At 70.6% G+C, this 54,942-nt stretch carries 59 protein-coding genes and 1 tRNA gene (2 of these 60 only partly in view); 28 read left to right on the top strand and 32 right to left on the bottom strand.

Features of this window, described 5'->3' with window-relative positions; genetic code table 11:
* On the bottom strand, nt 1-1,502 hold the 5' portion of the coding sequence (locus AB0310_RS01900; protein WP_366236914.1) for an ABC transporter ATP-binding protein. Its footprint begins 574 nt before the window's first position; the window shows 1,502 of its 2,076 coding nt (coding positions 1-1,502); it begins with the start codon at nt 1,500-1,502; its stop codon lies off the left edge, out of view.
* 167 nt (nt 1,503-1,669) lie between these two features.
* Between AB0310_RS01900 and AB0310_RS01895 the strand changes: the two genes are divergently transcribed.
* Nucleotides 1,670-3,145 carry an MDR family MFS transporter gene (locus tag AB0310_RS01895; protein ID WP_187663624.1) on the top strand — a complete coding sequence of 492 codons (1,476 nt, stop codon included), beginning with the start codon at nt 1,670-1,672 and terminating at the stop codon, nt 3,143-3,145.
* Between the two features lie 30 nt (nt 3,146-3,175).
* Here the strand turns inward: AB0310_RS01895 and AB0310_RS01890 are convergent, their stop codons facing one another.
* Entirely contained in the window at nt 3,176-3,322 is a 147-nt protein-coding gene (locus AB0310_RS01890; protein ID WP_187663623.1) for a hypothetical protein, read from the bottom strand.
* Between the two features lie 126 nt (nt 3,323-3,448).
* On the opposite strand from AB0310_RS01890, the gene AB0310_RS01885 reads away from it, so the two are divergent.
* Nucleotides 3,449-4,042 (top strand): carboxymuconolactone decarboxylase family protein, encoded by a 594-nt coding sequence (locus AB0310_RS01885; RefSeq protein WP_268777768.1) that lies wholly within the window; start codon nt 3,449-3,451, stop codon nt 4,040-4,042.
* A gap of 23 nt (nt 4,043-4,065) precedes the next feature.
* The gene (locus AB0310_RS01880) at nt 4,066-4,650 is read left to right on the top strand and encodes a 1-acyl-sn-glycerol-3-phosphate acyltransferase (RefSeq protein ID WP_187663621.1); all 585 of its coding nucleotides are present in this window, start codon (nt 4,066-4,068) and stop codon (nt 4,648-4,650) included.
* A gap of 4 nt (nt 4,651-4,654) precedes the next feature.
* On the opposite strand, the gene AB0310_RS01875 is transcribed toward AB0310_RS01880, so the two are convergent.
* On the bottom strand, nt 4,655-4,858 hold the full coding sequence (locus AB0310_RS01875; protein ID WP_366236469.1) for a hypothetical protein: 204 nt from the start codon (nt 4,856-4,858) through the stop codon (nt 4,655-4,657).
* Nucleotides 4,859-4,939: 81 nt separating this feature from the next.
* Here AB0310_RS01875 and AB0310_RS01870 point away from each other — a divergent pair, with 81 nt between their 5' ends.
* Nucleotides 4,940-5,485 (top strand): DUF6328 family protein, encoded by a 546-nt coding sequence (locus AB0310_RS01870; protein ID WP_292795365.1) that lies wholly within the window; start codon nt 4,940-4,942, stop codon nt 5,483-5,485.
* Between the two features lie 34 nt (nt 5,486-5,519).
* Here AB0310_RS01870 and AB0310_RS01865 read toward each other — a convergent pair whose 3' ends face one another.
* Complete coding sequence (locus AB0310_RS01865; protein ID WP_187663618.1) at nt 5,520-6,080, bottom strand: Dps family protein; 561 nt, start codon at nt 6,078-6,080, stop codon at nt 5,520-5,522.
* 152 nt (nt 6,081-6,232) lie between these two features.
* On the opposite strand from AB0310_RS01865, the gene AB0310_RS01860 reads away from it, so the two are divergent.
* Both AB0310_RS01860 and AB0310_RS01855 read left to right on the top strand, forming a co-directional pair.
* Entirely contained in the window at nt 6,233-6,688 is a 456-nt protein-coding gene (locus AB0310_RS01860; RefSeq protein WP_232089203.1) for a GNAT family N-acetyltransferase, read from the top strand.
* Nucleotides 6,689-6,795: 107 nt separating this feature from the next.
* A complete protein-coding gene (locus tag AB0310_RS01855; RefSeq protein WP_060921362.1) occupies nt 6,796-7,095 on the top strand; it encodes a hypothetical protein in 300 nt (99 codons plus the stop codon).
* Nucleotides 7,096-7,159: 64 nt separating this feature from the next.
* Here AB0310_RS01855 and AB0310_RS01850 read toward each other — a convergent pair whose 3' ends face one another.
* Entirely contained in the window at nt 7,160-7,729 is a 570-nt protein-coding gene (locus AB0310_RS01850) for an alpha/beta fold hydrolase (protein WP_366236468.1), read from the bottom strand.
* A gap of 144 nt (nt 7,730-7,873) precedes the next feature.
* Entirely contained in the window at nt 7,874-9,271 is a 1,398-nt protein-coding gene (locus AB0310_RS01845; protein ID WP_366236467.1) for a M20/M25/M40 family metallo-hydrolase, read from the bottom strand.
* 201 nt (nt 9,272-9,472) lie between these two features.
* Here AB0310_RS01845 and AB0310_RS01840 point away from each other — a divergent pair, with 201 nt between their 5' ends.
* The 6 genes from AB0310_RS01840 (at nt 9,473) to AB0310_RS01815 (ending at nt 15,028) form a co-directional block, all read left to right on the top strand.
* A complete protein-coding gene (locus AB0310_RS01840; protein WP_085606628.1) occupies nt 9,473-10,354 on the top strand; it encodes a manganese catalase in 882 nt (293 codons plus the stop codon).
* A 1-nt stretch (nt 10,355) separates the two neighbouring features.
* Nucleotides 10,356-11,396 carry an SDR family oxidoreductase gene (locus AB0310_RS01835; RefSeq protein WP_366236466.1) on the top strand — a complete coding sequence of 347 codons (1,041 nt, stop codon included), beginning with the start codon at nt 10,356-10,358 and terminating at the stop codon, nt 11,394-11,396.
* 157 nt (nt 11,397-11,553) lie between these two features.
* Nucleotides 11,554-13,914 carry a glycoside hydrolase family 65 protein gene (locus AB0310_RS01830; RefSeq protein WP_366236465.1) on the top strand — a complete coding sequence of 787 codons (2,361 nt, stop codon included), beginning with the start codon at nt 11,554-11,556 and terminating at the stop codon, nt 13,912-13,914.
* 84 nt (nt 13,915-13,998) lie between these two features.
* Nucleotides 13,999-14,256 carry a hypothetical protein gene (locus tag AB0310_RS01825; RefSeq protein WP_060923504.1) on the top strand — a complete coding sequence of 86 codons (258 nt, stop codon included), beginning with the start codon at nt 13,999-14,001 and terminating at the stop codon, nt 14,254-14,256.
* An 8-nt stretch (nt 14,257-14,264) separates the two neighbouring features.
* The gene (locus AB0310_RS01820) at nt 14,265-14,747 is read left to right on the top strand and encodes a BLUF domain-containing protein (RefSeq protein ID WP_259952183.1); all 483 of its coding nucleotides are present in this window, start codon (nt 14,265-14,267) and stop codon (nt 14,745-14,747) included.
* Nucleotides 14,744-15,028: a hypothetical protein gene (locus AB0310_RS01815; RefSeq protein ID WP_366236464.1), complete on the top strand. Its 285-nt coding sequence runs from the start codon at nt 14,744-14,746 to the stop codon at nt 15,026-15,028. The genes AB0310_RS01820 and AB0310_RS01815 overlap by 4 nt, the downstream gene beginning before the upstream one ends.
* Nucleotides 15,029-15,138: 110 nt before the next feature.
* Here the strand turns inward: AB0310_RS01815 and AB0310_RS01810 are convergent, their stop codons facing one another.
* Together AB0310_RS01810 and ychF are read right to left on the bottom strand one after the other, a co-directional pair.
* Nucleotides 15,139-15,654: a hypothetical protein gene (locus AB0310_RS01810; protein WP_292795337.1), complete on the bottom strand. Its 516-nt coding sequence runs from the start codon at nt 15,652-15,654 to the stop codon at nt 15,139-15,141.
* Nucleotides 15,655-16,365: 711 nt separating this feature from the next.
* A complete protein-coding gene (gene ychF / locus AB0310_RS01805) occupies nt 16,366-17,442 on the bottom strand; it encodes a redox-regulated ATPase YchF (RefSeq protein ID WP_292795333.1) in 1,077 nt (358 codons plus the stop codon).
* Between the two features lie 140 nt (nt 17,443-17,582).
* Between ychF and AB0310_RS01800 the strand changes: the two genes are divergently transcribed.
* The gene (locus tag AB0310_RS01800; RefSeq protein ID WP_366236463.1) at nt 17,583-17,987 is read left to right on the top strand and encodes a hypothetical protein; all 405 of its coding nucleotides are present in this window, start codon (nt 17,583-17,585) and stop codon (nt 17,985-17,987) included.
* Nucleotides 17,988-18,197: 210 nt separating this feature from the next.
* Here AB0310_RS01800 and AB0310_RS01795 read toward each other — a convergent pair whose 3' ends face one another.
* Entirely contained in the window at nt 18,198-18,938 is a 741-nt protein-coding gene (locus AB0310_RS01795; RefSeq protein WP_366236462.1) for a class I SAM-dependent methyltransferase, read from the bottom strand.
* Between the two features lie 59 nt (nt 18,939-18,997).
* Here AB0310_RS01795 and AB0310_RS01790 point away from each other — a divergent pair, with 59 nt between their 5' ends.
* Both AB0310_RS01790 and AB0310_RS01785 read left to right on the top strand, forming a co-directional pair.
* Nucleotides 18,998-19,591, top strand: coding sequence for an exonuclease domain-containing protein (locus AB0310_RS01790; RefSeq protein ID WP_259952171.1), 594 nt, complete (start codon nt 18,998-19,000; stop codon nt 19,589-19,591).
* 51 nt (nt 19,592-19,642) lie between these two features.
* On the top strand, nt 19,643-20,911 hold the full coding sequence (locus tag AB0310_RS01785) for a DNA recombination protein RmuC (RefSeq protein ID WP_292795326.1): 1,269 nt from the start codon (nt 19,643-19,645) through the stop codon (nt 20,909-20,911).
* Nucleotides 20,912-20,943: 32 nt separating this feature from the next.
* On the opposite strand, the gene AB0310_RS01780 is transcribed toward AB0310_RS01785, so the two are convergent.
* Nucleotides 20,944-21,231, bottom strand: a complete 288-nt coding sequence (locus AB0310_RS01780) for a hypothetical protein (RefSeq protein WP_259952169.1) — start codon at nt 21,229-21,231, stop codon at nt 20,944-20,946.
* Between the two features lie 171 nt (nt 21,232-21,402).
* Nucleotides 21,403-22,389 carry a class II fructose-bisphosphatase gene (glpX, locus tag AB0310_RS01775; protein WP_060922697.1) on the bottom strand — a complete coding sequence of 329 codons (987 nt, stop codon included), beginning with the start codon at nt 22,387-22,389 and terminating at the stop codon, nt 21,403-21,405.
* A gap of 187 nt (nt 22,390-22,576) precedes the next feature.
* On the opposite strand from glpX, the gene fbaA reads away from it, so the two are divergent.
* Complete coding sequence (fbaA, locus tag AB0310_RS01770; protein WP_187663604.1) at nt 22,577-23,605, top strand: class II fructose-bisphosphate aldolase; 1,029 nt, start codon at nt 22,577-22,579, stop codon at nt 23,603-23,605.
* A gap of 64 nt (nt 23,606-23,669) precedes the next feature.
* On the opposite strand, the gene AB0310_RS01765 is transcribed toward fbaA, so the two are convergent.
* The 3 genes from AB0310_RS01765 to AB0310_RS01755 all read right to left on the bottom strand — a co-directional run bounded on the left by AB0310_RS01765 (nt 23,670) and on the right by AB0310_RS01755 (nt 26,275).
* A complete protein-coding gene (locus AB0310_RS01765; protein WP_366236461.1) occupies nt 23,670-24,203 on the bottom strand; it encodes a DUF6264 family protein in 534 nt (177 codons plus the stop codon).
* Between the two features lie 231 nt (nt 24,204-24,434).
* Entirely contained in the window at nt 24,435-25,226 is a 792-nt protein-coding gene (locus tag AB0310_RS01760) for an IclR family transcriptional regulator (RefSeq protein WP_366236460.1), read from the bottom strand.
* Nucleotides 25,227-25,228: 2 nt separating this feature from the next.
* Nucleotides 25,229-26,275 carry a 4-hydroxy-3-methylbut-2-enyl diphosphate reductase gene (locus AB0310_RS01755; protein WP_327036737.1) on the bottom strand — a complete coding sequence of 349 codons (1,047 nt, stop codon included), beginning with the start codon at nt 26,273-26,275 and terminating at the stop codon, nt 25,229-25,231.
* Nucleotides 26,276-26,375: 100 nt separating this feature from the next.
* On the opposite strand from AB0310_RS01755, the gene xseA reads away from it, so the two are divergent.
* The 6 genes from xseA to AB0310_RS01725 all read left to right on the top strand — a co-directional run bounded on the left by xseA (nt 26,376) and on the right by AB0310_RS01725 (nt 31,739).
* On the top strand, nt 26,376-27,653 hold the full coding sequence (xseA, locus tag AB0310_RS01750) for an exodeoxyribonuclease VII large subunit (RefSeq protein WP_268777781.1): 1,278 nt from the start codon (nt 26,376-26,378) through the stop codon (nt 27,651-27,653).
* A 36-nt stretch (nt 27,654-27,689) separates the two neighbouring features.
* On the top strand, nt 27,690-27,923 hold the full coding sequence (locus AB0310_RS01745) for an exodeoxyribonuclease VII small subunit (protein WP_187663600.1): 234 nt from the start codon (nt 27,690-27,692) through the stop codon (nt 27,921-27,923).
* Nucleotides 27,920-28,564 (top strand): DUF4245 family protein, encoded by a 645-nt coding sequence (locus tag AB0310_RS01740; RefSeq protein ID WP_366236459.1) that lies wholly within the window; start codon nt 27,920-27,922, stop codon nt 28,562-28,564. The genes AB0310_RS01745 and AB0310_RS01740 overlap by 4 nt, the downstream gene beginning before the upstream one ends.
* Complete coding sequence (locus tag AB0310_RS01735) at nt 28,561-29,235, top strand: carbonic anhydrase (protein WP_187663598.1); 675 nt, start codon at nt 28,561-28,563, stop codon at nt 29,233-29,235. Before AB0310_RS01740 ends, AB0310_RS01735 begins: the two co-directional genes overlap by 4 nt.
* Complete coding sequence (locus AB0310_RS01730) at nt 29,232-30,626, top strand: class II fumarate hydratase (RefSeq protein ID WP_187663597.1); 1,395 nt, start codon at nt 29,232-29,234, stop codon at nt 30,624-30,626. The genes AB0310_RS01735 and AB0310_RS01730 overlap by 4 nt, the downstream gene beginning before the upstream one ends.
* A gap of 276 nt (nt 30,627-30,902) precedes the next feature.
* Nucleotides 30,903-31,739, top strand: a complete 837-nt coding sequence (locus tag AB0310_RS01725; RefSeq protein ID WP_366236458.1) for a type IV toxin-antitoxin system AbiEi family antitoxin domain-containing protein — start codon at nt 30,903-30,905, stop codon at nt 31,737-31,739.
* A gap of 445 nt (nt 31,740-32,184) precedes the next feature.
* Here AB0310_RS01725 and phoH2 read toward each other — a convergent pair whose 3' ends face one another.
* From phoH2 to AB0310_RS01710, 3 genes are all read right to left on the bottom strand, one after another.
* On the bottom strand, nt 32,185-33,567 hold the full coding sequence (gene phoH2 / locus AB0310_RS01720; RefSeq protein ID WP_370428680.1) for an RNA 5'-3' helicase PhoH2: 1,383 nt from the start codon (nt 33,565-33,567) through the stop codon (nt 32,185-32,187).
* A gap of 158 nt (nt 33,568-33,725) precedes the next feature.
* A complete protein-coding gene (locus tag AB0310_RS01715) occupies nt 33,726-34,856 on the bottom strand; it encodes an aminotransferase class V-fold PLP-dependent enzyme (RefSeq protein WP_366236457.1) in 1,131 nt (376 codons plus the stop codon).
* 34 nt (nt 34,857-34,890) lie between these two features.
* Entirely contained in the window at nt 34,891-35,670 is a 780-nt protein-coding gene (locus AB0310_RS01710; RefSeq protein ID WP_366236913.1) for an isoprenyl transferase, read from the bottom strand.
* A gap of 96 nt (nt 35,671-35,766) precedes the next feature.
* Here AB0310_RS01710 and trhA point away from each other — a divergent pair, with 96 nt between their 5' ends.
* Nucleotides 35,767-36,498 (top strand): PAQR family membrane homeostasis protein TrhA, encoded by a 732-nt coding sequence (trhA, locus tag AB0310_RS01705; RefSeq protein ID WP_366236456.1) that lies wholly within the window; start codon nt 35,767-35,769, stop codon nt 36,496-36,498.
* 7 nt (nt 36,499-36,505) lie between these two features.
* Here the strand turns inward: trhA and AB0310_RS01700 are convergent, their stop codons facing one another.
* Nucleotides 36,506-36,793, bottom strand: coding sequence for a hypothetical protein (locus tag AB0310_RS01700; protein ID WP_259952160.1), 288 nt, complete (start codon nt 36,791-36,793; stop codon nt 36,506-36,508).
* Between the two features lie 68 nt (nt 36,794-36,861).
* Between AB0310_RS01700 and AB0310_RS01695 the strand changes: the two genes are divergently transcribed.
* On the top strand, nt 36,862-37,248 hold the full coding sequence (locus AB0310_RS01695; protein ID WP_366236455.1) for a DUF4307 domain-containing protein: 387 nt from the start codon (nt 36,862-36,864) through the stop codon (nt 37,246-37,248).
* Between the two features lie 97 nt (nt 37,249-37,345).
* The gene (gene greA / locus AB0310_RS01690) at nt 37,346-37,837 is read left to right on the top strand and encodes a transcription elongation factor GreA (protein ID WP_136051615.1); all 492 of its coding nucleotides are present in this window, start codon (nt 37,346-37,348) and stop codon (nt 37,835-37,837) included.
* 66 nt (nt 37,838-37,903) lie between these two features.
* On the opposite strand, the gene ilvA is transcribed toward greA, so the two are convergent.
* Both ilvA and AB0310_RS01680 read right to left on the bottom strand, forming a co-directional pair.
* Nucleotides 37,904-39,133: a threonine ammonia-lyase gene (gene ilvA, locus AB0310_RS01685; RefSeq protein WP_187663590.1), complete on the bottom strand. Its 1,230-nt coding sequence runs from the start codon at nt 39,131-39,133 to the stop codon at nt 37,904-37,906.
* Nucleotides 39,130-40,326, bottom strand: coding sequence for an AI-2E family transporter (locus AB0310_RS01680; RefSeq protein ID WP_187663589.1), 1,197 nt, complete (start codon nt 40,324-40,326; stop codon nt 39,130-39,132). The genes ilvA and AB0310_RS01680 overlap by 4 nt, the downstream gene beginning before the upstream one ends.
* 85 nt (nt 40,327-40,411) lie before the next feature.
* Here AB0310_RS01680 and AB0310_RS01675 point away from each other — a divergent pair, with 85 nt between their 5' ends.
* Nucleotides 40,412-41,671: a winged helix-turn-helix domain-containing protein gene (locus AB0310_RS01675; RefSeq protein ID WP_366236454.1), complete on the top strand. Its 1,260-nt coding sequence runs from the start codon at nt 40,412-40,414 to the stop codon at nt 41,669-41,671.
* The gene (locus AB0310_RS01670; RefSeq protein ID WP_366236453.1) at nt 41,668-42,567 is read left to right on the top strand and encodes a hypothetical protein; all 900 of its coding nucleotides are present in this window, start codon (nt 41,668-41,670) and stop codon (nt 42,565-42,567) included. Before AB0310_RS01675 ends, AB0310_RS01670 begins: the two co-directional genes overlap by 4 nt.
* 9 nt (nt 42,568-42,576) lie before the next feature.
* Here AB0310_RS01670 and AB0310_RS01665 read toward each other — a convergent pair whose 3' ends face one another.
* The 3 genes from AB0310_RS01665 to AB0310_RS01655 all read right to left on the bottom strand — a co-directional run bounded on the left by AB0310_RS01665 (nt 42,577) and on the right by AB0310_RS01655 (nt 45,786).
* The gene (locus tag AB0310_RS01665) at nt 42,577-43,143 is read right to left on the bottom strand and encodes a LemA family protein (protein ID WP_366236452.1); all 567 of its coding nucleotides are present in this window, start codon (nt 43,141-43,143) and stop codon (nt 42,577-42,579) included.
* Nucleotides 43,144-43,231: 88 nt separating this feature from the next.
* Nucleotides 43,232-44,545 (bottom strand): FAD-linked oxidoreductase, L-gulonolactone oxidase family, encoded by a 1,314-nt coding sequence (locus AB0310_RS01660; protein ID WP_366236451.1) that lies wholly within the window; start codon nt 44,543-44,545, stop codon nt 43,232-43,234.
* Complete coding sequence (locus tag AB0310_RS01655; protein WP_187663585.1) at nt 44,542-45,786, bottom strand: alanine racemase; 1,245 nt, start codon at nt 45,784-45,786, stop codon at nt 44,542-44,544. The genes AB0310_RS01660 and AB0310_RS01655 overlap by 4 nt, the downstream gene beginning before the upstream one ends.
* A gap of 64 nt (nt 45,787-45,850) precedes the next feature.
* On the opposite strand from AB0310_RS01655, the gene AB0310_RS01650 reads away from it, so the two are divergent.
* Nucleotides 45,851-45,923: transfer RNA gene (locus AB0310_RS01650), tRNA-Leu, on the top strand.
* Between the two features lie 4 nt (nt 45,924-45,927).
* Here AB0310_RS01650 and AB0310_RS01645 read toward each other — a convergent pair.
* From AB0310_RS01645 to AB0310_RS01605, 9 genes are all read right to left on the bottom strand, one after another.
* A complete protein-coding gene (locus AB0310_RS01645) occupies nt 45,928-46,782 on the bottom strand; it encodes a cation-transporting ATPase (RefSeq protein ID WP_366236450.1) in 855 nt (284 codons plus the stop codon).
* A gap of 199 nt (nt 46,783-46,981) precedes the next feature.
* A complete protein-coding gene (locus tag AB0310_RS01640) occupies nt 46,982-48,064 on the bottom strand; it encodes a hypothetical protein (protein WP_366236449.1) in 1,083 nt (360 codons plus the stop codon).
* Between the two features lie 163 nt (nt 48,065-48,227).
* Nucleotides 48,228-49,739, bottom strand: a complete 1,512-nt coding sequence (locus AB0310_RS01635) for an NAD(P)/FAD-dependent oxidoreductase (protein WP_313366438.1) — start codon at nt 49,737-49,739, stop codon at nt 48,228-48,230.
* Nucleotides 49,740-49,764: 25 nt separating this feature from the next.
* Complete coding sequence (locus AB0310_RS01630) at nt 49,765-51,084, bottom strand: S8 family serine peptidase (RefSeq protein ID WP_187663581.1); 1,320 nt, start codon at nt 51,082-51,084, stop codon at nt 49,765-49,767.
* The gene (locus tag AB0310_RS01625) at nt 51,081-51,623 is read right to left on the bottom strand and encodes a DUF501 domain-containing protein (protein WP_259952143.1); all 543 of its coding nucleotides are present in this window, start codon (nt 51,621-51,623) and stop codon (nt 51,081-51,083) included. The genes AB0310_RS01630 and AB0310_RS01625 overlap by 4 nt, the downstream gene beginning before the upstream one ends.
* A 48-nt stretch (nt 51,624-51,671) precedes the next feature.
* The gene (locus AB0310_RS01620; protein WP_313366437.1) at nt 51,672-52,100 is read right to left on the bottom strand and encodes an FtsB family cell division protein; all 429 of its coding nucleotides are present in this window, start codon (nt 52,098-52,100) and stop codon (nt 51,672-51,674) included.
* Nucleotides 52,101-52,282: 182 nt separating this feature from the next.
* A complete protein-coding gene (gene eno, locus AB0310_RS01615; RefSeq protein ID WP_187663578.1) occupies nt 52,283-53,563 on the bottom strand; it encodes a phosphopyruvate hydratase in 1,281 nt (426 codons plus the stop codon).
* Between the two features lie 112 nt (nt 53,564-53,675).
* Nucleotides 53,676-54,335, bottom strand: coding sequence for an O-methyltransferase (locus tag AB0310_RS01610; RefSeq protein WP_187663577.1), 660 nt, complete (start codon nt 54,333-54,335; stop codon nt 53,676-53,678).
* A gap of 4 nt (nt 54,336-54,339) precedes the next feature.
* Nucleotides 54,340-54,942, bottom strand: the 3' portion of a protein-coding gene (locus AB0310_RS01605; protein WP_366236448.1) for a CPBP family intramembrane glutamic endopeptidase. Its footprint extends 366 nt past the window's final position; the window shows 603 of its 969 coding nt (coding positions 367-969); its start codon lies beyond the right edge, outside the window; its stop codon occupies nt 54,340-54,342.

Genomic DNA, 54,942 nt, shown 5'->3' with positions numbered 1-54,942 from the left:
GCGATGATGTGGTGGATGTTGGCCGCGGTGCAGGCGGCGACCAGCTCCTCGTCGGTCGCGTCGGGCTTCGCGTAGCGGAGGTTCTCGCGGATCGTCGCGTGGAACAGGTAGGTCTCCTGGGAGACGATGCCCACGTCGTCGATGATCGACTCCTGCGTGAGCGTGCGCACGTCCGCCCCCGCGAACAGCACCGCGCCGCCCTTGGCCTCGTACAGCCGAGGCGCGAGGTAGAGGATCGTGGTCTTGCCGGCGCCGGACGGGCCGACGAAGGCGATGTGCTGCCCGGGCTCGGCCACGAACGAGACGCCGTGCAGCGTGGGGCGCGAGTCAACCGCGGCATCCGGATAGCGGAACACGACGTCCTGGAACTCGACGCGTCCGCGCGGCCCGGGGGCCTGGGCGACGGTGATCGCGTCGGGGGCGTCGGTGATCTCCGGTACGAGGTCGAGGTACTCGAAGATGCGGGCGAACAGCGCGGACGAGGTCTGCAGATCGAGCGAGACCCGCATGAGCCCCATGAGCGGCATGAGCAGCCGCGCCTGGACCGTCGTGAAGGCCACGATCGTACCCGCGGTGATCGCTCCCGTCCCGCCCGTGATGAGGTAGCCGGACACCAAATAGATGACGGCCGGCACGCTCGCCATGATGACCTGCACGACCGCGAAGAAACCCTGACCGCTCATGGCCCGGCGCACCTGCAGCCGGACCTGGTTGCGGTTCTCCTGCTGGTAGCGCTCGGACTCGGTGCGCTGGCGGTTGAACGCCTTGGACAGCAGCATGCCCGAGACGCTCAGGGTCTCCTGGGTGATGGAGGTCAACTCGGACAGCGACTCCTGGGTCTCCCCCGCGATGCGCGCCCGCACCTGCCCCACGCGTCGCTGCACGAGCACGAGGAACGGCATGAGCACGACCGCGATGAGGGTGAGGCGCCAGTCGATGAGGATCATCGCGACGAGCGAGGCGACCACGGTCACGGCGTTGCCGAGGATGCTGGTGACCGTGTTCGTCAGCACGCCGGAGACACCGCCCACGTCGTTCTGCAGCCGGGACTGGATCACCCCGGTCTTCGTCCGGGTGAAGAAGCCGAGCTCCATCGCCTGCAGGTGCTCGAACAGCCGCACCCGGAGGTCGCCTGTGACGCTATTGCCGACCGTGGCCGTGAGCCAGGTCTGTACGACGCCGAGCACCGCGGAGAAGAGGAAGAGGCCGACCATCACCCCGACGAGGACGCCGAGGAGCGAGAGGTGCGGACCGCCGCCGTCGACGGGGAACAGGGCGTCGTCGAAGATGCGCTGCACGAGGAGCGGCGGGATGACCGCGATACCCGCGCCGACGACGACGAGGACACCGGTGAAGAGGATGCGCCATCGGTAGGCGCTGAACAGAGCGACGACCCGGGTGCCGAGCCCGTCGATCTTCGGGGCCTCCGCGTTGAGCCGACGCTGGGCGTCCTCGTCCACGCCGCGGAAACCGCCCCGCGGACCACCGCCCATCCCGCCCATGCTCATGGCGCCAGCGTACTCAGGACGGCGGACACCGCGGGCCGCCGTCTCCGCTCAGGGCGGATATCGCAGGGATCGGAATGAAATGTCCCACCGACCCGTTACGCTGAATGACTCTCGCGAACTCTCGCACATCTCTTTTTCTTCCGATGCCCTGGAGGCCGCCCATGTCTGCCGTCGATACCGGCTCCATCACGACGCCCCCCGCATCGCACGGGGAGATCCCGCGCAAGGACATGCGGGTCATCTGGCTGCTGCTCGTCGCCGCCTTCGTCGCCATCCTCAACGAGACGACGATGGGCATCGCGATCCCGCACCTGAACACCGATCTCGGCATCCCGCCCGAGCTCGGCCAGTGGCTGACGAGCGCGTTCATGCTCACGATGGCGGTGGTCATCCCGACCACCGGCTTCATCCTGCAGCGCTTCACGACCCGGCAGGTCTTCATCGCCGCGATGACGGCGTTCTCGCTCGGCACGCTCGTGGCTTTCGTCGCGCCCGGCTTCTCGGTGCTGCTCGTGGGCCGCGTGATCCAGGCCGCCGGCACGGGGATCATGATGCCGCTGCTGATGACGACGATCATGAACGTCGTGCCCGCGCAGTCCCGCGGTCGCATGATGGGCCGCGTCGGTCTCGTCATCTCGCTCGCGCCCGCGATCGGCCCGACGCTCGCGGGGGCCGTGCTCGACGCGTTCAACTGGCGCGCGCTGTTCGCCATCGTGCTGCCCATCGCCCTGATCTCGCTCGCCATGGGCGCGAAGTGGATGACCAACCTCGGCGAGACCCGCAAGGCTCCGCTCGACGTGCTGTCCATCCCGCTCGCGGCGCTCGGCTTCGGCGGCATCGTCTTCGGCCTCAGCCAGTTCGGCGGCGAGGGCGGATCGGGCGGCACGACCGGCGTCATCGCTCTGGTGGTCGGCGCCGTCTCGCTCGCCCTGTTCGTCTGGCGTCAGATCGTGCTGCAGCGCGTCGACGACGCCCTGCTCGACCTGCGCGTGTTCCGCTCGGCGAACTTCTCGCTGGCCGTCATCATCATGACGATCCTGGCGCTGTCGATGTTCGGCACCCTGACGCTGCTGCCGCAGTACCTGCAGAACGTGGCGGGACTGACCGCGCTGGAGTCGGGCCTCATCCTGCTCCCCGGTTCGGTGCTGATGGGCCTGCTCGGTCCGATCATGGGCCGCGTCTACGACGCGAAGGGCACCCGTCCGCTGCTCATCCCCGGGACGATCCTCGTCTCGGCGGCGCTGTTCTTCTATTCGACGGTCGGAGAGCACACCGTGTGGTGGCTGCTGATCATCGTGCAGGCGGCCATGTCGGTCGGCCTCGCGATGTCGTTCACGCCGCTGTTCTCCTCGTCGCTCGGGTCGTTGCACCGCTCGTTGTACTCGCACGGCTCGGCGGTGCTCAATACGCTGCAGCAGGTCGGCGGGGCGGCCGGCGTCGCCCTGCTCACGGTCACGTACTCGGCGATCCTGCACGCCGGCGAGGACGAGGGCCTGTCGCGGGCCGTGGCCGGTGCCCCCGGAGCGCGGACGGCCTTCCTCATCGCGGCGATCATCTCGCTCGCGGCGGTCGCGCTCAGCCCGCTGGTGCGCAAGCCCGCCGACGACATCGGCGACGCGGCGCACGGCGGTCACTGACCGCGCAGCCACACCGACGGCGTCTGCTGCTCACCGCTCCTTGGGGGCGGGGATGTGGCAGACGCCGTTGCTGCAGTAGCCGGCGGCATCGCCCTCGAGCAGCTCGATCGCACCCGGCAGCGGCTGCAGCCCGAGCGGCGCGTCCTGCCCGGTGTTCTCCTGCTTCGATTCGGTCATCCCTCGATCGTACGCCTGCCAGGAGCACCGGGCGCCGCACGCTCTTCTCTGCGGCCTGAGAGCGGCGTATCGTTCCCGGCGAGGGGTGCGCACCCTCGCCGCGCGCCCCGGAGCCGAGGAGGCGCCATGATCATCCACCCTCCCGAACGGGCCACCGCGACCGGCCACGTCGCCGCGATGTACGAGAGCGACCTCGCCGACGACGGCATCGTGTTCGCTCACACCAAGGCCATGGCCGTGAACCCCGACGCCCACGCCGCCTTCGAAGCCCTCGTCCGCGCGGTCGTCCCGTCGATCGGCGTGCCGATCTACGAGGCCGCGACCCTGGGGGCGGCGCGGGCCCTGGGATCCGCGCACTGTCTGCTCGCCCACGGCCGCCGTTCCCTGCGCGCCGGCGTCGTCGACGAGGAAGGACTCGCCGCCTTCGCCGCGGGAGACGACCGCGGTTTCACGGAGCAGGAGCAGGCCGTGATCCGCTTCGCCACGCGGCTGTCGACCGATCCGGGGGCGATGACCGACGCCGATGCGCAGGAGCTGCGAGACCGGGGGTTCAGCGACCGGCAGATCGTGGACATCACCCTGGCGGCGGCGGCGCGCAACTACTTCAGCAGGGCTCTTCTCGCGCTGGCCGTGCCCGTCGAGGACGTCCCTGGGCTGGACCCGGCGCTCACCGCGGCTCTCACGCGGACCACCGGGGCCCCGCCGCCAGGCGATCGATAGGCCGTTCCGCCTAATCTGGACGGATGCTCCGACGATTCCTCGCCCGCGTGTACTGGGCCGTCAGCCGGTGGACCCTCGTCGCCGACGCCGCGCCGACGCGACCGACCGTCCTGATCGGCGCCCCGCACACCTCGAACTGGGATTTCGTGCTCATGCTCGCGATCGCGTGGCGCCTCGGCATCGACGTGCACTGGCTGGGCAAGAAGAGCCTGTTCCGCGGCTGGCGGGGGCCGATCATGCGCGGGCTCGGGGGCATCGCCGTCGATCGCACGGATCCGGCGCGCGTCGTCGGCGAGGTCGTGGACCAGGTGCATGCCGGGACGGTGTTCGGCCTCGTCGTCACCCCCGACGGCACACGGGGCGGCAACGAGTACTGGAAGAGCGGCTTCTACCGGATCGCGCGAGCCACCGGCATGCCGGTCACTCTCGGCTTCGTCGACCGCCACACGATGACGACGGGCCTCGGGCCGACGATCGACCTCACGGGCGACGTGGCCGCCGACATGGACCGGATCCGCGCGTTCTACGCCGACAAGCACGGCGTGCGCCCCGAACGTCGCACGGAGCCGCGGCTGCGCGAGGAGACCGCCGAGCAGCCGGAGGGCTGACGTCTCAGTCCTCGTCGGGTGCGTGGTCCCGGGCGTACGCGAGGTCGTCGTCGGACAGCGACTCGATCATCCCCACCACCGCTCCGGTGATCTCCCGGATCTCCTCCCGGACGTCCTCGTCGAGATGCCGCGACCCGCTGTCGATGACCGCGCGACGCGCATCGTCGGACAGCTCGGGCCACCATTCGCCGATCGGGGGAAGGGTCATCTCGGGTCCTTTCCTGAGGCCTGTCCATCCGGCAGCGCAAGGTTCTGGACAGCGCCGGATCGTGCCCACGAGACTATCGCCATGACAGCAGAATCCCGTGGCGGCGCCGACGAGCGCGACGACCGCGATGACGGCCGCGACGAGACCCCGAACGAGCGCGCGGACCGCAACTGGGAGGAGCTGCTGCAGGAACTGCGGGTGATGCAGACCGGCACGCAGATCCTCACCGGCTTCCTCCTCGCGGTGGCGTTCCAGCCGCGCTTCACCGATATGGACGAATTCCAGCGCGACCTGTATGTCGTGCTCGTGGCACTCGCGGCGGTCGCCACCATCCTCGCCCTCGCCCCCGTCGGCATCCATCGTGCCCTGTTCGGCAGCCGGCTGAAGCCTGAGCTCGTCCGGACGGCGGCGCGCCTGGTGAAGATCGACCTCTTCGTGATCGGTGCCCTCACGATCGGGGTCACGACGCTCATCGTGGACTTCACGGTCAGCCGCACCGCCGGGATCGTCGCGCTGATCGCCTCGCTCCTGCTCGTGGTCGGGCTGTGGATGGCGCTGCCCGGCCTGCTGCGGCGCGCCCGCGCGCGGGTCGGAGCAGACGAAGGACCGCCGCCCTCGTCGGCATGAGCGCGACGGGGGCGGCGGTCGGACAGCGGGCTGATCAGCGGCCGGCGGGGCTGCGGTTCTCCGCGCTCACCATCCACGCGAACTGCTCCAGGCGCTCGATGACGGCGTGCAGCAGATCCGCGGACGTGGGGTCTTCCTCGTCGACGGCGTCATGCACATCGCGCATCGTCCCGACTGCGGCTTCGAGGCGCGCGGTGACGAGGTCGATGGTCTCCGTCGTCGACACCTCACCGGTCGGGAACTCGGGGAGCGTCGTCGTCTTCGCGATCGTGGCGCTGCGCCCGTCAGGCACGGCGTGCAGGGCGCGCATGCGCTCCGCGATGGTGTCGCTGAACGTCCGGGCGTCCTCGATGATCTCGTCGAGCTGACGGTGGGTGTCGCGGAAGTTCCGTCCGACGACGTTCCAGTGGGCCTGCTTGCCCTGCAGCGAGAGTTCGAGAAGGTCGACGAGCACCGCCTGCAGGTTCGCCGCGAGGGTCGGGGATGCGGTGAACCCCTTCTCCGCATTCTGCTGGCGCGTGGTCTTGACGCCTGCCTTCGTCGCTCCGCTCTTGCTGCTGGAGCTGCCGGTCTTCTTGGTCTTCGTGTCTGCCATGGTGTGACCTCCTGCTGTCACGGTAGCCCCGCGGCACGGCCGATTCGAGGGGGTTGACACCCACCGGGCGGACCCCCGAAAGTGAGGGAGGCGACAGGGCCATCGAGAGAGGCGGAACAGTGGGAACAGCAGCACAGGAGGATCGTCCCGAGGTGGTCATCGCGCCTCTCACCGCGGCGGATGCCGGAGAGGTGCTCACGATCCAGCGGGCGGCCTTCGTGTCCGAGGCGGCGATCTACGGCAGCGTCGACATGCCGCCGCTGACGCAGACGCTCGCCGAGATGGAGGCAGAGCTCACCTCGGAGAGCGGGCTCGGCGCACGGATCGACGGCCGCCTGGTGGGGGCGATCCGGTTCGTCGAGGACGACGACCTGCTCCTGATCGGGCGGATCGCGATCGCCCCCGACATGCAGGGCGAGGGCATCGGGAGGAAGCTCCTCGACGCGGCGGAGAAGGCCTCGGACGCCCGCGAGTCCGAGCTCTTCACCGGAAGCCTCAGCGAGGCGAACATCCGGCTGTACGAGTCCTGCGGCTACGAGGAGCGCGAGCGGGTGCCGCAGGGCGACGGCACCGCTCAGGTGTTCCTCCGCAAGCGGCTGCGAGGCTAAAGGCACCACCCCCGCAGGCGCAAGGGGGTCGAGCGGATCCGGACGATGCGGAATCGTAGTCCGGACATGTCGCGACCGCGTCATGCCCCAACCGGAAAGGAGAGCTCATGCTCACCCTCACCGACAACGCCACCGCCATCGTGTCGACCCTCGTGAGTCGTCAGAACGACGCGCCGGCCGCTGGGCTGCGCATCCATACCGCCGAGGCGCAGGACGACACGGGCGCGGCCCGGCTCGCCGTCGCCGTGACCGCCGACCCGGAGCCCGCCGATCAGGTCGTCGAACTGTCGGGCACCCGCCTGTTCCTCGACGAGGCCGCCGCCTCCGCCCTGGACGACAAGGTGCTCGACGCGGGCGTGGACGACGAGGGCTCCGTCTCCTTCGCCGTGCTCCCTCAGGTCGCCTGAGAGCTCAGACTTCGAACGCCGCGGCCGATCCGGCCGCGGCGTTCGCGTGTGCACAGGGTCGGGCTCAGTCCCAGTCGAGATACTCCTCGAGCACGACAGCCGTCTCGATGGGGTGCGTCATCGGGAAGAGGTGATCCCCGCCCTCGACGACCTTGATGCTGGCGCGTTCCGGAGCCATGGCGCGCAGGCTCTCGGCGTTCGCGGGCGGGGTGACCTCGTCGGCCGTCCCCTGGATCAGCAGCACCGGGATGACCGGGGCGAGGGGAGTGTCCACGTCCTCCACGCCGAGGAGGGCCAGACCGTTCACGCGCTCCGGGTGAACGAGCGCGAACGACCGCGCGATCGTGCCGCCGAAGCCGTGCCCGCCGATCCACGTGTCGCCGAGGCCGATGTGGTCGATGACGGCGAGCGCGTCCGCGACGCGGTCCTCGACCGAGGCCTCTGCGTCATCCGCGCGATGGCCGATCCGCACCACGTGGAATCCGGCCTCCTCCGCCAGGTAGTGACCGACCACTCCGAGCACGTCGGCGGCCAGGCCGCGCTCCTGGATGAGCACCAGCTTGACCGGACCATCGCCCTCGTCGACGAAGGGGATGGCGCGGCCCTCGGGCTCGAAGATCTGGGTGTCGGTCATCGGCGTCGTTCTCCTCAAGCCGTCGGTGTCAGGTTCGCAGGCGCCGTCCGCGCCGGGCTCCTGCGACCGGGCACCGGGCGGTGGCGCCTGCGTCCAGCGTAGCCCGCCGGGGGACGAGCCTCCTCCTCGCATCCCCCGGCGGAGTCATGAGGCGGCGGCGAGCTCGCGCCACAGATGCGCGAGGGTCGCAGCGCCGCGGACCAGCATGCGCAGATCGATGCTCTCGTCGCTCGCATGCCAGTGGTCCTCGGGCAGACCCGTTCCGAGGAAGACGACCGGGGCGCCGAGTTCCCGGGACAGCAGCTCGGCCGGCCCTCCCCCGGCGTTGCCCATCCTCCCCCGCACCGCGCGACCGTAACCGCGGGCGAGGGCCCGCTCCAGGGCGTCCCGATAGGGTCCGGGAGGAGAGACATACGGTTCCTGCGCGATGTCCTCGTCGACCTCGAGGCGATACGTCGCCTCGGAGGGCATGACGTCGGCGATGAAGGCGCGGAGCGCGTCGGCGACGTCGTGGTTACGCTGATCGGCGACGGTTCGGATGCTCAGCGAGGCCATGGCCTCCCGCGGGATCACGGAGCGCTCGATGCCCTCCGGGTCTCCGGCGAGCAGCGAGATCACCTCGATGGCCGGGCGCACCCAGAGGCGCTCCTTCGGGGTGAAGCCCTCCTCCCCCACGATGACCCTGGTCTCGGTACGCCGCGTCCAGTCCTCGGGGTCGAACGGCAACGCGTCCAGTTCCGCAGCGCGCTCGTCGCTGAGCGGGGCCACGCCGTCATGGAATCCGGGGATGGCGATCCCGCCGTCCTCGTCGTGCAGCTGCGCGAGCACGCGGGAGAGCACGAGGGCAGGATTCACCGTCACGCCGGAGGCGGCACCGCTGTGCACGTCCCGGTCGGGCCCCTGCACCGTGAGCGTCGCGGTGAGCGTCCCCCGCATCGAGGTGACCGGAGCCGGGGAGTCGACCTCCCACTGCAGGGTGTCGGAGAAGACGACGACGTCGCACGCGAACCGGTCGGGGTCGGCCTCCAGGAGGTCCTTGAGGTGCGGGGAGCCGATCTCCTCCTCGCCGTCGATGAGCAGCTTGAGGTGCACCCCGGCTCCGACGCCGTCCACGGCCTCGACCGCCCGGTGCGCCCAGACGTGCGCGAGGGCCTGGCCCTTCGCGTCCGACGCGCCGCGCCCGTAGAGCCGCCCTTCTCGGAGCACCGGCGCGAACGGCGCCGTCTCGTTCCACTCCTCCGGCTTGGCGTGGCGGACGTCGTGGTGCGTGTAGACGAGGACCGTGGGTGACCCCGGCGCGCCCTCGCGCTCGGCGAACACGGTCACCGCATCGCCCGCCGGGAGCAGCGACGTCGTGAAGCCCGCGTCGCGCAGCTCTGCGGCGATCCAATGCGCGGATCGCACCCCGTCCATCCGACGCTCGGGGGCCGCCGAGACGGAGGGGATCTCGACCCAGGCCGACAGCCGCTCGACCATCTCAGCGAGGTGGGACTCGAGGAAGGCGTCGATCGCGTCCTGCGCTGCCGCCGTCTCCTCCGTCATGGGGACAGACTGCCGGGAGGGCCGGGGATACGGGCGGGGGTTGACGGCGTCGGCGCCGACCGGCTATCACCGCGGCGAAGTCCGATGTCGCGCGGGCCGAGAGTGATTGTCCCAGGCGCGCCGGGGTTTGGAAAGGCCCTGCGTGGATCGGCCGACCGGGCGTTGCATGGCCAGCCCATCCCCAGAAGAGAAAGGCTCGATATGTTCTTCCATCGACAGGAGCTCCAATTCTCCGCGACGCCCGAGGCCCCGGACGCCGTCTACGCCCGCAAGCTGCAAGAGGTCCTCGGCGGGCAGTACGGCGAGATCACCGTCGCGCTGCAGTACCAGTTCCAGGCGTGGAACATGCACATCCCCGGCAAGTACCGCGACCTCGTCTTCGGCATCGGCGCCGAGGAGATGGGGCACGTCGAGATGCTCGCGGTCATGATCGCGCAGCTGCTCGAGAAGTCCCCGCTCGGCATCACGGAGGACGCCGTGCAGGATGACCCGACGGTCGCCGCCATCGTGGGCGGCACGGATGTGCAGCAGGGCATCGTCGCCGGTGCCGGCGCGCGTCCGGTCGACAGCAACGGCAACCCGTGGCAGGGCTCGTACATCACCGCCAGCGGCAACCTCCTCGCCGACTTCATGGCCAACGCGAACGCCGAGATGCAGGGCAGGGTGCAGGTCGCCCGGCTCTACCACATGACCGACGACCACGGCGTCCGGGATCTGCTGAGCTTCCTGCTGGCGCGCGACACGATGCACCAGAACCAGTGGCTCGCCGCGGCCGAGGAGCTGAAGGCCGAGGGCGCCGAGAAGCTCCCCGTGCCGAGCAACTTCCCGCTCTCCAAGGAGCACCGCGACGTGTCGTACCAGTACCTCAACTTCAGCGACGGTCCTGCCGCCGCGGAAGGCACCTGGGCATCCGGCCCCACGCCGGACGGACACGGCGAGTTCAGCTACCACGAGGGCCCGACGACCACGGCCGAGATGCCTCCGCCCACTCACCCGGACGCACGTTTCTACGGCACCACCGAGCTGCCGAACGTCGTGGAGAAGGTGGCCGGCGCCGCGCAGGACGCGCTCCACAAGGAGTGACATGCCGTCATCGGTCTCGCGGAAGGGACGGTCGCCGCGCACACGCGTACGGCGGCCGCCCCTCGACGCCCAGGTGGTGGTGGTCACCGGCGGCTCCCGCGGGATCGGCCGGGAGGCGGCCTTCGGCTTCGCCCGAGCGGGGGCATCCGTCGTCCTGCTCGCCCGCGGTGAGCAGGCGCTGACCGAGACGGTCGAGGAGATCGCCGCGGAGGGCGGGGACGTCCGCGGCGTCGTGTGCGACATCTCCGACCGCCGGGCGGTGCAGGACGCAGTCGACCAGGTCACGCATGCGTTCGGCCGGATCGACACCTGGGTGGGCAACGCGGGGGTGCTCCTCTACGCCCCCGTCGCCGACACCACCCCCGAGGAGCTCCGCCGGATCCTCGACGTCAACGTCGTCGGACAGCTCAATGGCCTCCAGGCGGCGCTGCCGGCGCTCCGGCACTCGCGCGGGACCATCATCGTGGTGAGCTCGGCCGAGGCGGTGGCGGCGATGCCGCTGCACGGGGCCTACGCCGCCTCGAAGCATGCGGTGGAAGGAGCGGTCGACGCCCTCCGCCGCGAACTGCGCGCCGAGCGCGCGCCCGTCACGATCACCGTCGTCCGTCCCGCCGTCATCGACACCCCGATCTACCGCCACGCCCGCAGCCGCATGACGTATCGCCCGAGCGGACCGCATCCGCACTACCGCGCCCGGTCCGTCGCGCGGGCGATCGTCTACGCCGCCGTCCATCCGGCCCGCACGATCCACGTCGGCGGTGGCGCCCTGCTGCTCACCGGGGTCCAGCGGATCGCGCCCGGTCTTCTCGATGCGGCGCTCGGCCGGTTCGGGTTCCGGATGATGCGCACGAACGAGAGCGCCCCTGCGCAGTTCGGGAACCTCGTCGGTCCACTCCGCGACACCGATCAGCGGGGCGGGCTGCCGCACCGCGGACGGGGCAGCATCACGACCTGGCTGCGTGTGCACCCCGGGTGGCGGACCGTGGCGGTCGCGGGCATCCTCGGCGCGGCACTGGTGCCCTGGCGCCGCTCGCGCCGCTGAGCACCTACCCGACCGGCTCGGCGCCGCGCAACTCCCTCGTGCCGGCGCGTGGGCCCGGATACCGTCGAGGCACACGGTCTCCGGCAGAAGGGAACTCCATGCTTCTCGGCATCCTCACCTCCTCCTCGGACGGGCGCCCCGAGGGTCGGGCGCGCCGATGACGGCGCGCTTCACCATCGAACCGTGGGCCGTCGGCATCGAGAGCGTCGACACCGCCCATCTCGCGCAGGAGGAGTCCGTCTTCGGTCTCTCCAACGGCCACGTCGGCTGGCGCGGGAACCTCGACGAGGGTGACCCTCGAGGCGTCGCGGGAAGCTACCTCAACGGCGTGTTCGAAGAGCACCCGATGCCGTATGCCGAGGACGGGTACGGGTACCCCGAGACCGGACAGACGGTGATCAATGTCCCGAACGGGCAGCTCATCCGCCTGCTGGTCGGCGACGAGCCGTTCGACGTCGAGCACGGGACGGTGCACACGCACACCCGCCGCCTCGACCTCCGCGACGGCACCCTGCACCGGGAGGTCGACTGGGAATCGGCGGAGGGCCGTCGCGTGCACATCACGTCGACCCGTCTGGTCTCCCTCGAGCACCGGTCACTGGCCGCCGTGCGCTACCGCGTGACAGCGGTCGACGGCGCCCTCGCGATCACCGTGCTGTCCGAGCTGCTTGCGAACGAACCGCTTCCCACGACTCACGACGACCCGCGCGTGCAGGAGCTCCTCGCCCGTCCGCTGGAAGCCGTCGCGGGATCGGAGCGCGGCGCGCGGAGCACGCTGCTGCATCGCACCCGGCGCAGCGGCCTGCGCGTCGCGGTGAGCGCTGACCACATCGTGCGCGTCTCCGGAGAGGGCGCTCCGGAGGTGACGACCGAGGTCGACGACGACCTGGCACGCACGCGCATCCGCGTGGACCTCGCGCCCGGCGAGGAGCTCGAGGTCGTCAAGCTCATCGGACACGAGTGGTCGGCCACCCTCGCGCCGCAGACGCTGCGGGACCGCGCGGAGGAGGCTGTGGAGGAAGCCGCTCGTCTGGGCTGGGAGGCGCTGGTGGCGGGTCAGCGCGCGGTCCTCGATCGGTACTGGGAGTGCGGTGACGTCCGTATCGACGGCGATGCGCGGCTGCAGCAGGCCGTGCGCTTCGCGCTGTTCCAGGTGTTCCAGGCGTCGGCGAGAGCCGAAGCCCGATCCGTGCCGGGCAAGGGCCTCACCGGCTCCGGTTACGAGGGCCACACGTTCTGGGACTTCGAGGCGTTCGTGCTCCCCGTGCTCACCTCGACCGCTCCCGATGCCGCGCTCCAGGCACTGCGCTGGCGTCACGCGACGCTGGATCACGCCAGGGAGCGGGCGCGCACGCTCGGCCTGCGCGGCGCGTCCTTCGCCTGGCGCACGATCGACGGCCGGGAGAGCTCCGGCTACTGGCCCGCGAGCACGGCGGCCTTCCACATCAACGCCGCCGTCGCAGGTGCCGTGATGCACTACGTCCGCACGACGGGTGACCAGGACTTCGAGCGGGAGGCGGGCACGGAGATCCTCGTCGAGACGGCGCGCCTCTGGCTGTCCCTCGGGCGCGGGGATGACGACGGCGGCTTCCACATCGACGGCGTCACCGGCCCGGACGAGTACACCGCCGTCGTCGACGACAACGTCTACACGAACCTCTCCGCGCGCCGGAACCTCCGCGGGGCGGCGGCTGCCGCCCGACGGCACCCAGAGGTCGCCGCGGCGCTGGGAGCGGACGAGGAGGAGGTCGCCGCCTGGGAGGCCGCGGCCGACGCCATGACCGTGCTCTACGACGAAGAGCGACAGGTGCACCCGCAGTCGGCGGGCTTCACCGCGCACGCCCGGTGGGACTTCGACGCCACGGCGCCCGATGAGTATCCGCTGCACAGCCACTTCCCGTACTTCGACATCTACCGCAAGCAGGTGCTGAAGCAGGCCGACCTCGTGCTGGCGCTCTACACCTCCCACGAGGAGTTCACCTGGGAGGAGAAGGCCAGGGCGTTCGCCTATTACGACGCCCTGACCGTGCGAGACTCCTCGCTCTCCGCGGCCGCTCAGGCCGTGATCGCCGCCGAGGTCGGGCATCTCGAACTGGCATCGGCCTATCTGGCCGAGCTCGCTGCCCTCGACCTGGACGACCTCCACGGCAACACCGACGAGGGACTGCACATCGCGGCACTCGCCGGCATCTGGACGGGCGTAACGGCCGGCTACGGGGGTATGCGGGAGGGAGACCACGGCCTGTCCTTCCGGCCGCAGCTTCCGGACGGCGTCACCCGTCTCGCGTTCGGAGTCCGGCTGCACGGCTGCATCCTGCACGTCGACATCACACCGACGGAGACGACCTACCGACTGAGCGCCGGGGAGCCGGTGACGATCCGGCACGCCGACGAGGAGCTCGTCCTGCACGCCGGGGTTCCCGCGAGCCTGCCGACGCCGGACCGCGTCGAGCCGCTCACCCCGGCACCTGTGCCGCCGCGCTGGCGGGAACCGGGACGCCCGCGCGCCGGCGACTGAGGCCGCGCCGGGTCCGTGTGCCATATCGAGGCGGGTGCGCGCAAGGCCCGCGGCGATGTCGGCCGTCCACCGTAGGGTGGAGCCGTGCCTGATTCCCCCCACCCCGCATCGGATGTCCTCTGGGCGTGCGTCGAGGACGGCTTCCACGTCGGAAGCCGCGGCGGAGACTTCCTCGGCTACGTCGACCGTCAGCCCGACGGCCGCTTCGCCGCATTCTCCGCGTCCGCGCAGCCCCTCGGCTTGCACGCCACGCTGAGCGACGCGACCACGGAGGTCGTCGCCCACGCCGGCCCCTCGGAGGGCGATGCTGCCCTCGGAACCCCGGAGCTGGTGCAGGGGTGACGGCGGCCATGACCGACGGGTTGCTCCGCCTCGTCTACACCAGCACGGCGGCGCAGCCGTTCCGTGAGACCGCCCTGGAGCAGCTTCTGGAGCAGTGCCGTCGGTCGAATGCGGCCCGCGACATCACCGGTCTCCTCCTGTTCCGCCAGGGGCGCTTCCTCCAGGTCCTCGAAGGACCGGTCGAGGCCGTTCGCCGACTCGTCGACACGATCGCGGACGATCCGCGTCATCGCGCGATGCGCATCCTCCTGGAGACGCCGATCACCACCCGGCTCTTCTCCGACTGGTCGATGGGCTACCGGTCGTTCCGCGGTGGGAGCGCGGCCGCCCCCACAGGCTTCCGCGACTCCTTCGACGACCTCGTCGACGGCGCGGACTCCTCCACCATGGAGCGCGCTTTGTTCGAACTCACCCTGTGGTTCCGCACCCGCTCCGGCGCTGCGGTCCCGATCCCCGCCGGCAGCGGCGAGGGCACCTCCCTCCGGGTATGAGCAGGCCCGCGGGCGGACCGGAGCCGTCGCTCATCCAGCAGCGCATGGCACTGGAACGGCGGCGGAACTGGGGCATCTACGCGATCGTGTTCTCGTCGGTGATGACGGTCGGCTGGACGGTCGCGTTCCTCCTCGATGCGCCCGCCGGGTTGTGGCGCGTTCTCAGCATCATCGTGTTCGCTGCCGGGATCGTCGTCGGTATCGTCGAGACCCGCCGCGCGAGGCGCGCGCTCCGTGAGTTCGAGCATCGCCACGGGCCCGGAGCCGGGGTCCGGCACTAGCGAGGGCGGTCAGCGAGCGAGACCGATGCTGGAGCCTCCCGAGAACAGCACCGCGCCAAGGCCCACGACGGTTCAGTCCTGATAAAAGCAGCCACCCTGCGTCAACTTCGTCAGCGTCCGTTGCTCTGCCCGAGCGCTATCGACTTGTCCACTAGCCAGTCACTGATGTGTTCATTCACCAGCCACGCAGCGGCAGCCGTGGGGGTGGTAGCTTCGTAGATTCCCACCTCGTCGACCCCCGCCGGGAGCACCGAAACATCGCCATGCCCAAGCCCGAAGATCACCTCGACGCCTTGGTTCCGAACTTTCAGGGCGGCCGAGAGAAGCGCCTCTCGTTGCTCTTCGGTGACATTGGCCCGCGTATGCCCTGCGGGATAAAGTCCGCCTCCTCGGTGACACAAGACCACGTCGACGTGGGCCGCCAGCCCCGACTCCTTAGCCATGCCTTCGAGCGCGGACGCGAAAACCTCGACTGGACGGTCTTCCCTGGTCGTGGCCGTGCTCCGTGCGGGGGATCTTGTTATCCACGGAGACGCAGCGGCAAGTACGCGGTCTACCTCGGTAACAGTTACGCCGGTACGCGTTGTTACTTCGACGATGCGGACGGGGTCACTCTCCAGATCCACCGCTCCCCAATCGTTCGCTCCCATATCCGCCCAGTCAGTCACAGCTGACGTACCACCGACGCGAGAGGCCACAGCACTGGCCACGCGCCCGGGGCGCGACGAATCACTTGACACACGCTCTGCCCACGACTTGGTCTTCGACGTCCCCCAGACGATGAGATCCTCGGAGTGCTGAGGTTGCCAATTGTGATCGTTACCAAGGCGATATCGCAACCGTCGGAGGACGATCGCAAGCTCCGGCGACACGACTATCTCCGACGCAGTCAACAGATGGTGCAAACGGATGTTCACCGAGCTCCCCGGTTCATACCGACGCATATGCCACGTATCCGGGAGCATCTCGGTCGAGATCTGCACGGTGGGTGCCATAGGACCCACCAACATTGCGGTGATCGCTCTGGCCACTGCGAATTCGTGCTCGTTGACGGCGCTTCGAGCGCTTTCCGCGTAGAACCCCAGTTTGATGGTCAGACGACCGCGGTACGGTATGTGCTCAAGGTCGCTGTGCTCGTACTGTCCGACTGGCTCTGCTTGAAGGAGCGCTTCCCCAGCCGCCCGGCTCCCGGGGTCTTTACTCGTCAGCAATTGCATCGCTGCGTTCGACAAAGCAAAGGAGATGGAGCGATACACCTTGCGCGAGTGGAGGTCGCTAGACGTGGTGGTGCCTTCTCTCGTCATCGATGTCCTTGAGTGCCCTCGCCGTCCCTGCGATCAGTTGTTGAAGCGGAACTCCACGACGTCGCCGTCCTGCATGACGTAGTCCTTGCCCTCCAGGCGCGCCTTGCCCTTGGCACGGGCCTCCTGCACGGAACCGGTCTCCACGAGGTCGTCGAACGACACGATCTCGGCCTTGATGAAGCCCTTCTCGAAGTCCGTGTGGATGACGCCGGCGGCCTGCGGGGCCTTCGATCCCTTGGGGATGGTCCAGGCGCGGGCTTCCTTCGGACCTGCGGTGAGGTAGGTCTGCAGGCCGAGCGTGTCGAAGCCGATGCGGGCGAGTTGGTCGAGGCCCGACTCGTCCTGCCCCGTCGAGGCGAGGAGCTCGGCAGCGTCCTCGGGGTCGAGGTCCTTGAGCTCGGACTCGATCTTCGCGTCGAGGAAGATGGCCTGCGCCGGGGCGACGAGGGCGGCGAGCTCGGCCTTGCGGGCGTCGTCGGTCAGCACGGACTCGTCGACGTTGAAGACGAAGATGACGGGCTTGACCGTGAGGAGCCCGAGTTCGCGGATCGGCTCGAGGTCGAGGCCGCTGGTGGAGAGCAGAATTCCGCGCTCCAGCGCATCCTTGGCGGCCTTCGCGGCTTCGAGGACCGACGGGTCGATCTTCTTGCCCCGCACTTCCTTCTCGTACCGCGTGATCGCCTTCTCGACGGTCTGCAGGTCGGCGAGCATGAGCTCCGCGTTGATGGTCTCCATGTCCGACGCCGGGTTCACGGCACCGTCGACGTGCACGACGTCGTCGTCGGAGAACCCACGCACCACCTGGGCGATCGCGTCGGCCTCGCGGATGTTCGCGAGGAACTGGTTGCCCAGGCCCTCCCCCTCACTCGCCCCCCGGACGATGCCCGCGATGTCGACGAACGACACGGCGGCGGGCAGGATGCGCTCGCTCCCGAAGATCTCGGCGAGCTTCTCGAGCCGCGGGTCGGGCAGGTTCACCACGCCGACGTTCGGCTCGATCGTCGCGAACGGGTAGTTCGCCGCGAGCACGTCGTTCTTGGTGAGAGCGTTGAAGAGGGTGGACTTGCCGACGTTGGGCAGGCCGACGATTCCGATCGATAAGTTTGGCATGGTGATCCTCAGTTTACGAGGTCATGCCGCGGGTCTCTGACGGGTTCGCGGGACAAGCACTGAGCGCCGACTGGCCTTACGTCGTAACGATCGAGCATCGGCAGACGGGAGGTGACGTCGGCCCGGGTACCGTGATCTTCATGCAAAAGCGCAGAGGACTCGCCGTTGCATCCGGCGCGGTCACTGGTGCGCTCGCCCTCGCGGGCTGCACTGTCACGGATGCCTCCGCTGTGCGAGTCAACTCGGATGGCTCACTAGACTACGTCACCTGCAGGCCGGACGCGGATGACTGGGACGCCTACTTCTATACCTCCGAAGACGAAGACGAGGCCATCGAGTTGCAGCCGACCGAGGCCCTCGCCGCCTCCTCCGAGGGCGCCGTGGTGCACTTCGCCCCGCCTGCTCAAGATTGGGACTCGCTCGTCATCGGTGCGTCCGTCTTCGCATCGGTAAAGATCCACTTCGACAGCTATACACCTGACGAGTGGCACTGGAACACAGATGGGTGGTTTGGCGCCGGCACTCGCTGCTCCATCGAGGAGTGAGCATTCTGGCGGCGTAACCGCGAGCGCCTGAATCAGATGGCCGTTTGCCCCACTTAGACGTTGCCGCCACGGACGATTCCGATAGTGAGAGCCACGGGGAACGAGTCTACCTACGCCGCCCTCCCCCGCCTCACCCCCGCGGAGGGCAAGCGCTCACGCGGGATCAGGCGGGAGTGCGCGAAAGGTGCCTGATGCGGCGCGGGCGCCTGTTCAGCCGCGGGTCGCGCGGAACGCCCTCGTCACGTACGGCACCTCGACCGTGTCGTGCCCGTGCAGGCCGAGCTCGTCGAACAGCGCGTCCATCTCGCGACGGATCCGGTCCTTCTCGGCCTCGTCGGCGGTGATCACGGCGCTGCGCGACGCGGCCATGCGGTGCAGGAGCTCCCGCGTCATGGGGCGCGACCACTCCCAGCGCTCCTGCGCCAAGGAGCCGAACGGCTCCGCCACCACGGGGTCGCCGGCCGCGAGCATGATCTCGGCGTTGCTGCCGTGCATGATGTCGGTGAGCCGCCGCACCCAGTCCACGCGCTCGTCGCGGAGGTTCCAGACGAGTCCCAGTACACCGCCCGGCCGCACCGCACGACCGATCTCCGCGGATGCGGCGACGGGCTCGACCCAGTGCCATGCCTGACCGAGCACCACGGCGTCCACGCTCGCGTCCGGCAGTGGGAGCTCCTCGGCGGCCCCGACGAAAGTGGGGACCCCTGGTACGGCCTCGCGAAGCGCGGCGAGCATCGCGGGGTCCGGGTCGATCGCCACGACCTCGGCGTCCGCAGCCGCGACGAGCGCCCGCGTGAGCTTGCCGGTCCCGGCGCCGACGTCGGCGACCCGACGCGCACCGTCCGCCATCGGTTCCAACATCCAGGCGACCGCCTCGAACGGGTACTCGGGCCGTCCGGCCTCGTAGCTTCCGGCCGCCGCACCGAAGGACCTCGCCAGTTCGTCCGCCATGTGGCCAGCATACGGCGAGCCTGCACAGCGACGTCGGAGGCCCGGGAGAGAGTGAGGACGTGCCACTGGACTTCACTGCGATCGACTTCGAGACCGCGAACTCCAGCCCGGCCTCCGCGTGTTCCGTGGGACTCGTGCGGGTGCGGGACGGGAAGGTCGTCGCCACCGCGAACTGGCTGATCCAGCCTCCGCCCGGCCATGACGAGTTCCAGGAGTGGAACGTCCGCATCCACGGCATCCGCCCCGAGCACGTGCTCTCGGCGGCCACGTGGGTCGACCAGTTCGAACGGCTCTGCGCCTTCGCCGGAGCGGACGTGCTCGTGGCTCACAACGCCGGCTTCGATCTCAACGTGCTGCGTCGGGCGACGGAGGTCACGGGCCAGATCTGCCCGCCGTACCGTTCGCTGTGCAGCCTCCAGGTGGCGCGGAAGACCTATCAGCTCGACTCGTACCGCCTTCCGCTCGCCGCCGCGGCGGCAGGGTATGCGGAGTTCTCGCATCACGACGCGCTCGCGGATGCGCTCGCCTGCGCACAGATCATCGTCGACGCGGCCGCCCGCGCCGGCGCCTTCGACGTGTTCGGGCTCGCCGACGCCCTCGGGCTCCGCGTCACCGAGCCCGCCGTGCCGGCGCTGGAGCGCGCCGTCGCCTGACGCGCCTCGCCGCCTCCCGGCGATGTCGGAGGCCCTCGGCATCATGGAGCCATGGATGCCCTGTCGATCGTTCTCCTGCTCGTGGCCCTCGCCGCGGGCGTCGCTCTCGGCTGGTTCCTCCGAGCCGGACGGAGCGCCGCCGACATCGCGCGCACGCAGGCTGAGCTCGCGGCGGCGCGAGACGACCGCGACCGCCAGTACGACCTCTACCGGGACGCGGTCGAACACGCCCGCTCCGAGCAGCGGGCGGAAGCGCAGCGTGTCCAGCAGCAGAACGCCGTGCTGCAGGCCCTGGCGCCGGTGCGCGAGAGCCTCCAGCAGATGCAGTCCAAGGTCGCTGCGATCGAGAGCGAACGGCAGGCGCAGTTCGGCACGCTCGCCGAGCAGCTCCGACGTGCCCAGGAGTCCGATGAAGCGCTCCGCGCGACGACCGAGTCGCTCGCGGGCGCGCTGCGCTCCACGTCCACGCGCGGCGTCTGGGGCGAGACCCAGCTGCGGCGCGTCGTCGAGGCCGCGGGGCTGACCAGACACGTCGACTTCGACCTGCAGGCGACGATCACCTCCGACCGCGGCCAGGGGCGCCCCGACATGGTCGTCCGCCTGCCGGGCGGCACGTCGATCGCCGTGGACGCGAAGGTGCCGCTCGACGCCTATCTCGAGGCGTCGGCGCTGCCCGCAGGCGACGCCCACGAACCGCAGCGTCGTGCCCACATGCAGAAACACGTCCGTGCGGTCCGCGCGCACGTCGACGCCCTCGCCAAGAAGGCCTACTGGTCAGGCCTCGACGCGAGCCCGGAGTTCGTCATCTGCTTCCTGCCGAGCGAGTCGCTGCTGGCCGCCGCCATCGACGAGGACCCGACGCTGCTCGACTACGCCTTCAGCCGCCGCGTGGCGCTCGCCTCCCCCGTGAACCTCTGGGCGGTCCTCAAGACGGTCGCGTACACGTGGACGCAGCAGGAGGTGTCCACCGAGGCCCGGAGTCTGCTGGCGCTCGGCACGCAGCTGTACGAGCGCCTCGGCACGCTCGCGGGTCATGCCGACGACCTCCGTCGGGCGATCGAGCGCACGGTCGACAGCTACAACCGCTTCGCCGGATCCCTGGAGTCCCGGGTTCTCGTCACCGCCCGCCAGTTCCCCGGCGTCGATGCGGAGGCCTTGGCACCGATGCCGGCGATCACCGCGGACGGACGGCGCTTCACCGCGCCGGAGCTCCTGGTCCCGACCGAGGCCGAAGACGCCGCCGACGCGATGCAGGCTGATGTCGGCGAGGTTCGCGCGCGTCTGGATCACGCCGCCGCGCTTCCCGACCGGGAGGACTGACAGCGGCGACGGATCGACCGGCCGCGAGGGCGTCAGGCGACGCCGGGAACGCCGCTGAGCAGCAGGATGACGAGGCCGCTCGTGGCGAGGAAGGCGCCGATCATCCACCAGGCACTGACCTCGTGCCCCTCGGCGCGGCGGACGCGGAACAGCACGTCGGCGCGCCGAGCCGGGTCGACGGTCGGCTGCGCGACGGGTGCCGGCGGGGCCACGGCCGCCGCTTCGGCATCGGCGCTCACCCGGAGGATGCGTCCGGTGTTCGTCGTGATGATCTTGGTCGGCGCGGCGCTCTTCGAGCCGCTCGTGTGCTGCGTTGTCATGCGTTCGCCCTCCTGTGCCTGCGGTGCCTGGCGGCTCCGTCGACGGCGACAAACCCAGTGACAATTGTGACACGACGGCTCGCCGAACCGGGGCCGACCCGTGGAGGAGGCGATACCGGGTCGGTAACGATGGCGGGAATCCGGCCCACGATCATCACCGCGGGAGAGGCCTCACAGCCACTTCGAGACGAGGTGCTCCGACGCGATGCGGCGCAGAGTTCCGGAGGCTCCTCGCAGGACCACGCTCTCGGTGTAGACGTAGCCGCGCTCGCGCCGCACACCGGCCACGAGCTGGCCGTCCGTGACACCCGTCGCGACGAAGATCGTGTTGTTCCCCTGCACCAGGTCGTCGGCTTCGTAGACCTTGTCCATGTCGAGCCCCGCGTCGATGCCGCGCTGGCGCTCGTCGTCGTCCCGCGGCCAGAGCCGACCCTGGATATGACCGCCGAGGGCCTTGATCGCACACGCGGTGACGATGCCCTCGGGGCTGCCGCCGACCCCCACGCACATGTCCGTGCGGGCGTCGTGCCGGGCGGCGTTGATGCCGCCGGCGACATCGCCGTCGCTCATGAGGCGGGTTCCGGCTCCGGCGTCGCGGATCTCCTGGATGAGCTGCTCGTGCCGGGGGCGGTTGAGCACCGACACCACGATCTCGTCCACCGGCTTGTCCAGCGCACCGGCGAGCTTGCGGATGTTCTCGCCGATGGGGAGACGGATGTCCACCACACCGACGCCGGCGGGCCCCGTGACGAGCTTGTCCATGTAGAAGACGCTGGAGGCGTCGAGCATGGTGTCGCGGTCGGACACGGCGATCACCGAGAGGGCGTTCTGCCGCCCGGCGGCGGTCAGCGACGTGCCGTCGATGGGGTCCACCGCGATGTCGCAGAGGGGCCCGCGACCGGTCCCGACGACCTCGCCGTTGAAGAGCATCGGGGCGTTGTCCTTCTCGCCCTCGCCGATCACCACGCGGCCCTGGAAGTCGACCGTCCCGAGGAAGGCCCGCATGGCGTCGACGGCCGCACCGTCAGCGGCCTCCTTCGCCCCGCGGCCGATGAACGGCACGGCTCGGATCGCCGCCGCCTCGGTCGCGCGCACCAACTCCATCGCGAGGTTGCGGTCGGGACGCAGCGGACTCAGGTCGGCAGTCAGACTCACCATGATTCCCAGCCTAGCCACGAGGAGGGCACCGATCGGCTCGTTTTCCGCTCGCGGGCAATGAAGAAATCGCGGTTCTTAACACCGACGAAGGAGACCCACCGCCACGGCGTACCTCGCCCTGCCGACGCCGCACACCCGCCCCGATAGAGTGGCAGCTGTCCCGGCTTCACCTACCGCAGGAGTTCTCATGCCCGTCGCCACCCCGGATCAGTACGCCGACATGCTCGACCGCGCGAAGGCAGGCGGCTTCGCGTACCCCGCGTTCAACGTCTCGAGCTCGCAGACGATCAACGCCGTCCTCCAGGGCCTGACCGAGGCCGGCTCCGACGGCATCATCCAGGTCACCACCGGTGGCGCCGACTACTTCGCCGGCCACACGGTCAAGGCGCGCGCGACCGGCGCCCTCGCCTTCGCCCGCTACGCCACCGAGGTCGCCAAGAACTACCCGGTCACCGTCGCCCTGCACACCGACCACTGCCCGAAGGACGCCCTCGCGGGCTTCGTCGAGCCGCTCATCGCCGCCTCGGAGGAAGAGGTCAAGGCCGGCCGCAACCCGATCTTCCAGTCCCACATGTGGGACGGCTCGGCGGTCCCGCTCGCCGAGAACATCGAGATCGCGAAGGAGCTGCTCCCCCGCATGAAGGCCATCAACGCCATCCTCGAGGTCGAGATCGGCGTCGTCGGCGGCGAGGAGGACGGCGTGCAGCACGAGGGCTCGAACGAGGCCCTCTACACGACCTTCGCCGACGTGGACCAGGCCGTGCAGGCACTGGGCCTCGGCGAGCAGGGCCGCTACATCGCCGCCCTCACCTTCGGAAACGTGCACGGCGTGTACAAGCCGGGCGGCGTGAAGCTGCGGCCCGAGCTTCTCGGCGAGATCCAGGCCGAGGTCGCCGCGAAGTACAACACCGGTGCCAAGCCCCTCGACCTCGTCTTCCACGGCGGCTCCGGTTCGACCGACGAGGAGATCGCGCTCGCGGTCGCCAACGGTGTCATCAAGATGAACATCGACACCGACACGCAGTACGCCTACACGCGCGCCATCGCCGACTACATGTTCAAGAACTACGACGGCGTGCTGAAGGTCGACGGCGAGGTCGGCAACAAGAAGCAGTACGACCCGCGTGCCTGGGGCAAGATCGCCGAGACGGCCATGGCCGCCCGCGTGGTCGAGTCGACCCGTCAGCTCGGCTCGTACGGCCAGTCGAAGAGCTGACCGTCCGCACGAACACGAAGGGGCCCGGCTTCATGCCGGGCCCTTTACGTGTCTGCGCGCGGGGTCAGCGGGTCCCGGTCGCCTGGTCGAGGTACGCGATGAAGGCCGGATCGCCCATCATCGGTACGACGAGACAGAAGGCGGCGATGCCCACCGTGACCACCGCCCCGACGACCGGGAGCCACCATGTGACGCGGCCACGGCGCAGGCGACGGATGGACAGCGCCGCGGTGACGCACCAGCCGACAGCGAGCACCACGGCGGCGATGGTCCCCCACATGCGGCCCGCGGCGTAATTCGTGAACTCGCCCTCGATGCCCAGCATGCCCATGGTCTGGTTCATGACGGGAACGACGTCGAGGTAGGACAGACCGGTCACCACGACGTTGACGAGGCCGTAGGCGAGGAGTGCGATCGTCGCGAACCTGTCCACAGGGTGGGGGCGCGCCGGAGCGGACGTCTGCGGTGCGGCCGACGGTGCCGGCGCCGGGGACGGCGCCGTCGGTGCGACCACCTCCGCCAGGGGTGGAAGACCTGCGGCCCTCCGCTGCTCCTCTGGCGTGGCGAGTTCCCCGTAACGGGGGCGCTGGTCGGTCATCCCGCCATGGTATCGGCAGGGGCTCAGCGGGCCGTTCAGGAAGTCGGGCCCAACCGATAGCGGCCCCGGAGAAGTGGGGACTTCTCGGGGCCGCGGACGTGGAGCGCTGGGGACGCTCCTCATCCCGTTGGTCGCCGGCGCTGGGGACGCCGTAGGCGATCAGTAGGGCGTTGTCAGCCACTACGTCTTCGATCATAGGGAACCCGCGATGCCCGCACCAGGCCCCGGAATTCAGATGGTGAACTCCGCGTCCGGCCCGTCGGTGTCGAGGGCATCCGCCCCCAGCTGCAGCGAGAACCGCCGCGCCGTGCGTTGCAGGTTCGACACCAGTCGGCGGTTGACGACGGCCCGGTCGGCGGGCAGGGAGACCGCCAGCGACGCCGTGACGCCGGGCGCGATGACGGGCACCGCGACGCACGTCGCGCCGATCGCGTACTCCTCCCGGTCGACCGCCCACCCCGGCGTCTGCTCGAGCTGGGTGAGGAGGGTCCGCCGATCGCTGATCGTCCGCGGCGTGAGCTCTTCGAGCCGGTGCCGGGAGAGGTAGTCCAGGCGATCCTCCTCGGAGAGCGCCGCGAGGATCTGTTTGCCGAGCGCGGTGGCGTGGGCACTGGCGTGCAGTCCCACCCAGAGCTCGATGCGCGGATTCCGCACGGAGTCCACGATGTCGACGAGGTGCATCTCCCCGTCCGCGTATCGGGAGAGGTAGGCCGTGGCGCCGACGTCCTCCGTCACTGCGCGCAGCGCGGCGCGCACCCGCGCCAGGAACACCCCGCGCGAGTCGATCTGCTGCTGGAACGACGGAAATCGGCCTCCCAGCACGAGTCCGTCCGGCTCTGCGCTCAGATACCCCTCATGCACCAGCGTGCGCACGAGGTTGTAGGTCGTTCCCGGCGTGAGTCCCGTGATCGACGAGAGCATCTTTGCCGGAAGAGGCCGTGGGGAGTTCGCGACGATGTCGACGAGGCGGAGCGCGCGTTGCACGGACCCGATGAGGGTCGGCTCCGCCTCCGCGGCGTTCACCGCTACGCACCCCCTCCAGCGGAGGCGCGGCCGCCGAGGGCGCGCGCGTCGCGCTGACCCGCGGCATCCTGACGGAGCTCCTTCGGCAGCGAGAACATGAGGTCCTCCTCCGCCGTCTTGACCTCTTCCACGTCGCGGTACCCGGCATCGCCGATCGCGTCGAGCACCTCGCGCACGAGAACCTCGGGCACCGACGCACCGCTGGTGACGCCCACGGTCTCCACCCCGTCGAGCCACTCCTGGCGGATCTCCTCGGCGTAGTCCACGCGGTAGGCGGCCTTGGCGCCGTACTCGAGGGCGACCTCGACGAGCCGGACGCTGTTGGACGAGTTGGCCGATCCGACCACGATCACGAGATCGGCGCCCTGGGCGACCTTCTTGATGGCGACCTGCCGGTTCTGCGTGGCGTAGCAGATGTCGTCGGACGGCGGGTTGTGCAGCTCGGGGAAGCGGGCGCGGAGCCTGTTCACCGTCTCCATCGTCTCGTCGACCGAGAGCGTCGTCTGCGACAGCCACACGACCTTCGACGGGTCCTTCACCTGCACGGTGTCGGCCTCTTCCGGCGAGTTCACGACGGTGACGTGGTCCGGGGCCTCCCCCGCGGTTCCCTCGACCTCCTCGTGGCCGTCGTGGCCGATGAGCAGGATCTCGAAGTCGTCCCGGGCGAAGCGCACGGCCTCGCGGTGGACCTTGGTGACGAGCGGGCAGGTCGCGTCGATCGCGTGGAGGCCGCGATCCGATGCGGCATTGACGACGGCCGGGGAGACGCCGTGCGCGCTGAAGACGACGTGCGCCCCCTCGGGCACCTCGTCGACCTCTTCGACGAAGATCGCGCCCTTGGCCTCGAGCTCCGTCACGACGTGGATGTTGTGCACGATCTGCTTGCGGACGTACACGGGGGCACCGTAGCGCTCGAGCGCCTTCTCCACAGCGACCACCGCGCGGTCCACCCCTGCACAGTATCCGCGGGGGGCGGCGAGCAGGACGCGCTTGTGTCCGGGCACCGGGTTATCCTGAAGCCGCCCGGCCGCGGCGCGCACTCGTGGGATGCGAGGAGCGGGAAGATGAACGGCAGTCGAAGTCACCCCTCGATTCTACCGTCGCGCGGCTGGACGGGGCCGGTGAGCGCGCGGGCAGGAACGGGAGCAGATGACAGTCTTCGAAGCGGCGACAGGACCGGGCGAGACGCCGCCGGCGGATGCCGTGGCCCCGCGCGACTCCACCGCCCAGGCGCCGACGTCCGTGGCCCGACTGAACGCCACCATCCGCGACTTCGTGGCCCGCTGGAACACGGTCTGGGTCGAGGGCGAGATCACCTCGTGGAACGTCCGCGCCGGGAACGTCTTCGCCCGCCTCAAGGACACCCGCTCCGACGCGCAGATCTCCATCCGCGTCTGGTCGAGCGTGCGCGGCCGCATCCCCGCCGACCTGGGTGTGGGCGATCACGTCGTCGCCGCCGTCAAGGCCGACTACTTCGTCCGCTCCGGCGACTTCAGCTTCGCGGTCTCCGCCATGAAGCACGTCGGGCTCGGCGACCAGCTCGAACGCCTGGAGCGGCTGCGCGTGCAGCTCCGCCAGGAGGGCCTCTTCGACCCCGCCCGCAAGAAGCGCCTGCCGTTCCTCCCCCACGTCATCGGCCTCATCACCGGCGAGCGCTCCGACGCCGAGAAGGACGTGCACCGCAACGCCGAGCTGCGCTGGCCGCAGGTACGGTTCAAGACCGCGTACGCCGCCGTGCAGGGCGACCGCTGCGTGCCGGACACCCTGGCCGCGTTGGCCCGTCTCGACGCCGACCCCGAGGTCGACGTCATCATCATCGCGCGCGGCGGCGGCGACCCGCAGACCCTCCTCGGCTTCAGCGACGAGCGCCTGGTCCGCGCCGTCGCGGCGGCCTCCACGCCGGTGGTCAGCGCCATCGGCCATGAGAACGACCATCCCCTCCTCGACGACGTCGCCGATCTGCGCGCGTCGACGCCGACCGACGCCGCCAAGCGCGTCGTCCCCGACGTCGGGGAGCAGCGCGCGCTCATCGCGCAGCTCCGGTCCCGCGCCACGACGCGCCTCACCCAGCGCCTCTCGCACGACATCGCCCAGCTGGAGCAGCTGCGGTCCCGTCCCGTGCTGCGCTCCCCCGCTCCGATCATCGACACGCGCGCGCAGGAGACCTTCCTGCTCCTCGCCCGTGGCCGCGACGCGGTCACCCGGCAGCTCGACGACGCCGGCCGCCGGACGGGCGAGTTGCGCGCCTCGCTGCGCGCCCTGTCCCCCGCCGCCACCCTGGCCCGCGGCTACGCGATCGCACACCTCGAGGGCGGTGTCATCCTCCGCGATGCAGCCGATGCGCCCGCGGGCAGTGCGCTGACGCTCACGGTGGACCGAGGGTCGTTGGCGGTGCGCTCGGAGGGCGAGATCGCGGAGGACGCCTGAGCGGGAGGCGTCCGAGGCACGACGTAGGATGGAGGAGTGAGCGCCGTGAACGACACCCCCGTGGACACGCTGTCGTTCGAGGCGGCCCGTGACGAGCTCGTGCGGGTCGTCGCCGAGCTCGAACAGGGGGCACCGACCCTCGAGCACTCGCTCGCACTCTGGGAGCGCGGCGAGGCCCTGGCCGCCCGTTGCGAGGAGTGGCTGCTCGGCGCGAAGCGCCGGCTCGAGGCCGCTCGCACCGCCACCGCCGACGAGAGCGACGCGTCATGAGCAAGGGCCCCGCGATCAACGCCGACCTCGGTCGGCCGGAGACACCTGACGAGACCGCCGCGCGCAAGGCCGCGTCGAGCAAGGCCTATCGGTCGAGCCAGACGGTCCGCAATCTCGTCGCCGCCCTCGTGGTGACCCTCGCGGTCGTCGTCGTCATCATCGCGCTCGTCCCCCGCGGTGAGCCGGTCGCGGCGAAGCCGATCGACGTGGCCGCCATCGCCGCCGACGTCGAGTCGTCCATGGGCAGCCCGGCGATCGTTCCCGAGACGGACGAGTTCTGGCGGGTGAACGCGGCGGAACTCCAGAGCGGAGCCCCCGTGGTCTGGGAGGTCACCCTCGCGCCCGCGGCGCAGGATGAGCGCGGATTCATCAAGCTCGCCCAGGCGTTCGACGCCGATGCCTCCTGGGCCCCGCAGCGGCTGAACGGCGTCGCCCCGACCGACACCGTGCGCATCGGCGGCCGGGAGTGGGACGTCTACCAGCCCGGCTCCGCCAGCGCCGAGGCGAACGTCACCTATGCCCTCAGCACCCAGGCCGGCGACGACTATGTGCTCCTCTACGGCTCCCGCTCCGCGGACTCCACCGCCGAGCTCGCGGAGTCGCTCATCCCCCAGATCCGCACCGTCTCGGAGGCCCGATGACCCACCCGCTGACCCCCGCCGCCGCCTGGAAGCAGATGCAGGACGGCAACCGTCGCTTCGTCCGCGACGAGCCCCAGCACCCGAACCAGAACGTCGACCGTCGCAAGGACCTCACCGCGGCCCAGCACCCCGTCGCGACGCTGTTCGGCTGCTCGGACTCCCGTCTCGCCGCCGAGATCATCTTCGACCTCGGCCTCGGCGACCTGTTCGTCGTGCGCAACGCCGGACAGGTGATCGGCGAGTCGATCGTGGCGAGCCTGGAGTACGCGGTCGCCGTTCTCGAGGTGCCGCTCATCGTGGTCCTCGCGCACGACTCCTGCGGTGCGGTGCGTGCCGCCATCGACGGCACGGCCATCGACGCCGACCCGCTCCCCCCGCACATCTGGAAGCTCATCGCGCCGATCGTCCCTGCCGCCCGCAAGGTCCTCGCGGAGAGCGGCGGCGGCACGGTGGCCGACATCGATGCGGAGCTCGTCGGCCGCGAGCACCTGCGCAACACCGTCAACGACCTGCTGCAGTCGTCCGAGATCATCAGCAACGCCGTCGCCGAAGGCCGTCTCGGCATCGTCGGCGCCAACTATCGTCTGGCCGAGGGCGAGGCAGCGCCCGTCGTCACGGTCGGCATCGAAGCCGAGGGGATCGACCCCGCAACCAAGGAGGGTTCGGAATGACCGACACCGAGTACCGCATCGAACACGACACCATGGGTGAGGTGCGAGTGCCCGTGAACGCGCTCTACGGGGCGCAGACGCAGCGCGCCGTGGAGAACTTCCCGATCTCCGGCAAGGGCCTGGAGTCGACGCAGATCGCCGCACTCGCGCGTATCAAGAAGGCCGCCGCCCTGGCCAACAAGGAGCTCGGCACCCTCGACGGCGCCATCGCCGATGCCATCGCGCAGGCCGCCGACCAGGTCGCATCCGGCGCACACGACGGCGAGTTCCCGGTCGACACCTACCAGACCGGCTCCGGCACCTCGTCGAACATGAACATGAACGAGGTCCTGGCGACGCTCGCGAGCCGCATCCTCGGATCGACCGTGCACCCCAACGACCACGTGAACGCCTCGCAGTCGTCGAACGACGTGTTCCCGACCTCGGTGCACATCGCGGTCACCCAGGCGCTCATCGACACCCTGATCCCCGCGCTCGACCACCTCGCGGTCGCGCTCGAGGCCAAGGCGGAGCTCTGGAAGGACGCGGTCAAGTCCGGCCGCACGCACCTCATGGACGCGACGCCCGTCACGCTCGGCCAGGAGTTCGGCGGCTACGCCCGCCAGATCCGTCTGGGCATCGAGCGCGTGCAGTCGGCGCTCCCCCGCGTGGCCGAGGTGCCCCTGGGCGGCACCGCCGTCGGCACCGGGATCAACACTCCCCTCGGATTCCCGCAGAAGGTCATCGAGCTGCTCGCGGCCGAGACCGAGCTGCCGATCACCGAGGCGAAGGACCACTTCGAGGCGCAGGCGAACCGCGACGGTCTCGTCGAGGCCTCCGGCGCGCTCCGCACGATCGCCGTGTCGCTCACGAAGATCAACAACGACCTGCGCTGGATGGGCTCCGGCCCCAACACCGGTCTCGGCGAGCTGCACATCCCCGACCTGCAGCCGGGGTCGTCGATCATGCCGGGCAAGGTCAACCCCGTCGTGCCCGAGGCCGTGCTCATGGTGTGCGCGCGGGTCATCGGCAACGACGCCACGGTCGCCTGGGCCGGCGCCTCCGGCTCGTTCGAGCTGAACGTCGCCATCCCGGTCATGGGCACCGCGGTGCTCGAGTCGATCCGTCTGCTGTCGAACGCCTCGCGGGTGCTCGCAGACAAGACGATCGACGGCCTGCAGGCGAACGTCGAGCGGGCGGCGGCCTTCGCGGGTATGAGCCCGTCGATCGTGACGCCCCTGAACAAGCTCATCGGCTACGAAGCCGCGGCGAAGATCGCCAAGCACTCGGTCGCCAAGGGCATCACGGTGCGCGACGCCGTGATCGACCTCGGCTACGTCGAGCGCGGCGAGCTCACCCTCGAGCAGCTGGACGAGAAGCTCGACCTGCTGTCGATGACCCACCCGGGCTGATCCACGCTCGAAGACGGATGCCGCGAGGACCTCGGTCCCCGCGGCATCCGTCGTTTCCGGCACCGTCCCGGCCCCGTTCCCGTTTTCCGTCCGTCTCGGTTCCCACCTCGGATGCACGACCACGTTCCGTCTGCACGACGGAATCCCCGGATCAGGACTACCCGCGGCTCCGGATCGTGCAGGTGACTCTTCCTCCACGGATCCGCGGACACCCCGGCTCGTCCCCACGACGCCCTTCGGCCCCCGCCGTGACGCCGGAGGACGCAGAATCGGCGAATGCTCGATCCCGTCTCGACCCTTCACCGTCTCGGAGGCATCGCCCGCGGTCGCGACCTCGGGGCTTTCGGAATCTCCCGCTCCGCCTTGTCCCGCGCGGTGCGCGCCGGCCGGATCCATCGGGTCCGCGCGGGGGTGTTCGCCACCCACGACCTCGACGCGACGGTGCTCACGGCGGCTGCCCACGGAGGGGCCATCAGCTGCGGCACCGCGCTACGTGCCCACGGAGTCTGGGTGCTGTCGGAGAGCGATGCGCCGCACGTCTGGCTCGGGCGCAACGGCCGCGCGCACCCGCACATCGAGTGCCGGTGCATCCCGCATCATTTCGAGGGACGCACCCGGTTCGGCATCGTGGCTGTCGAGGACGCGCTCCGGCATCTGCACGCCTGCGAGGGTGACGAGTCGTTCTTCGTCTCGTTCGAGTCCGCCTGGCGCCTGGGTCTGATCGGCAGCGCGTCACGAGCCCGGATCCGCGCCGCGCTGCCCCGGTCCGCGCGTTGGCTCGTGGACTTCGCCCGTTCCGACGCGGACAGCGGTCTGGAATCCCTCCTGCGCCTCCGTCTCCACATCCTCGGCGTCCACCTCGCGACGCAGGTCTCGATCCCCGGTGTCGGCCGCGTCGACTTCGTGGTCGACGGTCGCCTCATCATCGAGGTCGACGGCCGCGAGCACCACGGTGCTCCCGAGATGCGTCACCGCGATCTCTCCCGCGATGCTGCGGCATCGCGACTCGGGTACGAGACGCTGCGCTTCGACTACGCCCAGGTCGTGCACGACTGGCCCATGGTCCAGGCTGCGATCGAAGGGGCTCTGCACCGGGCCCGCGACCGCGTCTGACCGCGGTTCCGCTCGCACGACCCCGTTCCGCCCGCACGGCCCCGTTCCGCCCGCACGGCCCCGTTCCACCTGCACGACCCCGTTCCGCGTGCACGACCCCTCCGGTCCCGGCAGCCGGCCGACGGTGCAGGATCGTGCAGGTGTCGCTACCGACGTCCGAGGGCCCGCGGGACGGATGCACGAGCTGGGTACGCCTGCACGACGGAACACCCCTGATCGACCCACCACTGTCGTCGGATCGTGCATCCGGGAGATCGTGTATCCGACGGGACCGTGTATCCACCCGCTCGTGTGACGTGACGTCTGGACCTCCAGGTGCACGAGCCCGACATGGATGCACGATCGAAGAGGCCGGTGGGGCCAACAGGCGGGACGAGATCGTGCGGCCGGGACGCGATCGTGCGGGCGGGCCCGGGTCGTGCAGAGCCCGCCCGCACGGATCGGGTCAGCTGAGCTCGCCGCCCTCCAGGAGGTCCGTGACGAGGGCGGCGATGGCGGAGCGCTCCGAGCGGGTCAGGGTGACGTGGCCGAAGAGGCCGTGTCCCTTGAGGGTCTCGATGACGCTCGCGATGCCGTCGTGCCGACCGACCCGGAGGTTGTCGCGCTGCCCGACGTCGTGGGTGAGGATCACTCGGGAGTTCTGGCCCATCCTGCTGAGCACCGTGAGCAGCACGTTCCGCTCCAGGGACTGCGCCTCATCCACGATCACGAAGGCGTCGTGCAGGGACCGTCCGCGGATGTGGGTGAGCGGCATGACCTCCAGCAACCCGCGCTCCACGACCTCGTCGATGACGTTCCCGGAGACGACGGAGCCGAGGGTGTCATACACCGCCTGGCCCCAGGGGTTCATCTTCTCCCCCTGGTCGCCCGGGAGGTACCCGAGCTCCTGGCCCCCGACGGCGAACAGCGGACGGAACACGATGATCTTCTTCTGCTGCTGCCGCTCCAGCACGGCCTCCAGACCCGCGCACAGCGCCAGCGCGGACTTGCCGGTGCCCGCGCGTCCGCCCAGCGACACGATGCCCACCTCGGGGTCGAGGAGCAGATCGATCGCGATGCGCTGTTCGGCGGAGCGCCCGTGCATGCCGAAGATGTCCCGGTCCCCGCGGACGAGCCGGAACTCGCCGTCGCCGGTGACCCGACCGAGGGCCGATCCGCGCTCGGAGTGGATGATGAGGCCGGTGTTGACGGGGAGCCCGTGCACGTCCTCACTGATCCCGACCTCGCTCTCATAGAGGTCGCTGATGTCATCGCCGGAGAGGTCGAGGGTGGCGATGCCGGTCCAGCCCGAGTCGACGGCCTGCTCCGCGAGATACTCCTCGGCACGCAGCCCGAGGGACGCCGCCTTCACCCGCATCGGGAGATCCTTCGACACGATGGTCACGTCCTGGCCGTCCTGCGCGAGGTGCATCGCCACGGAGAGGATGCGGCTGTCGTTGTCACTGAGGCGGATGCCGGCCGGGAGCACCGAGAGGTCGGCGTTGCCGAGCTCCACGCGGAGGGTGCCGCCCTCGCCGACCTCCACCGGGAAGTCGAGGCGGCCGTGCTCGACGCGGAGGTCGTCGAGGTGACGCAGCGCCTGGCGGGCGAAGTAGCCGATCTCCGGGTCGTGCCGCTTGCCCTCGAGTTCGGTGATGACGACCACCGGGAGCACCACGGAATGCTCCGCGAAGCGGAAGAGCGCCTGCGGATCGCTCAGCAGGACCGAGGTGTCGAGGACGTAGGTGCGCAGATCCTGATCGGGTTCTGCGGCCGCGGCCTGTCTCGTCGTCTGACGGGTGGACTGCTGCGCGGTGCTGGTGGACTGCTGCGCTGAACGTGTGGTCACGACCCACTCCCGACCCGGGGATTCCCGGCTATTCGAACGAGTCGACCAGGGGGTCACGAGTCGCGAACCTGAGGCCGACCCGACCGGGCGCCTTGCCCGATGCCTTGAAGGTACGACCGCCCGGGCGTTTTCCACGGACAAGACACGCCAGCGATTCGTTACGGGACGATGAACGATTCCTTGCCGAACGCGCCGAGGGTCTCATCGAGCAGTGCGAGGGTCTCGGCGTCGGTGCCCGCGTGCGGTGCGACGCGGATCGACTCGCCACGCGCCGTGACGACCAGTCCGGCGTTCGCGAGGGCCGCCGCGAGCCGAGCGGGTTCCTCCGGTGCGAGGGCGACGATCCCCGCGCGCTCGGTGCGGTCGCGCGGGGAGACGACGGCGATCCCATGGCGGTCGGCGGTCTCGATCACCGCGTCCACCTGCGCGGAGACCCGCTCTTCGATGGCCGCGACGCCGGCGTCCCTGACATCGCGTGCGCCGGTTGAGAGCCGGCCGGCGGCGAGCGTGTCCGGCACGCTGATCGTGTACGCCTTCGCGTCCGGTGCCGGGGCGGGCAGCTCGTCGACGAAGAGTCCGCTCGCCGTCGTCCCGGTGATGCCGGAGAGCACGGGTGCGATGCGCTCGCGCGCCTGCGGCGAGAACCAGGCGAACCCGGTGCCCCGGCCCGCGCGCAGCCACTTGTACCCGTGCCCGACGACGACGTCCGCGACGCTGTAGTCGGCGTCGATCACACCGAAGGACTGCACGGCATCGACGATGAGGAGGCGATCAGGGCCGAGGACGTCACGCAGCGCGGCGAGGTCGGCACGGTAGCCGGTGCGGAAGTCGACGTGGCTGACGGCGAGGGCGACGACCTCGTCGTCGAGGACAGCACTGACGGCGTCGGGAGTGACCCGTCCGTCCTCGGGCGTGATCCACCGTGGTGTGACCACGCGGCCGGACGCGGTCGCCGCGCGCTCCAGAGTGAGGCTCACACTCGGGAACTCCGCCGTGCTCGCGATGACCGCGCCGGAGACCCCGTAGAGCGCGTGCATGAGGCCGTGCGTCGACGACGGCTGCAGCGTGACCTCCGCGGCGTCCGCGCCGAGGAGTTCGGCGATGACCTCCTGCGCCTGCCCGATCCGCTCTCCCACGAGGGCCAGCGACGACGGCCGACCGCTGCCGAGCAGGTCCGCGTCCGCGAACACCTCGGCACGGACCGAGGGTGACACGGGGCCGAACGCCGCCCAGTTCAGGTACCCGGGCTCGGCGTCGAACGTTCCGATGTAGTCGTCGAAGGAGCTCACTGCGTCATTGTGACACGCGCGCGCGGTTCCCGGATCAGCGTCCGAATCGGCGGTCGCGGTCGGCGTAGTCGCGGATCGCGCGGAGGAAGTCGACCTGGCGGAGGTCCGGCCCCAAGGCCTCGACGAAGTAGAACTCGCTGTGCGCGCTCTGCCACAGCAGGAAGTCGCTCAGCCGCTGCTCGCCGCTCGTGCGGATCACGAGGTCGGGGTCGGGCTGGCCGCCCGTGTAGAGGTGCTCCCCGATCATCTCCGGAGTGAGGTGCGCCGCGAGGTCTTCCAGCGTGCCACCCGATGCCTCATGCTTCGTGATGATGCTGCGCACCGCGTCGACGATCTCGTTCCGGCCGCCGTAGCCGACCGCGAGGTTCACGTGCAGTCCGGTGTGGTCCTTCGTCCGCTCCTCCGCGTCGGCGAGCACCCGTGCCAGTTCGACGGGGAGGATGTCGGAGCGGCCGACGTGCTTGACCCGCCAGTTCCCCTTCTGGGATAGCGCCTCGGCGAGCTCCGCGATGATCTCGATGAGATCGGCGAGCTCGGCCGAGTCCCGTTTGCGGAGGTTGTCGCTGGACAGGAGGTAGAGCGAGACGACCCGTACCCCGAGCTCATCGCACCAGCCGAGGAACTCCTGCATCTTGGCCGCCCCCGCACGGTGCCCTTCGGCCGGGGTGTCGAATCCGAGCTGCCGCGCCCACCGGCGATTGCCGTCGATCATCATCGCGACATGGTGCGGAACGGAGGCCGGATCGAGCTGACGACGCAGCCGGCTGGTGTACAGCCGGTACAGCGGTCCCCGCCCCGGGCTCTCGGGTGACATCACCCACCTACGCTACCCTGCCCCGGTCTTCCGCGCCGGTGCAGAACCTGGGGACATGTACGGGGCGGGGCATGCGCAGCCGCTTAGAGTGAGCACGTGAGCACTTCCGACCAGACCGGCGCCGACGTCCCACAGCTGCCGCTGCTCGAAGCCGCGGCCGCCGATGCGGCGACCGAGATCAAACCGACCTGGCGCGGCTGGATCCACGCCGGCACGTTCCCCGTCGCGCTCGTCGCCGGCATCGTCCTCGTCGTCGTGTCGCAGGGCGCCGCGGCGAAGTGGGCCGCGGTGGTCTTCATGGCCACCTCGCTGCTGCTGTTCGGGAACTCGGCCGTGTACCACCGCTTCAACTGGCGGCCGCGGGTCAAGGGCATCCTCAAGCGGATCGACCATGCGAACATCCTGCTGCTCATCGCCGGCACGTACACGCCGCTCGCGACCCTGGCGCTGCCGCCGGCGAAGGGCGTCCTGCTGCTGACGCTGGTCTGGAGCGGAGCCCTGCTCGGCATCCTCTTCCGGGTGTTCTGGATCCACGCGCCGCGCTGGCTCTACGTCGCGCTGTACCTACTGCTCGGCTGGGCCGCGGTGATGTACATCGTCGACCTGCTCGACGCCAACGTCGCCATGATGGTCCTCGTGATCGTCGGCGGTCTGCTCTACACGGGCGGCGCCATCGTCTACGCGCTGAAGAAGCCGAACCCCTGGCCCGGACACTTCGGCTTCCACGAGATCTTCCACGTGTGCACTGTTCTGGCGTTCCTGTGCCACTGGACGGCGTGCCTGCTGATCGCCCTGCACCCGCTGTCGCCGTCGCTCGGCGCGCCCTGAGCCGGGGTCAGCGCTCGCGCGGCCCCTCATCGGACGCGGCCGGAGCTTCCGGTGCGGTGCGACCGTCGTCCGCGGCGTTCTCGGCGGCGCGGGCGGCTTCTTCCGCGTCGAGCTCCTCGCGGACCTCTTCGCGGTACCGCACCCGGCGGATCCGGCGGTTCATGTCCCAGATCAGCAGGATCACGGCGATGAGCACGAAGACGATCACCGCGAAGCCGGCGAAGCCCGGCGTGACCGACTCCGGAGCCACCGTCATCGACGGTGTCGGCATCGGAGTCTCGGAGAGGAAGCGCATGAATCGGCCTTTCGTACGCAGGTCGCATAACCTGGTAACACCAGCCTAACGACCGGAAGACCCCACCTGTGACGACCGCCCTCCAGCTCGACGAACGTTACGGCCGCACCCGCCGCCGTCGGTGGCCGTGGTTCCTCGCCGGGGCCGTCGCCCTGCTCCTCCTCGCCGCCCTCGCCTGGTCCACCGTGAGTCAGTCGATGAGCTCCGTCGATGCCGACGACCTGGGCTTCGAACTCGTGGACGAGCATGCCGTCGACCTCCGCTTCCAGGTCACCGGCGTCCAGGGCAAGGACGTCGTCTGCGTGCTCGAAGCCCTCGACGAGGAGTTCGGTGTCGTGGGCTGGAAGATCGTGGAGGTCCCGGCCGGAGACGCCCACTCGCTCACCCGTGCGGAGCGCATCCCGACCGTCGCGGAGGCCACGACAGGTTTGGTGAACACCTGCTGGGTCGCCTAGACTGATGCCAGACAGACGACGCCCCGGCACCGTGCCGGGGCGTCTTGGCATATCCCCCGCGGCATCTCGGCGGGATCCCGATAGAAGGAGCTTCGTCATGTCCACCGATGCTCAGGTCCCCTTCCTCACGCAGGAAGCCTACGACCGGCTCGTCGCCGAGCTGGAACACCTCTCCACCGTCGGCCGCGACGAGATCGCCAAGCGCATCGAGGCGGCCCGCGAGGAGGGCGACCTCAAGGAGAACGGCGGCTACCACGCGGCGAAGGACGAGCAGGGCAAGCAGGAGGCGCGCATCCGCACCCTGGAGGCGCTGCTGAAGACCGCGAAGGTGGGCGAGGCTCCCGCCAGCCGCGGCATCGTCGAGCCAGGCACTGTCGTGACCGCGGTCGTCGCGGGCGGCGAGGAGGTCTTCCTCCTCGGCAGCCGCGAGATCGCCGCCGCCGGCAGCGACCTCGACGTCTACAGCGAGGCCAGCCCGCTGGGCCAGGCGATCCTCGGCCTCAAGGTCGGTGAGTCCTCGTCGTACGAGGCGCCGAACGGCCGCTCGATCAGCGTCGAGATCGTGAAGGTCGAGACCTACACGGGCTGACGCCTGTTCGTCACGACGCACCCCCTCGACCGCGACGGTCGAGGGGGTGCGTCATATCGGGCGGACTCAGTCCGGGACGACGATGGGCGCGAACCCGGCGCGACGGAGGGTGTCCAGCGTGTGGGCCGAGTGCTCCGCCCCGCGGGTCTCCACGCTCAGTTCGAGGATGACCTCGCTGATCTGGAGTCCGTGGCCGTGACGGGTGTGCATGGCCTCGATGACGTTCGCTCCCGCCTCCGCGATGAGCTCGGACACGCGGGCGAGCTGACCCGGACGGTCGGGTAGCGGGATGCGGATCGTGAGGTACCGCCCGGAGGCGGCGAGGCCGTGCGACACCACCCGCTGCAGCAGGAGCGGGTCGATGTTGCCGCCGGACAGCACCGCCATCGTCGTGCCGGTCGCCGACACGCGTCCGGAGAGGATGGCAGCGACGCCTGCCGCACCGGCCGGCTCGACCACGACCTTCGCCTGTTCCAGGAGCACGAGCATCGCGCGCGCGAGGTCGTCGTCGGAGACCGTGACGACCTCGTCGACGAGTTCCTTGATGATCTCGAACGGCACGGCGCCCGGTCGCGCGACGAGGATGCCGTCCGCGATGGTGGGGCGCGTGACGATGTCGACCGGCTCCCCGGCCGCCAGCGACGGCGGGACGGCGGCCGCGTTCTCCGCCTGCACGCCGATCACGCGGATCGTGCGACCGAGTTCCGCGGCCTTGGCCTTCACCGCTGCGGCGACGCCGGCGATCAGCCCGCCGCCGCCGATCCCGAGGACGACGGTGTCGATCTCGGGCGCATCCTCCAGCAGTTCCAGGCCGAGCGTGCCCTGCCCGATGACGATGTCACGGTGATCGAAGGGATGGATGAGCACGGCACCGGTGCGCTCGGAGAACTCGGCGGCCAGGCGCAGCGAGGTGGCGACCGTCTCCCCCTCGAGCACCACGTCCGCGCCGTACCCGCGTGTGGCGAGGAGCTTCGGAACCGGGACCCCGAGCGGCATGAAGATCGTCGCGGGGATGCCGAGTGCCTGGGCGGCCAGGGCGACGCCCTGTGCGTGGTTCCCGGCCGAGGCCGCCACGACGCCGCGGGAGCGCTCCTCCGCGCTGAGCCGGGAGAGGCGGTAGGCCGCACCGCGGATCTTGAAGGAGCCCGTGCGCTGCAGGTTCTCCATCTTCAGCAGCACCGGGGCGCCGAGCGCATCGGACAGCGCCCGCGAGGGCAGGGTCGGGGTGTGCGAGATCACCTCAGCCAGACTTCGAGCCGCGTCCTGGAACTCGGTCAGGCTGGGGACTGCGCTCATCGATTCCTCCGTCTCCGCTCGCGCGGAACTGTGCTCCAGATCAGGTCTCCGCTCGGCCCGACGCCGGTGCGCCAGGATCCCGAGCTGATGGTCACCGCCGCCACGTTCACGAACGCGGCCAGCGGAACGGCGAAGAGGGCGCCGGGGATCCCCGCGATCATCGCGCCGCCCGCGACCACGAGGACGACGGCGAGCGGGTGCACCTTGACGGCGGAGCCCATCATGATCGGCTGCAGGATGTGACCCTCGATCTGCTGCACGGCCAGCACGACCACGAGCATCCAGAGCGCGATCCACGGGCCGTTGTAGACGAGCGCGAGGAACACGGCGACCGCACCGGTCACGACCGCACCGACGATCGGGATGAACGAGCCGAGGAACACCAGGACGGCGACGGGCAGCGCGAGCGGGACCTGGAGCAGGAAGGCACCGAGGCCGATGCCGATCGCGTCGATCGTCGCCACGAACAGCTGCGTCCTGGCGTAGTTGACGATCGTCGTCCAGCCGTTGCGCGCGGCACCGTCGACAGCGGGACGGGCCTTCCGCGGGAAGATCCGGAGCGTCCAGCGCCAGATACCGGCGCCGTCCGCGAGGAGGCAGATGAGGATGAACAGGGACAGCAGCGCCCCCGTGGCGACGTGCCCCACGGTGGTCCCGATCGCGAGGGCCCCCGTCCAGAGGACCTGCGCCTGCTCGCTGATGAAGTCGAGGCCCTGCTGCAGATAGTCCGCGATCTGCGTGTCCGACAGACTCAGCGGGCCCTCGTGCAGCCAGACCTGGAACTGGTCCAAGGCCTCGGTCGTGCGCTGCTGCACGTCGGGGAGCTGGGCGCGCACCTGCCACACCACGAGCCACATGAGTCCCGTGACGATCGCCGCGGTGCCGATGAGCGAGACGGCGATCGCGAGCCAGCGCGGGAACCCGTGGCGCAGCATCCAGGAGAACGCCGGCCACAGCAGGGCGGTGATGAGGATCCCGACCATGAGCGGGATGACGAGGAGCTTGAGCAGCATCACCAGCCAGATGAAGACGCCGATGGCCGCTGCGATGAGCAGCAGGCGCCAGGCGTAGCTCGCCGTGATGCGCAGAGGCAGCGGCACCGCTTCGTCGGCTTCGGTGGTCACGGTCCGATCGGTCACCACGGGGCGCGGACGGAACAGATCGCGCAGCCGGGGTCGCTGGTCCTCGCTCATCGCCTCAGTCTACGGTCATGCCGTATGCCGTTCGACGCATCTTGCGCGCGGCGACGATGTCGGATACCGGGGATACGCTGGCGGCGTGACCGACACCCTCAGTCCCGCTCAGGCACGCCGGATCGCCCTCGCCGCCCAGGGCTTCACCCGCGCACGTCCGGCCACCGTCTCCGGGCGCCATCTGCACCGCGTGATGGACCGGCTCGGCGTGCTGCAGATCGACTCCGTCAACGTGTTCGCCCGGTCGCACTACCTCCCGCTGTTCTCCCGTCTCGGCGCCTATGATCCCGCGCTCCTCGACCGCCTCTTCCTGTCCCGCACGACCCATTACGTGGAGTATCTCGCCCATGAGGCGACTTTCATCCCCGTCGAGGACTGGCCCCTGTGGCGGTTCCGCATGGACGACTTCCGGCGACGCTGGTCCGCGGAGGACTCCTGGCTCCGCTCGAATGCCCGGACGGTGGAGTGGGTTCAGGACGAGCTTCGCGCGCGCGGACCCCTGCGCCCCGTCGACCTCCGTGCCGATGCCCCGCGCGAGCGCGGCACCTGGTGGGACTGGGACGAGGTCAAGCTCGCTCTCGAGCATCTGTGGCGCACGGGCGATGTGGCCGTGAGCGGGCGCCGGGGGTTCGAACGCACGTACGCCCTCGCCGAGCAGGTCATCCCGGACGGCATCCGGTCCCGGGAGATCCCGCGGGAGGACGCCATCCGCGAGCTCGTCCGGCGTGCGGCGCGCTCCAGCGGCGTCGGCACCGCGGCCGATCTCGCGGACTACTACCGTCTCCGCGACCGCGCTGCGGTGACGGCGGCGATCGCCGACCTCGTGGACACCGAAGAGGTGCAGCCGGTGAGCGTCCGCGGCTGGGAGCGTGGTGGCAGACCTCTCCCCGCCTGGCGGCACCGGGACGCCGTGCTCCCACGCCGGGTCGAGACCGCCGCCCTGCTGACCCCCTTCGATCCGGTGGTGTGGTTCCGGGAACGCGCGTTGCGGGCATTCGAGCTCGACTACCGCATCGAGATCTACGTCCCGGCCGCGAAGCGCCGCTACGGCTACTACTCGCTTCCCGTGCTCGTCGGCGACCGGATCGTGGCGCGCGTCGACCTCAAGGCCGACCGCGGCACCTCGACCCTCCAGGTGCAGTCGGCGTGGTGGGAGCCGCAGGCTCGCCCGGGTGATGCCGAGCCGATCGCCGCGGAGCTCCTGCGGGCCGCGCAGTGGCAGGGCCTCGAGCAGGTGTCGGTCTCCGGGTGGGGCGATGCGACCGCAGCCGTCCACGCGGCGCTCGCCTCGACCGCGCCGGGCGTGGTGCGGCGTCATGTCCACGTGCGCGAGGGTGTCGCATGACCCGTCGTCACCGGTGGCTCCTGGCCGGCCTCGTCGCGGTCGTCGCCGTGGCGGCAGCGGTGTGGTGGGGTGTCTCCACGCTCCGCTCGCCCACCCCGGAAGAGGCCGTGCGGGACTACCTCCGGGCTCTGGAGACGGGCGAGCCGGAGGCGGTCACGGCGACCGGGACCGCGGTGTCCGACCGCGCCCTCGCCGCGTTCGCCGGGGCAGCCTCGACCATCGAGGACGCCCAGGTCACGGGGGTCCGCGACAGCGACGGCGAGGTGTCCGCGACCGTGACGTTCCGGCTCGACGGGGACGAGCACGAGGCCCGGCTGAGGCTGGTTCAGGAGGACGGGCGCTGGGCCGTCGACGCCTCCGGCCTCGGCACGCTCCGCGCCACGACGACGGTCGGGACGGCCGTGCAGGTCGGCGATGCCGTCCTCCCGGTGGCGGAGGATGCGGCGCTGCTGCCTGCCGTGTATCCCGTGGCGGCCGCGCCCCTGACGCTGCTGACGGGGACGACCGAGGCCGTCGTGCTGCCCGGCGGCGACGCCACGGCGACAGTGACCGCCGCGCTCCGCCCCGAGGCGACCGAGGCCGCGCAGTCGCAGCTCGAGGCCTACCTGGAGATCTGCACGGCCGGTGGAAGCGCGATTCCCGAGAACTGCGGCATCCGGATCCCCTGGGGCACGGAGTTCCGAGAGGTCTCCGATGTCGCCTTCCGCGTCGAGCGGTTCCCGATGGTGACCCTCACCCCGACGACGTTCGCCGCCGACGACGGCGTCCTCGAGGCGACGGTGACCGGCACCGGACAGAACGGGACGACGCGGTCGGTCACCTATCGCAGTACCGCATGGAGCGTGCGCGGAGGCGTCGAGATCACCGCAGACGAACTCGCCCTCACCGTGTGGTGAGGGCGAGGATCAGAACTGCACGCGCGGCGGCTCGGAGATGGCGCCGCTGTCGGCGACCTCGAAGAACTCGCGCTCCGTGAAGCCGAGCCCCTTGGCGAAGAGGTTGTTGGGGAACACCTTGATCTTCGTGTTCAGCTCCCTCACCCCGCCGTTGTAGAAGCGCCGCGCGGCCTGGATCTTGTCCTCGGTGTCGACGAGGGCCTGCTGCACCTGCAGGAAGTTCTGGCTCGCCTGGAGCTGCGGGTAGGCCTCGGCCACAGCGAAGAGGCTGCGCAGCGCCTGCTGCAGGTGCCCTTCGGCGATCCCCGCCTCACCGGGGCTGCTGGCGGAGAGGGTCTCGGCACGGGCGCGGGTGACGTTCTCGAACACCGCCTTCTCGTGCGAGGCATAGCCCTTGACCGTCTCGATGAGATTCGGGATGAGGTCGGCACGGCGCTTGAGCTGGACCGTGATGCCGCTCCACGCTTCGTCCACGCGGACGTTCAGCTGCACCAGCGAGTTGTACGTCGCCCAGAGATAGACGCCGACGAGCAGGATCACCCCGACGACGATCAGTACCGGCACGAGCCATTCCATCAGTGCCCCACCCTTTCCCGTGTTTCTCTCATCCTAGACGCGGTGCCTGCACGTGGACTGGGGACGCGGCAGCTCGCCGGCCCGCGCATCAGCTGCCCAGAACCCGCTCCAGGTACCGGTTCGTGAACCGGCGCTCCGGATCGAGGCGGTCGCGCACTGCCACGAAGTCGTCGAAGCGCGGATACCGGTCACGCAGGGTCTCGTGCGTCAGCGTGTGCAGCTTGCCCCAGTGCGGGCGGCCGCCGTGCGCCAGCATGATCTCCTCCACCGCGCCGAAGTACACGGTCGGGTCCGCCCGCCAGTACCGGTGCACCGCGATGTACGCGGTCGCGCGGTCGTGCGCCGTCGAGAGCCAGCGGTCGTCCGCCGCCGCGAACCGCACCTCCACGGGGAATTCGATGCGCCAGCCGCGCTGTGCGATGAGCTCCTGGAGGGCGCGGAACGCCGGCACGACCTCGGCGGCCGGCAGCGCGTACTCCATCTCGCGGAACCGCACGGTCCGACTCTGGGTGAGCACGCGGTTCGACAGGTCGGTGTACTCCCGGTCCCCGGTGAGCCGCACGGCGAGCCGGTTGAACGGCGGCGTGATCGCCGGGACGGCCTGTCCCGCCGCGCAGACGACGCGGTACACGCCGTTGGCGAGAAGGGTTTCGTCCACCCACCGGCCCACGATCGGCAGAGGCTTTCTCCGCGTCGACTCGGGCAGCCGCGATTGCCGCTTGGTCAGTGCCACGTCGGTGTGCGGGAACCAGTAGAACTCGAAGTGGTCGGCCGCGGCGACGCGTTCGTCGATCGTGGAGAGCACCTCGTCCAGGGGCACCGGCTCGTCGATCGCATGCATCACGAACGTCGGCACGCACTGCAGCGTCACCTCGACGATGATGCCGAGCGCACCCAGCCCCAGGGCGACCGCCGGCAGCAGCTCGGGACTGTGCGCCTCATCGATGCGGAGGAACTCCCCGTCTGCGGTGATGAGGGTCACCCCCACCACCTGCGTGGCGAGACCGCCGAAGCCGGCGCCGGTCCCGTGCGTGCCCGTGGAGATCGCGCCCGCGATGGATTGCCGGTCGATGTCGCCGAGGTTCTCCATCGCGAGACCGTAGCGCGCGAGCAGCCCGGGGATGCGATGCAGCCGCGTGCCGGCGAGGAGCGTGACGTGTCCGCTCGCGACGTCCGCCGAGACGAGGCCCTGGAGATCGTCGAGTTCGAGGAGCACACCGGGCGCGACGGCGATCCCGGTGAAGCTGTGACCGGCGCCGACCGCTTTGATCGTCAGCCCCTGCCGCGCCGCTGCCCGCACGGCGCGCTGCACGCCTTCGGGGCTGCGCGGGCGCTCGACCCGGACCGGGCGGACGGACGCCGATCGGCCCCAGTTCTGCCAGGTGCCGCCGATCCTCGTCACAGGAACGCCTTCCCCTCGCCACGATACGTCGGCAGCTCGTCGACGACCTCGTCGCCGGAGACGAGGTGGTAGGCGGCGATGCGCTCTGCCGGTTCACCGCTCTTGGCGTGACGGAACCAGACGCGATCGCCGACGCCCAGGGTCGCGGCGGTCGGCCCCTGCACCGGCGTCTGCACCTCTCCGGCCGCCTCCCGCGGAAGCGTGCGGAGGTTCGCCGGCCACACCGGGCGCGGCTGCCGCGAGGCGACCGCGGGACCGGAGGCGATCCAGCCGCCGCCCAGCACGGTGGCGATGTCCACCGCGGGACGGCGCACGACGTCGAAGGCGAACGCGGCGGCCGGTGCGGGCCGGAAGGACCGGTACCCGTCGAACAGGTGTCCCCCGAGCAGGCCGCTGCCCGCGCTGGCCTCGGTGAGGGACTCGTCACTGCCGCTGAACTCGAGGGAGCCCGTCCCCCCGCCGTTGAGGAACTCGAGCGGCGTCACCGCGCCGACCGCGGAGACGATCGCCGCCCGCCGCTCCCGCAGCTCGTCACGCGACCGGGCCTGGACTCGACGGATGAGCGGCCCATCGGGGCCGGCGTCGCCCTGTCCCGCGATCTGCGCGTCGTACATCTGCAGCCCCACGAGACGGAAGCCGGGGCGCGCCGCGACCTTCCGAGCGAACGCCGCGACTTCACCGGCCGAGAAGAGGGCCGAGCGGCGGACGCCGATGTGTCCGAGCAGCGCCGATCGCCAGGACGCGTCGACGTCGATCGCCACCCGGAGCTCGGGCCGCGCCGAAGGCGCCGCAACGCTGTCGACGAGATCGAGGTGCACCGGGTCGTCGATCATGAGGGTGATGCGCTGCGCCGCCTGTTCGTCGGCGCAGAGCCGTTCGAGGGCGGCCCGGTCGACCGTCGGGTAGCCCAGCACGATGTCGTCGTGCGTCTCCGCGAGCCAGAGGGCCTCCTCCAGCGTGAACGCGAGGATGCCGCGGAAACCCGGGAGGCGCAGCACGGCATCGAGGACCGCACGCACCCGCACCGACTTCGACGCCACCCGGATCGGCAGACCGCCCGCACGGACGAGCAGGTCCATCGCGTTGTAGCGGAGGGCCTCGCGATCGATCACCGCGACCGGCGCCGGAAGATGCCCGGTCGCCGCCGACAAGCGCGGCCAGTAGCGGCCCGGGTCCTCCCATTCGGGGGCGACCGCGGGGCCTCCCGGGACGGGGCTCAGTTCGTCGGTGAGGTCGAGCACTCCCCCACCCTATGGCCTGAGCCCCGCCGGGTCACGACCCCGCCGACGATAGGCTGGCCGCGCGGCCCCCGTAGCCCAATGGCAGAGGCAGGCGACTTAAAATCGCTTCAGTCTGGGTTCGAGTCCCAGCGGGGGCACCCGTCACCGTCCGAGGATGTCGCCGATCCCGGGGATGCCGAGATCACCGAGCCGCTCCCCCCAACCGGTCGCCGCCTCGCCGAGCCCCGACACGGCCTCGCCGGCCGAGCCGAGGATCTCGTCGGCGCCGCCGGCCAGAGCATCGAAGTCGACGCCGGAGGCCAGGGCCTCGAAGTCCACGCCGAGCCCCGCCGCCTGCTCAAGGAGCGGTGCGGCCACGGTGCTCACGACGGCGCCGCCGGCCACGACGCCCAGCACGCCGACCGCCGCGCCGCCCGCAGCGACCGCGGCCCCGCCCGCACCGCCGCCGCGGACACGGGAGAGAAGCCCGCGCAGACGGCCCGGTCGCATCGCCTCGGCCCGTCCGGCCGCGCGCGCGAGGTCGTCAGGGGAGGACGAGCGCGGCTGCTCTTCCGTGGGGAGCTCGGCCCGCATGCGGGCCTCGACGTGCTCCCGCTGCGTCGGCGTGAGGCGCGTGAAGGCCTCGCGATGGATCTGCTCGATCCGGTGGGGGTCGGCCGTCTGCAGGAGGTAGTCGTACCGGGCGATGGCCGCACGGTCCGCCGCGGCGACGTCGCGCCCGCCGGCGGCACCGGGGGCCGGCGGTGGGGCGTACGTGCCCGAGGTGGACGCTCGTGCGCCACCCGGACGGGCGTCCGCAGCCGAGGAGGCGGCAGGAGGCGTGGTCGGGCGCTGCGGCTGGGGGTCCTGGGCTCGGACGGCGTCCACCGCGCCCCGGATCATCCCGCTCCAGTCCGTCGAGGGGCGAGTGCCGTCGCCGGCACGCGCACCGGGGCTTCCGCCCTTCGCATCGATGGCATCGGTGGCGAGGCGGATCAGGCGGGAGAGCTTCGACATGGGGGTCCCTTCGTGGGACGGGCCGCCGTTCTCCGCGACGTCGGGCGACGACAAGGGTTCCGGGCAGCCCGCGATTCGGGTGCCAAGGTCTCCTCCACCCTCGCGGGCCAGCGGGCCGGGGCACGATGACATGCCCGTCATGACGACGTCGCTGCAGACGGGAGTACTCCCCTTGCCTTCGACACACTAGCGAGGCGGCCTATGGATCGGCTCCATGCTCCGGCACGGGGAGGGAGCCGCCGAGGATCCCTGTCATCTCCTCATACAGCGTCTGGAACGCGTCGCGGAGCTCCGCAGCGCCATCCGGTCGCCCCGCGGCCGGTACCGCCTCCGGCAGCGTCCCGAGGGCGAGGGTCGCCGCCGCCTCCCGCGCCACCGCCGCGCCGAAGCCGTCGGACGGCCGACCCCGATCCGATGCCAGGACGAGCTGGTCGCGCAGCACTCCCGCCACCCCGAGGAGCACGGCGGCCGCGCGCAGGTGGCTGCGAGCGACCTCCGTGCCGAGAAGGCGGTCGTGCATCATGCGTGCGAATCGGCGGGCATGCGGCGTCGGAACGTCTCGCCGCGCGCGAAGGCGCCAGCGGTCCGCCGCGCCCGGCACGGCCTCGTAGGAGAGCGGCTCTCCATCCCGCAGATGCACCACCGGGATCGAGGGCGGCGCGAGGAGCGTCTCGCGCTGCCACCAGTCCGCGGGAGCGACCGCGGCGGGGAGGAAGGCGGTGCCCGGAGCGTGCGTCCCCGGCCGGTCGGGCTGCACGAGATCGGCGGTACTGGCGAGCAGAGCGAGGCCGCGTTCCCTCGCGAACCGATGCAGCAGCACTCCCGCAGGGGCGACCTCGCCGACCTGGAGGGAACGCGCGAACTCCGCGGCCTCGGGGAGCGGGAGCACCACGGCGACCGCCGACGGGTCGGGTCCGGGCGGCATGAGCCACGGGCGGCCGGAGAACGCCGCCACCCGGAGGGCGTGCGAGGCGTAGCCGTCTCCGGGGGTGAAGAGTCTCAGGGCCGCCCCGGGCCGTCCGGCGATCGCCTCGTGCACCTGCGCGATGAGACGCGGGTGCGGGCGCACCGCGGCGTCGAGTACCAGATGGTGGGTGGCTCGTCGTGTCCATGGCTGCCACGCCCCGGCCTCGGCGCCGACACCCGCCTCCGTGTTCGTGCGGCTGATGCGGACGAGCGCGCCGTCGAGCTGTTCCGCGAGCCGCTCCGCCCGCTCCTCGTCGCCCGCAGCCGTCTGGATCGACACACTGACGGTCGGCGACTCTCCCCCGTGCGCGCTCACCGGACCTCCTCCCAGCGTCGTCCGGGGGTGCGTGCACACGCCCTTCCCGAGCACCCTGCGAGCGTACAATGTGAGATGTTACGTCGCCAACTCTCGCCGCCCCGCGAACGGAAGAAGGCCCCGGCGCTCACGCGCTCAGGGCCTTCTCCTCAGAACCGGGTGGTCACTTCGCCGCGGCGGTCTCCGCGGAGTCCTTCGACGAAGAGGCCGGAGCCTTCTTGGCTGCGGGCCGCTTCGCGGCCGGCTTCTTGATCTCTGCAGGCGTCTCGGCCGCGGGGGCAGCGGCCGGCTTCTCGGCGGCCGGAGCCTTCGCCGCCGGGGCACCAGACGCCGGAGCAGTGTCCGCGGGTGCGGCGGGACGCGGGCGGGCGGCGAACTCCTCGAAGACGTAGCGAGGGTTCTGCACCGTCTGCAGGTTCACGAGGTCACGGCCCAGCCACAGGTTGTTCCACCAGCCCCAGAGCACGCGCCACTTGCGCTCCCACGTCGGCATCGCGAGGCCGTGGTAGCCGCGGTGCGCGAGCCAGGCGATGAAGCCCTTGAGCGCGATCTTGCCGGACTGGAAGACGCCGTTGTACAGACCGAGGCCCGCGACAGCGCCGAGGTTCTTGTGGAAGTACTCCTTGGGGCTCTCGCCACGGAGCACGGCGACGACGTTCTTGGCCAGGAGCTTCGCCTGACGCACGGCGTGCTGGGCGTTCGGGACGCAGAAGCCGCCCACGCCGCCACCCGAGAGGTCGGGGACGGCCGAGACATCACCGGCGGCCCAGGCGCCCTCGACGAACGCCTCGGCCGTACCGACGCGGAGGTCGGCACGGGTCTGGATGCGACCGCGCTCCTCCACCGGCAGATCGCCGCCGCGCACGACGGTCGGGTTGGCCATGACACCGGCGGTCCAGACGATGACATCCGTCGGGATGACCTCGCCGGTCGAGAGCTCGACGTTGCCGTCGATGGCACCGGTGACCTGTGTGTCGAGGTGGACGTTCGCGCCGCGCTTGGCGAGGTCCTTGAGAACCCACTCGCTCGTCTTCAGCGAGACCTCGGGCATGATGCGCCCCATGGCTTCGATGAGGTGGAAGTGCGTGTCCTCGAAGCTCAGCTGCGGGTACTTGCTCACCAGCGAGGAGGCGAGCGAGCGAAGCTCCGCGAAGACCTCGATACCCGCGAAGCCACCGCCGACGACGACGACGGTCAGCAGGCGGTCGCGCTCGGGGCCGGCCGGGAGGGAGGCGGCCTTGTCGAAGTTCGACATGACCTTGTCGCGGATCGCGACGGCCTCTTCGATCGTCTTGAGCCCGATGGCGTTGTCGGCGATGCCCGGGATCGGGAACGTGCGCGAGACGGCGCCCGCGGTGACGACGATCTGGTCGTACGCGAACTCGTACGGCTCGCCGACGGGCGGCGTGATGGTGGCCACCTTCTGCGCGTGGTTGATGTTCGTGACCTTGGCGGTGAGCACGTGCGTGCGCTTCAGGTGACGGCGGTGCGCGACGACCGAATGCCGGGCCTCGATCGATCCGGCGGCGACCTCGGGGAGGAACGGCTGGTACGTCATGTACGGCAGCGGGTCGACCATGGTCACGTCGGCCTCACCCTTGCGCAGGTGCTTCTCGAGCTTCCACGCGGTGTAGAAACCCGCGTACCCTCCGCCGACGATCAGGATCTTAGGCACAGTGCTGTTCTGAGGCACAGAAGAACTACTCCTCGGAGTCGGGATTGTGGCGTACGGGAACGCGCGCCGATCGGATGCGCCGGGCAGCTGCGGTGACGCCAAGCGCTACCAGGATACCAGGGACCGTGAGGGCGATGAGCGGCAGGGTACCGTAGCGCAGGGAATCGGCGCTGGGAAGCAGCGGTGAACCGGGCTCGGTCGGTGCATCCGCATCCGGCAGCGGCGGGATGTCCACGGGGGCAAGGGTGGGCTCGGGGGTCGGCGCGCTGTCCGCGCGGCGGAACAGCCGCACCCATTCGGCCAGGTCGCCCATCGGGTTCTCGCTGACGGTCGGGATGTTCGCCGAGATCGCCGCGTCCGCGTCCACGAGCCCGAAACCGTACAGCGGGTCGCGTGGCTTCTGCGCATCGGCCACCGGCATCGCCGTCTTGATGATGCGGTTGATGACGTCGTTGGCCGAGATGTCGGGATGCGCCGAGCGGATGAGTGCGGCGACACCGGCCACGATGGGGGCCGCGCCGCTGGTCCCGCTCCAGGAGACGACCTCGCCGTCCGCGGACACGCCGAGCAGGCCCTCGCTCGGCGCCGAGATGCCGATGGTGATGCCCTGGGTCGAGGCCTCGATGCTGGCCGTTCCGGTCTGGTCGACACCGCCGACCGTGAGCACGCCGGGGATCGTGGCGGGAGCGCCGATGATGTTCGTGCCGCTCCCCCGGTTGCCGGCCGCGACGACGACCACGACATCGTGCTCGAAGGCGTAGAGGAACGCGTCGTCCCAGCTCTCGTCCCAGTCGAGGGTGTTCGTCGTGAACGACAGGTTGATGATGTCGGCGCCGTGATCGACCGCCCATCGGATGCCCTTGGCCACCTGCTCGGTGAACGGCACGGCCGCCGCGGCGCCGAAGCCGACCGAGACCGAGAGCAGGTCCGCCTCCGGGGCGACGCCGATCATCCCGGTGCCGTCGGGCTTGCCTCGCCCGGCCGCGAGCGACGCGACCCAGGATCCGTGGTTGCCGTCCACCGCACCGAGCGGCGTGCGGCCGTCGGGGGTGCCGGCTCCGGACACGTCGGTGCCGCCGACGACCGCCTCGCCGAAGACCTGCGGCACCTTGCCGATGCCCGTGTCGATGACGGCGATGGTCACGCCCTCGCCGCGCGTGGTCTGCCAGGCCTCCCTGATGCCGGCGCCGTCCAGCCAGTACTCCGCCGCGCGGATCGGGTCGGCGGGGTCGTCGGCGACCGGCGGCGGCGTGGGGGTCGGCGTGGCGGTCGACCCGAGGAGCAGGACGGATGCCGCCACCGCCACGAGGGCGACGGCGCCGCGCAGCACCCGCCGCCGCGTCATGCCGAGCGTGCCGGATCGTCGCGGAGGGCGGCGCCGGGCTCCTCGCAGCGGCACACCTCGGGAGACCAGGAGCTGCGGGCGAGCGCGGCGTCGCCGATCGGATTCACACCGGCACCCGCCGCCAGGGCGTGCCCGGCGAGCGCGTGCAGGCACTTCACCCGCGTGGGCATGCCTCCGGCAGAGATCCCGTCGATCTCGGGCACCTCGCCGAACTGCGCCCGGTCCGCGAGATAGGCCTCGTGCGCCGCCTGATAGGCCGCGGCCACGGTCTCATCCTCGGCGAGCAGCCCCGCCAGCTCGGGCATGACCTGGTTCGCCTCGAGCGTGGACATCGCCGCCGTCGCGGCCGGGTGCGTCAGGTAGTAGAAGGTGGGGAACGGCGCGCCGTCCGGCAGGCGCGGAGTGGTGGCCACCACCGTGGGGTTGCCGCATCGGCAACGGGCCGCGATGCCGACGACTCCGCGGGCGGGCCGTCCGAGCTGGGTCGACACGACGGCGAGCTCGGCGGAAGTGGGCGCGGGGAACGGCGGAGTGGTCACCCCACCAGCGTAGGGGAGCCGTCCGGGAGGATGCTCGGAGCCGGACCCTCAGCCGGCGGTGGCGGCGGTGTCGCTCAGTCCCGCGGAGACGAGGGTGCGCAGCAGCTGCGGCATCCAGTCGGCCGGCTTCTCCTCGAGCGTGTCGCTCACCGGCTCCTGCTCCCGCGGGAGGGCGGAAGGATCGAGGTCGTTGTCGATGAGGTACACGACCTCGCCCGGCTTGACGTAGTAGAGCCGCTCACGGGCCTGCGTCGTGATGTACGCGGGGTCGTCCCACCGCTCCCGCTCCGCGGTCAGCGCCGCGATCTCGCCTTCGCTCACCTGCACGGACTGCTCCAGCGCGGCGATCTTCTGCCGCTGGTCGATGAAGGTCCCGAGCGTGGGGACGAGCACCCAGGCGCCCAGCACGACGAGGGACAGCATGATCACCGAGAACGCGGACAGCCGGATGCCGGATGCCCACTCGCGCACGTCCACGCGTGGCGCGGTCGTGGCGGCCTCGCGGGGCCGTCGCGACCTGGACGATGCGGGGCGGGCAGGGGCCGCCCCGGGAGACGGCGAAGGAGGAGCCGGTCGTCGTGCCACGGCTCCTCCTTCGTCTCTGCCGCCTTCCGGGCGGCGCGGTCGTGCCGCGGAAGCGGCGTCGCTGTCTCGGGCGCTCAGGCCCGGTAGCGCGGGAAGGCCGAGCGGCCGGCGAAGACCGCCGCGTCGCCCAGCTCCTCCTCGATGCGCAGCAGCTGGTTGTACTTCGCGACGCGCTCGCTGCGCGCCGGGGCGCCCGCCTTGATCTGGCCGGCGTTCGTCGCGACCACGAGGTCCGCGATCGTCGTGTCCTCGGTCTCACCCGAACGGTGCGAGAGCATGGCGGTGTAGCCCGAGCGCTGCGCGAGGCTCACCGCGTCGAACGTCTCGGTGAGCGTGCCGATCTGGTTGACCTTCACCAGGAGCGAGTTGGCGACGCCGCGCGTGATGCCGTCGGCCAGACGCTGCGGGTTCGTGACGAACAGGTCGTCGCCGACGAGCTGCACCTTCGAGCCCAGGGCGTCGGTGAGGTGCTTCCAGTTGTCCCAGTCGTCCTCCGCGAGGGCGTCCTCGATCGTGACGATCGGGAAGTCGTTGACGAGACCGACGTAGTACTCGGTGAGCGCCTCGGCGTCCCAGTCCTTGTTGTCGAGACGGTAGACGCCGTCGGTGAAGAACTCGGTGGCAGCGACGTCGAGGCCGAGCGCGATGTCGGTGCCGGGGGTGAAGCCCGCCTTCTCGATCGCCTTGACGAGGAAGTCGAGGCCCTCGCGGTTGCTGGGCAGGTCGGGGGCGAAGCCGCCCTCGTCGCCGAGACCGGTCGCGTAGCCCGCGGCCTTCAGCTCGGCACGCAGCACGTGGTAGGTCTCCACGCCCCAGCGCAGCGACTCGGAGTAGGTCTCCGCGCCGATGGGCGCGAGGAAGAACTCCTGCATGTCGATGCCGTTGTCGGCGTGCTCGCCGCCGTTGATGACGTTGAACAGCGGCACGGGCAGCACGTGCGCGTTGGGACCGCCGAGGTAGCGGAACAGCGGCAGGTCGGCGGAGTCGGCGGCCGCCTTGGCCACGGCGAGGCTCACGCCGAGGATGGCGTTGGCGCCGACGCGCTTCTTGTTGTCCGTGCCGTCGACCTCGATGAGGATCTCGTCGACGATGCGCTGCTCGCTCGCCTCCACGCCCTCGATGGCCGGGCCGAGCTCGTCGATGACGGCCTCGACGGCCTTGAGCACGCCCTTGCCCGAGTAGCGGCTCTTGTCGCCGTCGCGCAGCTCGTACGCCTCGAAGGCGCCGGTCGAGGCGCCGGAGGGGACGGCCGCGCGCTGCACGATGCCGTCGTCGAGGAGCACCTCCACCTCGACGGTCGGGTTTCCGCGCGAGTCGAGAATCTCGCGTGCGCCTACAGCCTCGATCAGTGCCACTGATGTGCTCCTTGTTCAGGATGGAAGGGTGTGTGGAGCGTCGTCGATCCGCGCCCAGTCTATCCCCGGCATCGGACGGCTCCCGGAGATGAAGCGGCGCGATGCGCCGGAGTCACACGACGAGGGCGAGCGCGATGCCGTCCCACCCCTTGATCCCGACCGTCTGCAGCGCCGTGGCGTCGAAGCGCGGGTCCTCCCCCAGCATCCGAAGGCCCGCACGGGTGCCGTTGACCTTGGAGTCCGTCGAGTCGTCGCGGACGATCTCGCCGTCGCGGCCGATGTTGTCGAGCACGACCACGGTGCCGGGGTGACCGAGCTTCGCGGCCCAGTCCAAGTAGACGGTGTTCGACTCCTTGTCGGCGTCGATGAAGACCAGGTCGAAGGCGCCGGTGAGGGTCGGCAGCACGTCGGCTCCGCGCCCGATCCGGATGTCGACCCGATCCCCCACTCCGGCGGCATCGATGCTCGCGCGGGCGACGGCGGCGTTGTCGGCCTCCGCCTCGATCGTGACCACTCGTCCGTCCGGTCCCACCGCTCGCGCCATCCAGATCGTCGAGTAGCCGCCGAGGGTGCCGATCTCCAGCACGCGGCGCGCACCGCTCATCCTCACGAGGAGATTCAGCAGCTTCCCCGCGACCGGGGCGACCTCGATCTCGGGGAGCCCCGCGGCCCGCTGCGCCTCGAGCGTCGCCTCCAGGGCCGGGTCCGTGCCCACGAGCGTGTCGGCGAGGAAGGTGTCGGCGCGGGCCCAGGCGGCGGGAGTGGATTCCATGTGCTCAGCCAACCCCCGGCGCCGGTCGGCCGTCAAGCGTCGGCGGGGCCGGAGGGGTCCGCGGCGCGGCGAGCTCCGGCTGACGGCGGAACTGCCCGGTGAGCGCCAGGACGAGGGCCACGACGGCGGCGACGATCCAGCCCGCCACGCCGAGCGGCCCGGCCAGGGCGAGGTCGGGCTGCACGGCGGCGACGATCATGATCATGCCCGCGGCGGCGTTGAGGGATCCATGCGCGACGACCGCCGGCCACAGCGAGCCGGAGCGCAGCCGGAGCCAGCCGAACAGCACGCCCCACGCCACGCAGCCGCCGATCATGAACAGCACGCCGGTGACGTCCGTCCGGCCGAAGTTGTAGCCGAGCAGGATGACAGGGCTGTGCCACAGCCCCCAGATCGCTCCGGTGAGCAGGAGCGCCGGCCAGGTGCCGAGCGGACGAAGCGCCGGGAGCAGCCAGCCGCGCCACCCGAGCTCCTCCCCGAAGGCGAGCACGCTGTTCACGAGGGCGCCGACGGGGATCGCCGCGAGCTGCGCGAACACGACCACGCCGACCGGCGGCACGGGTGCGCCCGCAGGGAGGGCCTCGGCGAGCTGGTCCGCGAACGCCGA

Origin of the sequence: Microbacterium meiriae (assembly GCF_040702565.1) — a bacterium.
GTDB classification, from domain to species: domain Bacteria; phylum Actinomycetota; class Actinomycetes; order Actinomycetales; family Microbacteriaceae; genus Microbacterium; species Microbacterium meiriae.
This window is presented reverse-complemented; position numbering and strand designations above follow the sequence as displayed.

Bases quoted from the DNA above. Each gene is read 5' to 3' on its own strand.
- AB0310_RS01665 (WP_366236452.1), bottom strand. From the start codon at position 43,143: ATGGAATGGCTCGTGCCGGTACTGATCGTCGTCGGGGTGATCCTGCTC.
- AB0310_RS01785 (WP_292795326.1), top strand. From the start codon at position 19,643: ATGGATGCCCTGTCGATCGTTCTCCTGCTCGTGGCCCTCGCCGCGGGC.
- AB0310_RS01840 (WP_085606628.1), top strand. From the start codon at position 9,473: ATGTTCTTCCATCGACAGGAGCTCCAATTCTCCGCGACGCCCGAGGCC.
- ilvA (WP_187663590.1), bottom strand. From the start codon at position 39,133: ATGAGCGCAGTCCCCAGCCTGACCGAGTTCCAGGACGCGGCTCGAAGT.
- ychF (WP_292795333.1), bottom strand. From the start codon at position 17,442: ATGCCAAACTTATCGATCGGAATCGTCGGCCTGCCCAACGTCGGCAAG.
- xseA (WP_268777781.1), top strand. From the start codon at position 26,376: ATGACAGTCTTCGAAGCGGCGACAGGACCGGGCGAGACGCCGCCGGCG.
- AB0310_RS01880 (WP_187663621.1), top strand. From the start codon at position 4,066: ATGCTCCGACGATTCCTCGCCCGCGTGTACTGGGCCGTCAGCCGGTGG.
- glpX (WP_060922697.1), bottom strand. From the start codon at position 22,389: ATGGTGAGTCTGACTGCCGACCTGAGTCCGCTGCGTCCCGACCGCAAC.
- AB0310_RS01795 (WP_366236462.1), bottom strand. From the start codon at position 18,938: ATGGCGGACGAACTGGCGAGGTCCTTCGGTGCGGCGGCCGGAAGCTAC.
- AB0310_RS01765 (WP_366236461.1), bottom strand. From the start codon at position 24,203: ATGACCGACCAGCGCCCCCGTTACGGGGAACTCGCCACGCCAGAGGAG.
- AB0310_RS01630 (WP_187663581.1), bottom strand. From the start codon at position 51,084: ATGACGCGGCGGCGGGTGCTGCGCGGCGCCGTCGCCCTCGTGGCGGTG.
- AB0310_RS01800 (WP_366236463.1), top strand. From the start codon at position 17,583: ATGCAAAAGCGCAGAGGACTCGCCGTTGCATCCGGCGCGGTCACTGGT.
- AB0310_RS01700 (WP_259952160.1), bottom strand. From the start codon at position 36,793: ATGCGCTTCCTCTCCGAGACTCCGATGCCGACACCGTCGATGACGGTG.
- AB0310_RS01870 (WP_292795365.1), top strand. From the start codon at position 4,940: ATGACAGCAGAATCCCGTGGCGGCGCCGACGAGCGCGACGACCGCGAT.
- AB0310_RS01835 (WP_366236466.1), top strand. From the start codon at position 10,356: ATGCCGTCATCGGTCTCGCGGAAGGGACGGTCGCCGCGCACACGCGTA.
- AB0310_RS01610 (WP_187663577.1), bottom strand. From the start codon at position 54,335: ATGGAATCCACTCCCGCCGCCTGGGCCCGCGCCGACACCTTCCTCGCC.
- AB0310_RS01830 (WP_366236465.1), top strand. From the start codon at position 11,554: ATGACGGCGCGCTTCACCATCGAACCGTGGGCCGTCGGCATCGAGAGC.
- AB0310_RS01780 (WP_259952169.1), bottom strand. From the start codon at position 21,231: ATGACAACGCAGCACACGAGCGGCTCGAAGAGCGCCGCGCCGACCAAG.
- AB0310_RS01645 (WP_366236450.1), bottom strand. From the start codon at position 46,782: ATGTCGAAGCTCTCCCGCCTGATCCGCCTCGCCACCGATGCCATCGAT.
- AB0310_RS01710 (WP_366236913.1), bottom strand. From the start codon at position 35,670: ATGTCACCCGAGAGCCCGGGGCGGGGACCGCTGTACCGGCTGTACACC.
- AB0310_RS01895 (WP_187663624.1), top strand. From the start codon at position 1,670: ATGTCTGCCGTCGATACCGGCTCCATCACGACGCCCCCCGCATCGCAC.
- AB0310_RS01670 (WP_366236453.1), top strand. From the start codon at position 41,668: ATGACCCGTCGTCACCGGTGGCTCCTGGCCGGCCTCGTCGCGGTCGTC.
- fbaA (WP_187663604.1), top strand. From the start codon at position 22,577: ATGCCCGTCGCCACCCCGGATCAGTACGCCGACATGCTCGACCGCGCG.
- AB0310_RS01885 (WP_268777768.1), top strand. From the start codon at position 3,449: ATGATCATCCACCCTCCCGAACGGGCCACCGCGACCGGCCACGTCGCC.
- AB0310_RS01850 (WP_366236468.1), bottom strand. From the start codon at position 7,729: ATGACCGACACCCAGATCTTCGAGCCCGAGGGCCGCGCCATCCCCTTC.
- greA (WP_136051615.1), top strand. From the start codon at position 37,346: ATGTCCACCGATGCTCAGGTCCCCTTCCTCACGCAGGAAGCCTACGAC.
- AB0310_RS01855 (WP_060921362.1), top strand. From the start codon at position 6,796: ATGCTCACCCTCACCGACAACGCCACCGCCATCGTGTCGACCCTCGTG.
- AB0310_RS01865 (WP_187663618.1), bottom strand. From the start codon at position 6,080: ATGGCAGACACGAAGACCAAGAAGACCGGCAGCTCCAGCAGCAAGAGC.
- AB0310_RS01740 (WP_366236459.1), top strand. From the start codon at position 27,920: ATGAGCAAGGGCCCCGCGATCAACGCCGACCTCGGTCGGCCGGAGACA.
- AB0310_RS01890 (WP_187663623.1), bottom strand. From the start codon at position 3,322: ATGACCGAATCGAAGCAGGAGAACACCGGGCAGGACGCGCCGCTCGGG.
- AB0310_RS01820 (WP_259952183.1), top strand. From the start codon at position 14,265: ATGACCGACGGGTTGCTCCGCCTCGTCTACACCAGCACGGCGGCGCAG.
- AB0310_RS01730 (WP_187663597.1), top strand. From the start codon at position 29,232: ATGACCGACACCGAGTACCGCATCGAACACGACACCATGGGTGAGGTG.
- AB0310_RS01875 (WP_366236469.1), bottom strand. From the start codon at position 4,858: ATGACCCTTCCCCCGATCGGCGAATGGTGGCCCGAGCTGTCCGACGAT.
- AB0310_RS01735 (WP_187663598.1), top strand. From the start codon at position 28,561: ATGACCCACCCGCTGACCCCCGCCGCCGCCTGGAAGCAGATGCAGGAC.
- AB0310_RS01725 (WP_366236458.1), top strand. From the start codon at position 30,903: ATGCTCGATCCCGTCTCGACCCTTCACCGTCTCGGAGGCATCGCCCGC.
- AB0310_RS01845 (WP_366236467.1), bottom strand. From the start codon at position 9,271: ATGACGGAGGAGACGGCGGCAGCGCAGGACGCGATCGACGCCTTCCTC.
- AB0310_RS01680 (WP_187663589.1), bottom strand. From the start codon at position 40,326: ATGAGCGAGGACCAGCGACCCCGGCTGCGCGATCTGTTCCGTCCGCGC.
- AB0310_RS01815 (WP_366236464.1), top strand. From the start codon at position 14,744: ATGAGCAGGCCCGCGGGCGGACCGGAGCCGTCGCTCATCCAGCAGCGC.